Source organism: Variovorax boronicumulans NBRC 103145 (assembly GCF_001591345.1).
Classification (GTDB): domain Bacteria; phylum Pseudomonadota; class Gammaproteobacteria; order Burkholderiales; family Burkholderiaceae_C; genus Variovorax; species Variovorax boronicumulans.
Window position 1 is genome coordinate 1 of the sequence record NZ_BCUS01000006.1, and the last position, 54,993, is coordinate 54,993.

Below are 54,993 nucleotides of genomic sequence, written 5' to 3' on the forward strand. Positions count from 1 at the left end.
ACGGTGCCGCCGTCGATCAGCGGCACGCCCCAGCGGCGGCAGAACACGCCGAACACCGCGTCGTCGTCGGCCACGCGCAGGTCGGCCAGCAGCGCGAGTTCGAGCCCGCCCGCGACCGCGTAGCCGTTCACCGCTGCGATCAGCGGCTTGGACAGCGGCATGCGCGTCGGGCCCATCGGGCCGGCGCCCCCGCCCTCGGGGTCGAGCTCGTTGCGGCGCGCGGGGTCGCCGACCGCGCCCAGGTCGGCGCCCGCGCAGAAATGGCCGCCCGCGCCCGTCAACACGGCCACGCGCAGCGCGTCGTCGGCCTCGAAGCGTTCGAAGGCCGCGCGCAACGCGGCGGCCACCACGCCGTCCACGGCGTTGCGTTTGTCGGGACGGTTCAGCGTGAGCGTGCAGACGGGGCCGTCCGCTTCGAAGGTCACGCAGGGTGGGGTGGACATGGGCGGCGTCTCCGGGAAGTTGAAATGGCGGGTGGCCCGGCCATCGTAGAAAACATTCCCGGGTTCTCCAACCCCGCCGCGTTCAGGTGGCGCGGATCACGTCCGCATCGCCCGGCGTCGGCGCATGCAGCCGCGCCACCTCGGTCGCGCGCCGCGTGAGCACCGCGCGCTGGTTGATGTAGCCCTTGTCGGTGATCTCGCCCGCGTCGAGGCTGGGCGGTTCGGCCAGCACCAGCGCGCAGGCTGGGCATTGCGACGAGCCCGCACCTTCGTCGCGCAGGGCGCGCAGCACCCCGGCGATGCGCGCGGCCAGGGCTTCGGGCGCGAGGGCGGCGCCTTGCGGGCTGGCGAACACCAGCATGCCGATCGCGTCGCGGTCGTGGCCCGTGAGCACGATGTCCTGCACATGCGGCGCCAGCAGCGACACCAGCTTCACGCGCAGCGTGCCCACCGACACCCAGGTGCCGGTCGAGAGCTTGAAGTCTTCCGCCACGCGGCCGTTGAAGATCACGCCCCGCGTCGGATCGCCGGGGTTCGCGAGGTAGCCCGCGTCGCCGATGCGGTAGTAGCCCTCGGCGTCGAAGGCACTGGCGGTCTCGCGCGGTGCGTCGCGGTAGCCGGGGAACACCGAGACGCCCTTGACGCGCATCTCCAGCTTCTCGCCGTTGGGCACGAACTTCAGTTCCAGCCCCGGCAGCGGCGCGCCGATGCAGCCGGCGCCGTCGAGCTGCCAGTGCGCCGAGGTGATGGCGGGCGAGGTCTCGGTGGCGCCCCACGAGGTCGTGAGCCACAGCGGGCGCGCGGGTCGCACGCGCCGCGCCACCGCTTCGAGGCGCTGCCAGGTCGAAGGCGCGAGCGCCGCCGCCGCGTAGAAGGCCAGGCGCAGCCGCGAGAACACCTCGGCGGCGAGTGCGTCGTCGGCTTCGAGGAACGGCAGCAGCATGTCGAAGCCGCGCGGCACGTTGAACAGCAGCGTGGGCTTCACCTCGCGCAGGTTGCGCACCGTCTTCTCGATCAGGCCCGGCGCGGGCCGACCCTCGTCGATGTAGAGCGCGCCGCCGTGGCACAGCACCATGTGCAGGTTGTGGTTCGCGCCGAAGGTGTGGCTCCACGGCAGCCAGTCGACCAGCACGGGCTTTTCCTGCGCGAGGAAGCGCCAGGTCTGCGCCATCATCTGCTGGTTGGCGCACAGCATGCGGTGCGTGTTGATCACCACCTTGGGCTGGCCGGTGGAGCCGGAGGTCAGCAGGTACTTGGCGTGCGTGTCGGGGCCCACGGCGGCGAAGGCCTGCATGACGGCGGGCGTTTCCTTCGCGTCGAGCAGTTGGTCGAAAGCCAGCGCGCCCGGATGCGTGTCGGCATTGCGGCTGAACACGGTGACTGCCTCGATGTCGCTGCCTGCGAGCGATGCGCCGTACACCTTCGCGTCGGAGGCGTAGATCAGCCCGGGCTGCAGCGCCTTCAACATGCCGTGCAGTCGCGACGGGTCTTTCGCCATGCGTGAGTACGCGCTCGACAGCGAACAGGCCGTGCGGCCGATGTGCATCGTCGCGAGCATCAGCACGGCATGGTCGATGGCGTTGTCCGAGAGGATCACGACCGGGCGGCCTGCGGGCAGGTCCAGGTCGAGCAGGCCTTGCGCCACGGCACCGACGGCGGCGCGCAGCGCGCGGTAGTCGAGCGTGCGCCAGCCTTCGCCCGTCTCATCGCGCTCGGCAAAGGCCAGCGCGTCGGGCGTCTCGCGCGCCCAGCGCTCGATCCATTCGCCGATGCAGCGCGCATACGGCTGCAGCGCCGTCGGCGAGCGCAGCACGAACGAGCCGTCGTCGAAGTCGATGCGCACCGTGCGGGGCGGCGCGACCAGGGTGTCGTCGAGAAGGAAGTCGGTCATGTCAATCCAGCGTACCCGTCTCGGCCTTGGCGCGAATCAGGTTCAACAGCAGGGTGTCGCGCGCGGCTTGGAGGTCGGCGGTGTGGCGCGTGCCCAGGGCGTCGTCCACGCCTTGCACCACCTGCTGCTTCAACGCGTCCGTCATCGACGGCGCGCCCAGGTCCTTCCACCAGTCTTCGATGGGCCCGCCCAGGTGCGCGAGCAAATGCTCGATGCCGCCCGCGCCGCCCGAGAGGTGCAGGTTCATGAACGGCCCCATCACGGCCCAGCGCAGGCCGGGGCCGTGCGCGATGGCGGTGTCGATGTCGGCCACGCTCGCCACGCCTTCGTTGACGAGATGAAACGCTTCGCGCCACAGCGCGGCCTGCAGCCGGTTCGCGATGTGGCCTTTCACCTCGCGCTTCACGTGGATCGGCCGCTTGCCGATGGCCGCGTAGAAGGCCATCGTGCGGGCGATGGTATCGGGTGAGGTCTGCTCGCCGCCGATCACCTCCACCAGCGGAATCAGGTGCGGCGGGTTGAACGGATGCCCCAGCACCACGCGCTGCGGGTGCGCGCAGCCCGACTGCACGCCGCTGATCGCCAGGCCCGACGAGCTCGACGCGAGGATGGTCTCGGGCGGCGCGGCCGCGTCCATGCGGCGGAACAGGTCGATCTTGAAGTCCATGCGCTCGGGGCCGTTCTCCTGCACGAAGTCGGCCACGGCCACCGCGTCTTCCAGGCTGTCGTGAAAGCGCAGGCGGTCGACCGAGGCGCCCTCGGCGAGGCCGAAGCGCGCCAGCGTCGGCCAGTGCTGCGCCACGGCGGCGCGCAGCCGGTCTTCGGCGCCGGGCGAGGGGTCGGTCGCGTTCACGTCGAGCCCGTGCGCGAGGAAGTGCGCGGCCCAGCTCGCGCCGATCACGCCGGTGCCGACGACGGCGACGCGCTTCACGTCGGTGGTGAGGTTCATGCCGATTTCCACCGCGCGCAGCGGCTCTCCGTCTTGGTGGTCCACGCGGCTTCGCCGGGGATGTTCTCGATCACCTTGTAATAGTCCCACGGCTCCTTCGATTCGGCCGGCGCCTTCACCTGCATGAGGTGCATGTCGTGCACCATGAGGCCGTCGTCGCGCAGCCAGCCGCCCTTGACGAACATGTCGTTGAACTTGGTCTTGCGCAGCTGCGCCATCACCTTGTCGGCGTCGTCGCTGCCCGCGGCCTTCACGGCCTGCAGGTACTGCAGCGCGGCCGAGTAGTCGCCGGCATGGAAGGAGGAGGGCATGCGCTTGTGCTTGTCGAAGAAGCGCCGCGCCCAGGCGCGCGACTCGGGGCTCTGGTTCCAGTACCAGCTGTCGGTGAGGTACATGCCCTGCGAGGCCTTCAGGCCCAGCGCGTGCACGTCGTTGATGGTGATGATCATGCCGGCGAGTTTCATGTGCTTGCTGATGCCGAACTCCGCCGCCGACTTGATGGCGTTCACCGTGTCGCCGCCTGCGTTGGCCAGGGCCAGCACCTGCGCCTTCGAGCTCTGCGCCTGCAGCATGAACGACGAGAAGTCGCTCGCGCCCAGCGGGTGCTTGACCGAACCCGCCACCGTGCCGCCGCTGGCCTGCACGGTCTTGGTGGCGTCGCCTTGCAGCGCGGCGCCGAAGGCGTAGTCGGCGGCCACGAAGTACCAGCTCTTGCCGCCGGCCTTGACCACCGCGCTCGCGGTGCCGCGCGCCATGGCCACCGTGTCGTAGGCGTAGTGCACGGTGTAGGGCGAGCAGTACTCGTTGGTGAGGCTCGACGCGCCCGAGCCCACCACGAAGTACGGCTTCTTCTTGTCGGCCGCCACGCCGGCCATGGCAATGGCCGCGCCCGAGTTCACGCCGCCGATCAGCATGTCGACCTTGTTCACGTCGAACCATTCGCGCGCCTTGGCGGCGGCGATGTCGGGCTTGTTCTGGTGGTCGGCCGTGACCAGCTCGATCTTCTTGCCGTCGATGGCGCCGCCCATGTCGGCGATGGCCATGCGGATCGCTTCGGCGCCGGCCGGGCCGTCGTAGTCGCGGTACAGGCCCGACATGTCGCTGATGAAGCCGATGCGGATGGTGTCGTCGGACACCTGGGCGAAGGCGCTCGATGAGAAGAGGGCGCCGAGTGCGAGAGCCAGGGCGGTGCGGGGAATGTTCATGTGCGTGTCTCCGTTCGTTGTTCTCGTGCGTCGTCAGCCCAGCGCGAACTCGGGCCGCGGGCCGCCTACGCGCGGCAGGCCCATGATCTGGCGCGCCTCGGCCGGCGTCGCCACTTCCATGTCGAGCTCGCGGATCACGCGCACGATGCGCTCGGTGAGCTGCACGTTGGTGGCCAGCTCGCCGTGGCGGAAGTAGAGGTTGTCTTCCAGCCCCACGCGCGCATGTCCGCCCAGCAGCAGCGCCGCCACGTTGGCTTCGAGCTGCGACATGCCGATGCCGCTCACGCCGAAGATGGCGCCCTTGGGCAGCGTGTCGACCATCATCTGCAGGTTGCGCGGCGAGTACGGCATCGCGTTCTGGAAGTTGCGGTGCACGTTCATCACCAGGTTGACGAAGTAGGGCTCGTCGTCATGGCCTTCCTCGATCAGCGTGGTCGTGTCCTGCAGGATGTGCGTGGGGCTGAACACCTCCCACTCGGGCTTGATGCCGCGCGCCTTCATGCCGGCGGCGAGCTCGCGCCCGCGCGTGATGGGCGTGTCCATCAGGATCTGCTTGCCTTCGAAGCTCAGGTTGAGCGTGGTGGCGTCCAGCGTGCACATCTCGGCGCCGGCGTCCATGCCCTTGATGCGCTCTTCCCACGCGATCTCCCAGCGATCGCCGGCCAGCGGCTTCACCATGTCGCCGTGCACGCCGCCGCCGGTGGAGTTGTTCAGCACGATGTCGCAGCCGGCCGCACGGATGCGGCTGTTGATGTCGCGGTACACCTCGGCGTTGCAGGTGGCGCCGTCGTCGGGGCGGCGCGCGTGGATCGCGACCACGCTGGCGCCGGCGTTCCAGCAGCGCAGCACGTCGGCGGCGATCTCGGCGGGCTGGGTGGGGAGGTGGGGGTTCTGCGACTTGTGCGCCATGCCGCCGGTGGGGGCGATGGTCACGATCACTTTGCGCTTCGACATGCTCGGGGCTCCTGGGGTCGGTCGTTCGGTCAGTCAGTCAGGGGGGCGCGCCATTATTTTTTGTGATGCGTTCGTACTCAGTCATCGCGACGACATTCAGGGGCAGGGTTTACGCGGCGCCAGCCGCTAAAGTCGCCCCTGCGCCGTTGCGCACACAAGGAACCTCTCCATGAAATTTCTGCCCATCGTGCTGGCCGCCGCGGCCGCGTTCACCGCCCTCGGTGCTGCCGCGCAACCCGCCGGCCCCGCCACCTGCGACGCCAAGCGCGAAGCCATCGGCCGCGACATCGACATGGCCAAGTCCAAGGGCCAGAAGCAGCGGGTTCGCGGGCTCGAAACCGCGTTGGCGGAAGTGAACCGCCATTGCACCGACGCCAAGCTGGCGGCCGAGCACCAGAAGCGCATCCGCGCCCAGGAGCGCAAGGTGGCCGAGCGCGAACGTGACCTGCGCGCAGCCCAGGAGAAGGGCCGTGCCAGCAAGATCGCCGACCGCGAGAAGAAGCTGCACGAGGCGCAAGCCGAGCTGCAGCAGCTCAAGGGCGCGCAGTAAACAAAAAAGACAGCATGCCCTCGACCAAGCCGGCGATCCCCGCGGCCTCCCTGACCATTCCCCAGCTGCTGCAGGGCTCGGCCTGGTTCCCGCTGCTCGACGTGGGCGCAGGAGAGCGCGTGCTCGACGAGATGCGCGAGGTCGAGGTGGCCGCCGGCGCCGCGCTGTGCCGGCGCGGCGACACGCCGCTGCACTGGTACGGCACCCTCGAAGGGCTGCTCAAGTGGTCGATCACCTCCAGCGACGGCCGCTCGGTCACGCTGGGCGGACTGTCGGTGGGCAGCTGGTTCGGCGAAGGCACGCTGCTGCGCGCCGTGCCGCGCTCGGCCGACATCATCGCGCTGCGGCCCAGCCGTGTGGCGCAGCTGCCGCTGGAGACCTTCGAGTGGCTGCACCGCACGCAGCGCGGCTTCGATCACTTTTTGCTGCAGCAGATCAACGAGCGGCTGCACTGGTTCATGGGCAGCTACGCCGCGCACCGGCTGCTCGACGCCGACAGCCAGGTGGCGCGCGCGCTGGCCGGCCTGTTCCACCCCTGGCTGCACCCGGGCAGCGAGCCGCACCTGCAGACCTCGCAAGAAGAAATCGCCAACCTGTCGGGCGTGTCGCGCCAGCGCTGCAACGCGGCGCTCAACCGGCTGAAGGAGGCCGGGTTCCTGCACATCGAGTACGGCGGTATCACCGTGACCGACCTCGAAGGCTTGCGGCGCTTCATCCAGGAGTGAACGACTCCCTCTCCCCGAGGGGAGAGGAAACCGGGCCGCTCAGCGCTTGTGGTGCGACGCCGCCAGCTCGTACACCGGCGTGTCGATCCCTTCCATGCGCGCCTTCAGCTGCAGCGCCAAAAATTGCGAGTAGTGGCGCGACTGGTGCAGGTTGCCGCCGTGGAACCACAGCTGCGGCACCTGCGTCGGCTTCCACATGTTGCGCAGCTCGCCTTCCCACGGCCCCGGGTCCTTCGGCGTGTCGGAGCCCAGGCCCCAGCACTTGCCGACCTTGTCGGCGATCTCGGGCGAGATCAGGTCGGCCAGCCAGCCGTTCATCGAGCCGTAGCCCGTGGCGTACACCAGCAGGTCGGCCGGCAGCTCGGTGCCGTCGGTGAGCGTGACCGAGCGTTCGTTCACGCGCTCGATGTTCACGCCGCTCTTGAGGTGGATGCTGCCGTTGGCCACCAGCTCCGAGGCGCCCACGTCGATGTAGTAGCCCGAGCCGCGCCGCAGGTACTTCATGAACAGGCCCGAGCCGTCCACGCCGAAGTCGAGCAGGAAGCCGGCCTTCTCCAGCCGCGCGTACAGGTCGGCGTCGCGCTTCTTCATCTCCTCGTACACCGGGATGTGGAAGGTGTGCATGATCTTGTAGGGCACCGAGGCGAAGATCAGGTCGCCCTTGTGATGGTCGATGCCGCTCTTCACCGCCTGCTCGGAATACAGCCCGCCCAGCGCCAGCTCCATGAGCGACTGCGACGGCGCGATGTGCGTGGACGAGCGCTGCACCATCGTCACGTCGGCACCGTGCTCCCACAGCGCCGCGCAGATGTCGTGCGCCGAGTTGTTCGAGCCCAGCACCACGCACTTCTTGCCCGCGTAGGCCTCGGGCCCCGGGTGCTGGCTGGAGTGGTGCTGGTCGCCCAGGAAGTTCTCGGCGCCCGCCACCTTCGGCACGTTCGGGTAGCCCGACACGCCGAGCGCGAACACCAGCTGCTTCGGGCGCAGCGTCACCGGCTTGCCCTCGCGCTCCACCTGCACCTCCCAGCGCTGCGCGGCCTCGTCGAAGCGCGCCTTGGTCGCGTTGGTGGAACTCCAGTAGTTGAGCTCCATGATCTTCGTGTACATCTCGAGCCAGTCGCCGATCTTGTCCTTGGGCGCGAACACCGGCCAGTCGTCGGGGAAGGGCATGTAGGGCAGGTGGTCGTACCAGACCGGGTCGTGCAGGCACAGCGACTTGTAGCGCTTGCGCCAGGAGTCGCCGGCCTTGGCGTTGCGCTCCACGATGATCGTCGGCACGCCCAGCCGACGCAGCCGCGCCCCCAGCGCGATGCCGCCCTGGCCGCCGCCGATGATCACCACCTCGGGCTGCTCGGTGTAGCCCAGCGCGGCCTCTTCGTCGCGGCGCTTCTCGAGCCAGTTCTTGCGGCCCTTGTGCACGCCGTGCTCCGCGCCCTTGATGCGGTTGTCGCCGGTCTTTTCCTCGAAGCCCTTCAGCTCCGTCATGGTGGTGAGCAGCGTCCAGGCCTTGCCATTGCGCAAGCGAAGGTGGCCGCGCCCGCGTGCCACGCGCGTCTCGAAGCCGAACCACGCATCGACCACGCCGTCGGCCTCGGTCGCCTCGCCTTCGAGCGCAAAGGCCGTGGGCTGCGTGTCGGCCAGGCGCGCCTGCAGCATCGCGCGGATGGCGCCCGCGCCTTCCTGCGTGCGGATGTTCCAGGTGAAGGCGACAAGGTCGCGCCAGTAGCTGTCGGCCTCGAACAGCGAGACGGCCGCATCGATGTCGCCGCGTGCGAGCGCGGCGGCGAAGTCGGCCAGCCATTGGGCGGCGGCCCGGGTGGGGCCGGTGGTCGGGTCTGTCATTGCATGTCTCCGTGTGTCGTTGAACGAATCGAATCGAATCGCGGCGCGGCAAGGCGCACGCGGGAGTCGTGGCGCAGCTTTCGTGCCGTGCGGAGGGCGACGAGGAATCAAGGACTTAGATGTGTTTTTGTTGCACGCCGTGTCGCAATGTCTCTGTGATGTCGCTCGCGTGCTGCGACGCCTTGGAGCCTTTGGGAGGCAGCCGTGGCCGCACAAGATTCAATTCGAAAACTTTCGAATTAATTCCATTCGCGGCTATCTGGAGCAAGCCTGAAAAGTGTGGCGCGCGGACGACTGCTTCATATGCACCTATCTATGAAAACCAATGTTCTCGTTACATTTTCAGAGGCTCGCTGGCGTCGCCGGGGGGATGGTCGATCAATACAAATTCGAGAGGGACAGAGATGAGGAGAAACGTCGAGACCGCATTCGCTGCGGCGTTGGTTCTGGGACTCGCCGGCTGCGGCGGCGGTGGTGGTGGGGGGGGCGGGGGCGGAGGAATGCCCATGCTGCCTGTTGCCATCACGCCAGCGCCGGAGCCCAGCCCGCCGCCCGCAACAGCAGCAGAGCTGAAATTGACGGTCGAAATCAATGGCAGCGCAGCCACACCGGACAGTTCTGGTCGCTATGTCGTGGTGCCCGGCCAGTTGGTTGCAGTCAAGACCAGCGAGGGGGACAGCGTCTCGTGGGTCGGCGGCATGGATAGTGCCAACGTGAGACGCACTGATGTCGACACGTCGTCCAAGCAATGGGTCTCTCGCTTTGACAATATCGGGCTGGGCGCGACCAGCTACAAGCTGGTGGCCAGCGCATCGGAGGGGCGTACCAAGGAGTTGAACTTCTGGGTCCAAACGGGCGACTACAGAAACGGTGACTACATCGTGTTCGCAGCCAACGGCTCGCGTCAGACACTCAACATGGACTTCAACAAGTTCACCTACACCGTGACGGATGCGTCTGGAAATGCGAGTTCCGGCACGATGACACCGGGCGTGTCGCCCACCAGCGATTGGCTTGTGCAGAGCGATCGCATCACCGGCGTCCCCGCCGCCGCGTTGCGTTTGCGTGGCTTGCGCGACAACGTCGTCGGTGCGCTTCCATTCAGCGTGCCTTACGCGGGATCCCCGACGTACGGTGCATTTCCCTTTGTAGCGTCGCGGGCGTTGCTTATCACGCAGAGCAAGTTGGACGGCACTTACGACCGCGCGCGTATCGAGGTCTCGGCCGCTGGTGGTGAGTCGGCCATTGCGCAGATCCAGATTTCCGGGGGCGGTACGATCATGAAGCAGTGTGTCGATCCGGTCATTTACCGCATCGAGAACTGCCCCGCGGCAAACGTGGTCACCAGCAATGTCGAAGCTGATACACAACCTGGCACTTGGTTGCTGAAAAACCAGACCACTGGTGCGTTGCTCGGTCGCTTTGGGATCGCCGATGTTGAAGGCGACAAGACCTACCTGAGTGCCGGCACGTCACCCGCCAACGGCAACCAAGTGTTCGCCATTGGCGTTCCGGCCGCACAGGGCTATGAGGACTTCATCAGCACGGGCTGGTCGACCAAAGGCACCATCGATCTGTCGAAGGTCGCCGCGTCGACATACACCTTCTCCATGAGCCTTCCGGGAAGTGGTACTTCAGCCGACCTCGCGCTCTCCGCTGGTCCTTCCACGTCACCGGCTGGCATCCGTGCCGCAGTAGTCGGCAGCGACGTTTATTTTGCGATGCGTTCGAAGCGCCTTGAGGTGCTGATTGGCGCACGCAGCCCGTCGCCAAAGGCTGGTTTCCTGCATCTGGGCATCATCTACTGAGCGAGACGTCAGTGCGACGGAGCCCGCATGCCCTGAACAGGGCTGCGGGTTTTTTCATGGGCGCCGGCCGCGTTGCGGTGGCGTGATGGCGTGGCGCTTCATGTGCCGATACAGCGTGGCGCGGCAGATGCCCAGTTCCTGTGCTGCACGAGACACATGCCAGCGATGGCGTTGCAGCGCTTCGAGTAACTGCGCCCCATAAGCTTCGTCTTTCGTGGTTGCATCGTGGCGTTCCTTTCGAGCCGTCGATGCATCGATGGCTGAGATTGCGCGGGGCGTTGCCAGCTGCAATTCGTCAGCGGTTACGAACGCCGATGCACACAACGCCAGCGCCAGCCGCAGCACATTGCGCAACTCGCGCAGGTTGCCCGGCCAGTCGTGCGCCATCAGCCGCAGCATCGCCGCCTCCGACAGCCGCGCCGCCGAGCCCATCGCCGCCGCCTCTTCATGGAACATCGCCTCGATCAGGTAGCGCCGGTCGCGCCGCGCGCGCAGCGGCGGCAGCTTCAGCACCGCGCCGCACAGCCGGTAGTACAGGTCCTCGCGAAAACGCCCGGCCGCGACCAGTGCCGACAGGTCGCGGTGCGTGGCCGCCACCACCGCGAGGTCCACGCGCTGCGGCGACTCGGCGCCCAGCGGCAGCACCTCGCCTTCGGACAGCACGCGCAGCAGCCGCGTCTGCAGTGCCATCGGCATGTCGCCGATCTCGTCGAGAAACAGCGTGCCACGGTCGGCCTGCGCGATCAGCCCTTTCATGCCCTTGGCGCGGCCGCCCGTGAAGCTGCCGGGCGTGTAGCCGAAGAGCTCGCTTTCGATCAGCGAATCGGGAATGGCCGCGCAGTTCACCGCCACGAAGGGCAGCGCCGCGCGCCGGCTCGCGCCATGCAGCGCGCGCGCCAGCACCTCCTTGCCGCTGCCGGTCTCGCCCTCGACCAGCACATGGATGCCGCGGTCCACGAGCCGGCGCGCCTGCGCGATCAGCTGCTGCATGGCGGGGTCGTCGTCGCCCGCGATGCGCTCGAGCGGCGGCAGACGGTCCGAAGGTTGGGGTGCCGGCGATGAGGGCGCGGTGACCGGCGAGCGGCGCAGCCGCGGTGCGATCAGCGAGGCGTGGTACTCGCCGCCGCCGGGCAGCAGCACCGTGTGCGCAAAGGGCAGGGCCGACGCGCCGCCGTTGCCCAGGCGCCAGATCGCGTCCATCGGCAGGTGCAGCAGCTCCGACACCGCACCACCCAGAAGTTGTTGCTGCGGCCCCGAAAAGACCTCGCGCGCGCCCCCGTTGGCGCCCACCACCGTGCCGCCCTCGTCGAAGGCCAGCATCACCTCGCCCGCCACGTCGACCAGCCCGAAGGCACTGCCCAGCCGCAGGATCCAGTGGCCGCGAAAGTGCCGCAGGAAGTCGGCATCCTCGATCATCCGCGCGTAGATCGACACCAGGTGCCGCACCAGGTGCTGGCTCTCGCGCGCCTCGGGCGAGCGCAGCGCCGACACGTCGAGGATCGCCGTGAGCTTGCCGCTGTGGTCGAACAGCGGCGCCGTCGTGCAGGTGAGCGCGATGTGCGTGGCGTCGAAGTGCTCGGTCTGGTGGCAGGTCATCGGCTGGCGCTCGATGAGGCAGGTGCCCACGCCGCAGGTGCCGGCGTGCGCCTCGTTCCAGTCGGCGCCCAGGTACAGGCCGGCGCGGCGCAGCTGGTCGTCCCAGGCCGGGTTGCCGATGTAGTCCACCGTGATGCCCTCGGCGTCGGTCAGCAGCACCATGTAGCCCAGCTCGGCCACGCGGCGGTAGATGTCTTCCATGCCCGCGCGCGCGGCGCGCAGGAAGTGCTCGAGCTGCTGCTGGTGTACGCGCACCTCCTGCGCCGGCAGGATGCGCGCGGGCGTCGGCCGCGACGGATCGAGCCCGTGGTCGCGCACGCAGCGCGCCCACGACTTGTGCACCAGGCTCGCCGCCGGATCGGCCCGCAGCGCCGTGCCGGTGGCGATCGAATAGACGTTGTCGATGTGGCGCGATTGCAGGGACGTCATGCGCAGCCTCGTGCGTGGGTGGGCGCGGCACGGGGAGGGGCTGCGCAGCCGGACATGATTCGGCTGTCGCGCTGTCGCAGGACAGAGGTGAAACCCGGTGGGTTGAGTTGATCTGTCCGCTTTTCGCTTGCTCAAGAAGAAATTTTCTCAACTTAAGACAGCACGTCGTCGCCAAGATATGGCTTGCTACAAACTGTAGAAAAGTAACCCTATCAATTCTCGAGGCGCAGGATGAAGCTGTCGGACTTCATATTTCAGTTCCCTATTGGCATCGCTCATACGAGGCAAGGCCTTTGTCGCGTCCGCACGTTCTTTGCTCCTCAAAGTGGCGTCACCGCGCTTCTGACGGATATCGGTGAGTTTGCTGTGGGGTCGTCGATAACGAACTCCGTTGAACACATTCACCAAGCACTGCTACTGCGCGGAATGATTCCGCCCGACGCGCGTGTCGTTGAGCACTACGAGAGGCCCGATAGCGACGGGGGATCGTTCTCGCGGGTCAGCTTTGGACCCACGGGCGATCCGTCGTGGACGCGGATGTCCATGCAAGACGCGCTGTCGACTCTTTCTTGTGATTCAAGCGAGTTCAAAAGCTCGACAGCGATGAGCCTGCGGTTGGTCGCGGAAATCGAACGTCTGCGAAATGCGATCGATCCCTTTGCTGATGCGCCATGGTTGGAAGAACCCGAGATCGTCAACCGACGGGAAACCATAGAAAGCGGAATGATCTCCAAAGCCATGCTTTCTCAGCTTGTCAATGCGGGCGCAACGGAACGACAGCTTCAGGAATTGTTGAAGCAAGACCCTTCCTTCTTTGGGGAGGTCTACGGAGATCCCCATGAGGAGTACATCGTCCTTGCCGAGTATCCGCTGGCCGATGGATTCATTGATTTCGTTGTCTTCACGGGGCGCTCACGGATGGAGGTCGTGCTGATAGAGATCAAAGGAGCGGATTTCTTTCTGGTAAACGACGACAGCTATGCCGAGTTCTCGCACAAGGTCAACCAAGCGGCGGGCCAGATACGACGTCGGATCGGGGCCATCTACAGAGACATGTCGACGTTCCGGCGCTACGCCCACAAAGTACGGCACGCGGTCGAATCAGGCGCTGCTCGTCACGGTGCCTTCATGGGGCCGCATCCGAAGTTGTTGGTCGACCCCGACAAGGACATCGAGATTCGCTCGGTGGTTATCGGCGGCCGGACACGCGACGACTTCTCCGAGAGCAAGAAACGGCACGATTTCGAGCACGGCATGTCGCCGCCCATACGCATCGAGTCATGGGACACATGGATTCGGAAACTTCAGCGTCAGTGAAGTCCCTCCATCACAGGCCGCTTGAAACCTGCCTGTAGACAGTTGGAAGCGGCGGGCCGTAGCGTTGCGCATGGCCCTGTGGACCTTCAAACGCCCAGCAGCTCCTCCAGCACCTGCGGCTGCCCCAGCAATTCCGCCGACGCCCCATGCCGCACGATCTGCCCCTTCTCCATCACCACCGCCAGGTCCGTGTGCGCGAGCACCTTGCGGTAGTCGCGGTCGACGATCAGCGTGGCGATGCCCGTCGCGCGGATCTCGCTGATCACGCGCCAGATCTCGGCCACGATCAGCGGCGCGAGGCCTTCGGTCGCTTCGTCGAGGATCAAGAGGCGCGGGTTGGTCATGAGCGCGCGGCCGATGGAGAGCATCTGCTGCTCGCCGCCCGACAGCTGCTGGCCGCCGTGCGAGAGCCGTTCTGACAGGCGCGGGAAGGTGGCCATCACGCGGTCGAAGGTCCAGGCGCGCTGGCCGTCGATGCCGGCGCGTTCGCTCATCACGAGGTTCTCGCGCACCGACAGGTTCGGGAAGATGCCGCGCCCCTCGGGCACGTAGCCGATGCCCAGGCGCGCCATCTTCTCGGGCGGCAGGCCGGTGACGGTGCGGCCGTCGACCTGCACTTCGCCGGAGGCCGGGCGCACGTAGCCCATGATGGTGCGGATCAGCGTGGTCTTGCCCATGCCGTTGCGCCCGAGCAGGCCGACCGAGGTCGCCGCCGGAATGCCGGCGTGCACGCCGCGCAGGATGTGGCTGTTGCCGTAGTAGGTGTTGAGGTCGCGAACGATCAGCATCAGTGTTGCTCCTCGCCGAGGTAGGCCGTGCGGACCTCGGGGTTCTCGCGAATTTCTTGTGGGTTGCCCGTGGCGATGACAGTGCCGTTCACCATCACGGTGATGCGGTCGGCGATGCGGAACACGGCGTCCATGTCGTGCTCCACCAGCAGGATGGCGTGCGTGGCTTTCAGCCGCGCGAGCAGCGTGAGCATGCGGTCGGTTTCTTCGGCGCCCATGCCGGCGAGTGGCTCGTCGAGCAGCAGCACGCGCGGGTGGGTGGCCAGGCACATCGCCACTTCGAGCTGGCGTTGCGCGCCGTGGCTCAGCGTGCCGGCGACGCGCCGGGCCTCTGCCGTGAGGCCGGCGGCTTCGAGCGCGGCATCGGCCGAGGCGTTGCTGGTGGCGCAGCGCTGCGACGACTGCCAGATCGCCCAGGGCTTCGCGGTGGCGGCCTGCGCGGCGAGGCGGCAGTTCTCGTGCACCGTGAACTCCGGGAAGATGGTGGTGCGCTGGTAGCTGCGGCCCACGCCGTCGCGGGCGCGGCGCGATTGCGCGCGCGCGGTGATGTCGACGCCGTCCAGCGCAATGCGGCCTTCGGAGGCCTCGATCTCGCCCGAGAGCATGTTGATGAGCGTCGACTTGCCGGCGCCGTTGGTGCCGATCACCGCATGCACCTCGCCGATGTGCAGGTCGAGCGTGACGGCGTTGACGGCGGTGAGGCCACCGAAGCGGCGCGTGAGCTTGTCCACGGACAGCAGTGCGGCGGTCATGCGCCTCCCTTCGGCGACATGCGCTGCACCAGGCCGATCAGGCCCTTGGGCAGCAGCGCCACGAACACGATGATGGCAATACCCAGCGTGAGCTGCCAGTGGTCGGCCAGCGGGCCCATCACGGCGTGGGTGGAGAAGATTTCCTTGAGCAGCGTGAAGGCCACGGCACCGATCACCGCGCCGCGCAGGTGGCCCAGGCCGCCCAGGATCACCATCAGCAGCACCTCGCCCGAGTTGTGCCAGGCCATCAGCTCGGGGTTGACCACGCCGTCGCGCGAGGCCAGCAGGAAGCCCGCGAGCCCGGCCAGCGCGCCCGCGAGCACGAAGGCCGCGAGCTTGTAGCCGTACACCGCGAAGCCCGCTGCGCGCATGCGCTGCTCGTTCACGCGGATGCCCGCGAGCGCCGCGCCGAAGCGCGAACGGCGGATGAGTGCCAGCAGGCCGTAGGTGAACACCAGCGCCGCCAGCACCACGTAGAACAGCACCGTGCGGTTCTCCATGTCGAGCGCGCCGAGGGCCGGGCGCACGTACAGGTAGATGCCGTCGCTGCCGCCGCCGACCTTGGTGTCGTGGAACACGAAGAACGCCATCTGCGCGAAGGCCAGTGTGACCATGATGAAGTACACGCCGCGCGTGCGCAGGCTCAGCGCGCCCACGAACAGCGCATACAGCGCCGCCGCGCCCATCGACAGCACCAGCAGCACTGCGAAGTTGCCGCCCTCGTTGCCCGAGGCCAGCACGGTGACGTACGCACCGATGCCGTAGAAGGCCGCGTGGCCCAGGCTCACGAGCCCGGTCATGCCCACGAGCAGCTCCAGGCTGAGCGCGAAGATCGACAGGATCATCACCTTGACGATGAAGTCCGATGCGTAGTTGCCCAGCAGCGGGCCGGCCACGCCGAGCGCGATGGCGCACAGCACGGGCACGATGAAGGCACCGCGCCGCGGCGACGAAGGTGCGGACGCAACCACGGGGCTCATGGCCGCCTCCCCATCAAGCCTTCGGGCTTCCAGATCAGCACGATGGCCATCAGGAGGTAGATGCCGATGCCCGCCAGGTCGGCGAAGAACACCTTGCCGAAGGTGTCGACGAAGCCCACCAGCAGCGAGGCGACGAGCGCCCCCGTGATCGAGCCGATGCCGCCGATCACCACCAGCACGAAGCAGATGATGAGCACGCTCGCACCCATGTTGGGGTACACCGAGGACATCGGCGCGGCGATCATGCCGGCCAGCGCCGCCAGCGCCACGCCTGCCGCGAACACGATGCGGTACAGCCGTTTCACGTCGATGCCCAGGCCGCGCACCATGTCGCGGTTGCTCGCGCCGGCGCGGATCATCATGCCCAGGCGCGTGCGGTTCACCACGTAGTACAGGCCCACGGCCAGCACGATGCAGGCGGCCGAGGCAAACAGGCGATACCACGGGTAGCTCATGACGTTGCCCAGCGCGAAGCTGCCGTCCAGCCACGCGGGCACCTTCACGCCGTGCACGTCGTTGCCCACGAAGATGGAGCGCAGTTCCTCGAACACCAGGATGAGCCCGTAGGTCATGAGCACCTGCTGCAGGTGGTCGCGCTGGTAGAGGTAGCTGAAGAAGGCCCACTCCAGCACGTAGCCGAAGATCGCGGCCAGCACCACGCCGGCCACCAGCATCAGCAGGAACTGGTCGCCGAACAGCGGCGCCAGCGAGAACGCCATGTAGGCGCCGATCATGTAGAAGCTCCCGTGGGCGAGGTTGATGACGCCCATGATCCCGAAGATCAGCGTCAGCCCCGAGGCCACGAGAAAGAGCAGCAGGCCGTACTGAACGGAGTTCAGGCACTGCACGAGAAAGGTTCCGAAATCCACCGTGAGATCCCAGTTGAGTGTGGTTGCCGCAAGGCGGCTCGCAGCCCCGTGAACTTGATCGGGGGCCGCGAGGGAACGAGAGAGAACCGAAGGCCCGTGGCCCTGCTTACATCCGGCAGCCGCGAGCCGGATCGGACAGGCCCTTGATGGCCGTGCTGACCAGCTTGTTTTCCTTGCCCTCGACCTTGCGCAGGTAGATGTCCTGCACCGGGTTGTGCGACTTGCTCACCGTGAAGGTGCCGCGCGGGCTGTCGATCTTGGCCTTCTCGATCGCGCCCGTGAACTCGGCCTTCTTCGAGATGTCGCCCTTGGTGGCATTCAGGCCCACGCCCAGCATCTGCGCGGCGTCGTAGCCCTGCACCGCGTACACGTCGGGCTGCAGCTTGAACGACTTGGCATAGGCCACGCGGAAGGCGTTGTCGCGCGGGGTGTTCAGGCCGTCGGCGTAGTGCAGCGTGGTGAGCATGCCTTGCGCCGACTCGCCCTGTGCGTCGAGCGTGCCGTCGGTCAGGAAGCCGGGGCCGTACAGCGGGATGGTCTTGTTCAGGCCGGCGGCCTGGTAGTCCTTGACGAACTTCACCGCGCCGCCGCCCGCGAAGAAGGCGTACACCGCATCGGGCTTGGCCGCGGCGATCTCGGTCAGCAGGGCCTGGAACTCCACGTTGGGGAAGGGCAGGGTGAGCTGCTTGTCGACCTTGCCGCCGTTCTTCTCGAAGCCTTCCTTGAAGCCGTTGACCGACTCTTCGCCGGCCGCGTACTTCCAGGTGATGGTCATGACCTTCTTCTTGCCCTGCTGCTTGGCCGCCACCTCGCCCATGGCGTAGGCCGGCTGCCAGTTGCTGAACGAGCTGCGGAAGATGTTGGGCGCGCACATGGGGCCCGTGACCGCGTCGGCGCCGGCGTTGGGCACGATGAGCACGGTGCCGCTTTCCTTGGCGGCCTTGGCCATGGCCATCGCCACGCCCGAGTGCACGGTGCCCACGATCACGTCGACGTTGTCGCGCTTGATGAGCTTGTTGACGTTGTCGGTGGCCTTGGCGGGGTCGGACTCGTCGTCGACCTTGAAGTATTCGATCTCGCGGCCGGCCAGCTTGCCGCCCTGCTGTTCCACGTAGAGCTTGAAGCCGTTTTCAATGGCCACGCCCAGGGCGGTGTAGGTACCGCTGTAGGGCAGCATGAGGCCGACCTTGAGCTTTGCCGTGCCCTGTGCGCCGGCCGCGGAGGCCAGGGCGGCGAGGGCGATGGCCGTGAGCGCCAGGCGCGCGGTGCGAAGGTTCGTCATGGTGTCTGTCTCCTGTTGTTGGTGATGAAAGAAGCGGTCGCGACGATGACACGATCCGGCTGATCGCGATGCGGGGAATGCCCGCATTCAGGGATTTCGAGCAGCTCGCATGTCCCCGCCACGCGCGGGGCGATGTCGCGGATCTGCGCGAGCGTGCCGTACTCGTCGTCGATGCCCTGCACCGCGAGCACGGGGCAGCGGATGGTGGCCAGCTCGGCTTCGATGTTCCAGTCGCGAAAGGGCGGGTGCAGCCAGATGCGGTTCCAGCCCCAGAAGGCCGAGTCGGCGCTGTCGTGGTAGCGGCCGAGCTTGGCGGGCAGGTCGGTGCTGCGGTAGGCGGTGCGCGCGATCTCGATGTTCGCGACGGTCTTGTCCTCCACGAAGATGTGCGGCGCGAGCACCACGAGGCCCGCGACCCTGTCCGAAAAGCGCGAGGCGTACAGCAGCGAGATCGAGCCGCCGTCGCTGTGGCCGAAGAGCCAGGGCTTCTCGTCGCCGAGCTTCAGCGCGGCGAACAGCGCGGGCAGCACCTCGTGCGCCTGGCGGTGCATGAAGTCGACGTCCCAGATCTCGTCTTCGGCGCGCGGCGTGGAGCGGCCGTAGCCGGGGCGCGAGAACACGAGGCCGCGCGCACCGGCGGCCTCGCACACTTGGGCGGGGAAGTCCTTCCACATCGCGACGGAGCCGAGGCCTTCGTGGAGGAAGACGATGAGCGGGGTGTCGGCGCCGCGCTCGGGGGCGATCCATTGGCACTCGATGCGCACGGTGCGCCCGCGCCAGTCGATGGTGGCGAAGTCGGTGGCAACCGTCGGCGTGCTCATGCCTGCTTCTCGCGTTCGCGCAGCCGGAAGCGCTGGATCTTGCCGGTGGCCGTCTTCGGCAGCTCACTCACGAACTCCAGGAAGCGCGGGTACTTGTAGGGCGCCAGGCGCTCCTTCACGAAGGCCTTGAGCTCGTCCTCGGTGGCGGCGGCGCCGTCCTTCAGCACCACGAAGGCCTTGGTCTTCGTGAGCCCGTCGGCGTCGTCCTTGCCGATGACGGCGGCCTCGAGCACGGCGGGGTGTTGCATCAGCGTGGCCTCGACCTCGAAGGGCGAGACGTAGATGCCGCTGACCTTGAGCATGTCGTCGCTGCGCCCGGCGTACGTGAAGTAGCCGTCGGCGTCGCGCGTGTACTTGTCGCCGCTCTTGGTCCAGCCGCCCTGGAAGGTGTCGCGCGACTTCTCGCGGTTGCACCAGTACATGAGCGCCGAGCTCGGGCCGCGGATGTACAGGTCGCCCACCTCGCCGTCGGGCACGGGGCGGCCGTCTTCGCCGCGCAGCTCGACCTCGTAGCCGTCCACCGGCTTGCCCGTGGTGCCGTAGCGCACGTCGCCGGGCCGGTTGGAGATGAAGATGTGCAGCATCTCGGTGGAGCCGATGCCGTCGATGATCTCGCAGCCGAAGTGCGCCTTGAAACGCTGCGCGATCTCGCCGGGCAGCGCCTCGCCGGCCGACGAGCACATGCGCAGCGCCACGGCTTCGCGCGCGGGCAGCTTCGGCGAGGCGAGCATGCCCGCGAAGCCGGTGGGCGCGCCGAAGAACACGGTGGGCTTGTGCTCGGTCCAGCGGCGGAAGGTCGCATCGGGCGTGGGCCGCTCGGCCATCAGCACCACGGTGGCGCCGACCGACAGCGGGAAGGTCAGCGCATTGCCCAGGCCGTACGCGAAGTACATCTTGGCGGCCGAGAAGCACACGTCGTCCTCGGTGAGGCCGAGCACGGGCTTGCCGTAGAGCTCGGCGGTCCACCACAGGTTGGCGTGCGTGTGCACCGTGCCCTTGGGCTTGCCGGTGGAGCCGGAGGAATAGAGCCAGAAGCCCGGGTCGTCCGACGCGGTGAGCGCGGGTGCGGGCAGGGGCTCGGCGGCGGCGAGCGCAGCTTCGAACTCCTGCGCGCCTTGGGGCAATGCGCCCGTCGGTTGCGACACGAACAGCGTCTGCACTTCATGGCCGCCGCGCGCCATCGCATCTTGCAAGGTCGGCAGCAGCGCGCCCGACACCAGCACCGCCTGCGCGCGGCTGTGGTCGAGCATGTAGGCGTAGTCGTCGGGCGTGAGCAGCGTGTTCACGGCCACGGGCACGATGCCCGCGTAGAGGCAGCCCAGGAAGCTCACGGGCCAGTCGTTGCCGTCGAGCATGAGCAGCAGCACGCGCTCTTCGCGGCGGATGCCCGCGGCCTTCAGCGCGGCGGCCAGGCGGCGCGCGCGGTCTTCGAGCTGGCCGTAGCCCAGCGTGCCGCGGTCGTCGATGTAGGCGGTGCGTGCGGCGCGGCCGCGGTTGAGGGCGAACAGGTGTTCGGCAAAGTTGAATCGTGCGGGCAGGCTGCTGTTCATCGTGTGTCTCCTTGGGGCCTGTGCGTGGCGCTAGAGGCCGAGAGCGGCGAGCACGCCGGGGCTCGCCTGCACCGCGCTCCTGCGGTGATAGAAATCGAGCGCGCGCAGGCCGCCCAGCTCGGCGCCGCCGCCCGCGCGGCCGGGGCCGCCGTGCAGCGACATCGGCATCACGTTGCCGTGGCCGGTGTGGGCCTGCGCCACCTCGGGCGTGATGACGTGCACGCGGCCATGGCTCGGCGCGACCGACAGCGCAGCCTGGGCGAGCGCGGCATCGTCGCTGCCATACAGCGAGGTGACGAGCGAACCCTGGCCACGGTGCGCGAGCGCGATGCCGTGTGCCAGGTCGTTGTAGGGCAGCAGCGTGGCGACGGGGCCGAACACTTCGACGTCGTGCACGCGCTGCGCCGCGTCGGCGTCGCGCGCGCCCAGCAGCACGGGGCCGATGCAGGCGGCCACGGCGGGGTCGGCGTCGATGAGGGGCTTGTTGCAGCTGTCGTGCAGCACGGTGGTCTGCGCGGCCAGCGCGTCGAGGCCGTCGCGCACCGCGTTCAGCTGAGCGCGGCTCACGAGGGAGCCCATGCGCACGCCCTCGTTGCGCGGGTTGCCGACCGTGACGCCCGCGAGCTTCGCGCCGATGGCTTCGGCGGCGGCGTCGTACACCTCGGCCGGCACGAGGATGCGGCGGATGGCGGTGCACTTCTGGCCCGACTTCACCGTCATCTCGCGCACCACTTCGCGCACGAGCAGGTTGAAGGCCTCGCTGCCGGGCGCGGCGCCGGGCAGCAGCAGGGCGCTGTTGAGGCTGTCGGCCTCGATGTTCACGCGCACCGAGCGCGCGGCCATGGCCGGGTGCGAACGGATCACGGCGGCCGTCTCGGCCGAGCCGGTGAACGAGACCACGTCGAAGGGCTGCAGCTGGTCCATCAGGCCGGCCGAGCTGCCGCAGATGACCGACAGCGCGCCGGCCGGCAGCACGCCCGCATCGACCACGTCTTTCACCATGCGCTGCGTGAGCCAGGCGGTGGCCGTGGCGGGCTTGACGATCACGGGCACGCCCGACAGCAGCGCGGGCGCGGCCTTTTCCCACAGGCCCCACGAGGGGAAGTTGAAGGCGTTGATGAACAGCGCCACGCCGTGCGTCGGCACCTGCAGGTGCTGCGACTGGAACACGGGCTCCTTGCCGAGCTTCACGGCCTCGCCGTCGCGCAGCGCGCGCACGTCGCCGAGCGCATCGCCCCACTTGGCGTACTGGCCGAGCGTGAAGATCGCGCCGTCGATGTCGACGGCCGAGTCGTTCTTCACCGTGCCGCAGTTCGCGGTGGCGATCTCGTAGTACGCGTCGCGGTTCGCCTGCAGCACCTTCACGAGGGCGGCGAGCAGGCCGGCGCGCTGGCGGTAGGTGAGGGCGCGCAGCGCGCGGCCGCCTTGCTCGCGCGCAAAGGCGAAGGCTTCGGGCAGGTCGAGGCCGGTGGCGTCGACGCGCGCGAGTTCGGTGCCGAGCACCGGGTCGAACAGGGGCGTGCCGGCGCCCGTGCCGCTTTGCCAGCGGCCGGCGACGTGGTTGGCGAGAAGGTCGGTCATGGAGTGAACTTGATCTGCCCTTCGGGCAGCAAATAAAGGACGAGCGCGCGGCCCTGGGCCACGGTCGGGCGGTGTGCGGTGCCGGGCCCGTAGACGCACCAGCCCGCGGGCCGTCCGTCGAAGGTGGCGGCGGGGGTGTCGTCCAGCGGCATGATCAGGTCGATCTCGCCGTTGGGGTGCGTGTGGTGCGGGCCGGCGAGGTCCTGCATGTCGACCACGTCGACCGAGAAGCGATGCAGCGCGTCCTCGGCCTTGAAGACGCGGCCGTACTTGATGCCGCCGCCTTCGCGGTCGCACAGCCAGCCTTCGGCGACGCCGCCGATGCAGGCCTGGCGCAGTTGCGCAAAACGGGCGCTGCCGGCGCCGTGGGTGGCGTTGAGCCACTGGTCGAGCGTGGCGTCCAGCGGCTGGCCGGCGATCTCGGCGGTCAGGTCGGCGATCAGCTGGTGAAATGCCGCCTTGCCGGTGGCGGGCGTGGGGGTGTCGGACATCGTGGGCCTCGAACGGATGAACTATCGTCTTCTTGCAGGAAGTCTGCGTGTGCAGTATCTTGCGTGTGATCGAACAATAAGCAGCGAGACAACAGGTGTCAAGCAATATAGTGCATCTATGGTGTTTACCCTGAGCGCGCACAATCCCGGCGAAGAACGAGGAATGGCATGAACGAGCATGTAGACGCGGTGCTGGCCACCGCGCCCGAGGGCGGCACCGGCAACCACGGCGCCGCCGTGGCCGGGGAGGCCAAGAACCCATTGCTGGTGGCACTGGGCGACCGCGTGCGCAACCTGCGCGCGCAGCGCGGCCTCACGCGCAAGGCGGTGGCCCTGTCGGCCGACGTGTCGGAGCGCCACCTGGCGAACCTGGAATACGGCATCGGCAACGCATCGATCCTGGTGCTGCAGCAGGTGGCCGGGGCGCTGCACTGCTCGCTGGCCGAGCTGGTGGGCGACGTGACGACCAGCTCGCCCGAGTGGCTGCTGATCCGCGAACTGCTGGAGCACCGCAGCGAGGCCGACCTGCGCCGCGTGCGCGTGGCGCTCGGCGAGATGCTGGGCACGGCTTCGGTCGACCCGGCGCGGCACCGGCGCATCGCGCTCGTGGGGCTGCGCGGCGCGGGCAAGTCGACGCTGGGGCAGATGCTGGCCGAGGACCTCGAAATTCCATTCATCGAGCTGAGCCGCGAGATCGAGAAGCTCGCGGGCTGCAGCGTGCGCGAAATCCACGACCTGTACGGCACCAACGCCTACCGCCGCTACGAGCGCCGCGCGCTGGAAGAGGCGGTGCAGATCTACAGCGAGGTGGTCATTGCCACGCCCGGCGGCATCGTGTCCGACCCGGCCACCTTCAACGAGCTGCTCGCCCACTGCACCACCGTGTGGCTGCAGGCCGCGCCCGAGGAGCACATGGGCCGCGTGGCCGCGCAGGGCGACACCCGCCCGATGGCCGCCAGCAAGGAGGCCATGGAAGACCTGCGCCGCATCCTGAACGGGCGCGCCGCTTTCTATTCGAAGGCCGATCTGTCGGTCGATACCAGTGGGAAGACGTTGCCGCAGAGCTTCCAGGCCTTGCGCGCGGTTGCTCGGCAGTCGATGGGGTTGGCCTGAGTTTCTGCTTGCTGGCGTTGGCGGCGTCGTTCAGGGCGACGCTCCCGCCGACGGGGTACCTTGCTCCGCGAATGTCCTCCGGCCTGCGGCCTCCCCCTTAATTTCGCTGCGCAAGGCACCCCATCGGCGTGAGCGTTTTCAGAGCCGTTGTTGATCGGCTGTGACCCGACCGCGTGCCCCCGTGCGCAGGGCACTGGGTGCTTCCCGCAGCGAAATTAAGGAGGAGGGCGAAGCCCGGGGGACATTCGCGGAGGGAAGTACCCGGTGTCCTGCGCACACCCCCTGATCCGTCGTGCGCCCCGCACAAGCCCTGCCCGATCCTGAAATCTGAAAAAAAGCACAACAGGCATTGACTTGCCTGTTTGCATGCAGCATGATGCATGTTATCGGAACAAGGAAGTGCATTATTATTCCTGTTCACGGTTTTCTGAACACAGCCCCACAGGAGACTTCCGCATGACCGACACCACGCTCCAGGCGCCCCAGCGCGTCGACTACCGCATCGAACCCGCCCAGTACCGCCACTGGTCGCTGAGCTTCGACGGCGCCATTGCGCGCCTCACGCTCGACATCGCGGAAGACGGCGGCATCCGCCCCGGCTACAAGCTCAAGCTCAACAGCTACGACCTGGGCGTGGACATCGAGCTGAACGACGCGCTCAACCGCATCCGCTTCGAGCACCCCGAAGTGCGCAGCGTGATCGTCACCAGCGGCAAGGACCGCATCTTCTGCTCCGGCGCCAACATCTTCATGCTGGGCGTTTCCAGCCACGCCTGGAAGGTGAACTTCTGCAAGTTCACCAACGAGACGCGCAATGGCATGGAAGACACCTCCAAGCACTCGGGCCTGAAGTTCCTCGCGGCCGTGAACGGCGCCTGCGCCGGCGGCGGCTACGAGCTGGCACTGGCCTGCGACGAAATCCTGCTGGTCGACGACCGCTCCTCGTCCGTCTCGCTGCCCGAAGTGCCGCTGCTCGGCGTGCTGCCCGGCACCGGCGGCCTGACCCGCGTGACCGACAAGCGCCACGTGCGCCACGACCTCGCCGACATCTTCTGCACCAGCGTCGAAGGCGTGCGCGGCCAGCGCGCGGTCGACTGGCGCCTGGTCGATGCCGTGGCCAAGCCCGCGCAGTTCCCCGCTGCCGTGCAGGAACGCGCCACGCAACTCGCCGCCGGCAGCGACCGCCCCGCCGGCGCCAAGGGCGTGGCCCTGACCCGCGTCGAGCGCACCGACAGCGCCGACGGCATCGCGTACGCCAACGTCAACGTGCAGATCGACCGCAGCAAGCGCACCGCGACGATCACCGTGAAGGCGCCCACCGGCGCGCAGCCGGCCGACATCGCCGCCATCGAAGCCGCGGGCGCCGCCTGGTGGCCGCTGGCCGTGTGCCGCGAGCTCGACGACGCCATCCTGAACCTGCGCACCAACGAGCTCGACGTCGGCACCTGGCTGCTCAAGACCGAAGGCGACGCCGCCGCCGTGCTCGCCTCCGATGCCGTGATGTTCGCCAACAAGGACCACTGGCTGGTGCGCGAAACCATCGGCGCGCTGCGCCGCACGCTGGCGCGCCTGGATGTGTCGTCGCGCAGCCTCTTCGCGCTGGTCGAGGCCGGCTCGTGCTTCGCCGGCACGCTGGCCGAGCTGGCCTTCGCGGCCGACCGCACCTACATGCTCGCGCTGCCCGACGATGCCGCGCGCGCCCCGAAGCTCACGCTCAACGAATTCAACTTCGGCTTCTTCCCGATGGTGAACGACCAGAGCCGCCTGCAGCGCCGCTTCTATGAAGAGGCCGCCCCGCTCGAAGCCGCGCGCGCCGCCGCCGGGCAGGCGCTCGACGCCGACGAAGCCGTGAAGCTCGGCCTCGTGACCGCTGCGCCCGACGACATCGACTGGGACGACGAGATCCGCATCGCCATCGAAGAGCGCGCCGCCATGTCGCCCGACGCACTCACCGGCCTCGAAGCCAACCTGCGCTTCGCCAGCAAGGAGAACATGGCCACCCGCATCTTCGGCCGCCTCACGGCCTGGCAGAACTGGATCTTCAACCGCCCCAACGCCGTCGGCGAGAAGGGCGCGCTGAAGGTCTACGGCACCGGTCAAAAAGCCGGCTTCGACCTGAACCGCGTTTGAGCACCCAGCAGTCCGCACAACCCAAGGAACAACGATGAGCACGATCAACTACAGCGAGAAGATCCCCAACAACGTCAACCTCGGCGAAGACCGCACGCTGCAGCGCGCGCTCGAAGGCTGGCAGCCCAACTTCATCAACTGGTGGGACGACGTGGGCCCCGAAGGCTCCACCAACCACGAGGTGTACCTGCGCACGGCCGTGAGCGTCGATCCGCAGGGCTGGGCGCAGTTCGGCCACGTGAAGATGCGCGACTACCGCTGGGGCATCTTCCTGAACCCGGGCGATGCCAACCGTGAAGTGCACTTCGGCGACCACAAGGGCGAGAAGGTCTGGCAGGACGTGCCCGGCGAACACCGCGCCAACCTGCGCCGCATCATCGTCACGCAGGGCGACACCGAGCCCGCGTCGGTCGAGCAGCAGCGCCACCTGGGCCTCACGGCGCCGTCGATGTACGACCTGCGCAACCTGTTCCAGATCAACGTCGAAGAAGGCCGCCACCTGTGGGCCATGGTCTACCTGCTGCAGAAGCACTTCGGCCGTGACGGTCGCGAAGAGGCCGACGCGCTGCTGCAGCGCACCTCGGGCGACGCCAACAACCCGCGCATCCTGGGCGCCTTCAACGAGAAGACGCCCGACTGGCTCGCGTTCTTCATGTTCACCTACTTCACCGACCGCGACGGCAAGTTCCAGCTGGCCGCGCTGGCCGAGAGCGCGTTCGACCCGCTGGCGCGCACCACGAAGTTCATGCTGACCGAAGAGGCGCACCACATGTTCGTGGGCGAGAGCGGCGTGTCACGCGTCATCGCGCGCACCGCGCAGGTCATGAACGAGCTCAAGACCGACGACGCGCAGAAGATCCGCGCCGCCGGCTGCATCGACCTGGGCACCATCCAGCGCTACCTGAACTTCCACTACTCGGTGACCATCGACCTGTTCGGCGCCGACCAGTCGAGCAACGCCGCCATCTTCTACAGCTCGGGCCTGAAGGGCCGCTACGAAGAAGGCAAGCGCGACGACGACCACGTGCTCAAGGGCCAGACCTACAAGGTGCTCGAGGTCAAGGACGGCCAGCTCGTCGAGAAGGACGTGCCGATGCTCAACGCCCTGAACGAAGTGCTGCGCGATGACTTCATCAAGGACTCGGTGGCCGGCGTCGGCCGCTGGAACAAGGTGCTCGAGAAGGCCGGCATTCCCACCCGCCTGGTCGTGCCGCACAAGGCCTTCAACCGCCAGATCGGCGCACTCGCCGGCATCAAGATGTCGCCCGAGGGCCGCGTGGTGAACGACATCGAATGGGCCGCCAAGCGCGACGAATGGCTGCCGAGTTCCGAAGACTTCGCTTTCGTGGCATCGTTGATGGGCCGCGTGATCGAGCCGGGCAAATTCGCAGGCTGGATCTCGCCGCCGGTGATGGGCATCAACCGCCAGCCTGTCGACTTTGAATACGTGCGTTTCGGCTGAGCACCTGGATATGAAGCCCTCGTCCCCACGGCGAGGGCATGGAGAACAACATGGACATGGTCGTTGAAGCCGGGGTCATCAAGCAGCACCTGATCGACCCCGAGATCTGCATCCGCTGCAACACCTGCGAGGCGACCTGCCCCGTGAACGCGATCACGCACGACGACAACAACTATGTCGTTCGCGCGGACGTCTGCAATGGCTGCATGGCCTGCATCTCGCCGTGCCCCACGGGCTCGATCGACAACTGGCGCACCATGCCGCTGGTGCGCGCGTACACCATCGAAGAGCAGCTCACGTGGGAAGAACTCCCCGCCGAGCTCTCGCCCGAGGAACTCGAGGCGGCGGGCGTGTCCGGCGCCGCCGCCGAGGCCGCGGAAGTGCCTGCCCAGACGCAGGCCCAGGCCGCCGTGCAGGGCACCGAGCCCGCCTTCAATTCCGCGCAGTACGGCGCCAGCGTGCCGCCCTGGTCGGCCGCGCACGCCTACACCAACCTCTTTCCGCCGAAGACGCCGACCACCGCCACCGTGGTGGGCAACTTCAACTGCACCGAGGCCGGCTTCGACAGCGAGACCCACCACATCGTGCTCGACTTCGGCGTGGTGCCGTTCCCCGTGCTCGAAGGCCAGTCGATCGGCATCGTGCCGCCGGGCGTCGATGCCATCGGCAAGCGCCACCATGCGCGCCAGTACTCGGTGGCCAGCCCGCGCAACGGCGAACGGCCCGGCTACAACAACGTCTCGCTCACCGTGAAGCGCGTCACCGAGGACCACGAGGGCGACCCCGTGCGCGGCGTGTGCTCCAACTACGTGTGCGACCTCAAGGTGGGCGACACCGTGCAGGTGGTGGGGCCCTTCGGTGCGTCGTTCCTGATGCCGAACCACCCCAAGTCGCACATCGTGATGATCTGCACCGGCACCGGCAGCGCCCCCATGCGCGCCATGACCGAATGGCGTCGGCGCCTGCGCAAGAGCGGCAAGTTCGAAGGCGGCAAGCTCATGCTGTTCTTCGGCGCGCGCACGCAGCAGGAGCTGCCGTACTTCGGCCCGCTGCAGTCGCTGCCGAAAGACTTCATCGACATCAACTTCGCGTTCTCGCGCACGCCGGGCCAACCCAAGCGCTACGTGCAGGACCTGATGCGCGAACGCGCCGCCGACCTGGCCGCGCTGCTGAAGGACGGCGCCAGCCACTTCTATGTGTGCGGCCTCAAGAGCATGGAAGAGGGCGTGGTGCTCGCACTGCGCGACGTGGCGAAGGAAGCGGGGCTCGACTGGGACACCGTCGGTGCGCAACTCAAGCGCGAAGGCCGCCTGCACCTCGAAACGTACTAAGCTGCGGCGGATGCAGTTCGCCGACTTCCACGCAGGCCAGGTCATCGAGGCCGGGCCTTACGTGCTCACCGAAGCCGAACTCGTGCAGTTCGCGCGGGCCTACGACCCGCAGTGGTTCCACACCGATGCCGAGGCGGCGGCAGGCAGCCCCTTCGGCGGGCTCATCGCGAGCGGCTGGCACACCTGCTCGATCGCGATGCGGCTGGTGGTCGAGGCGGCGCTGGCCGGTTCCGAATCGTTCGCGTCGCCCGGGCTCGAGCACGTGCGCTGGCCGAACCCCGTGCGCCCCGGCGATGCGCTGCGGCTCGTGGCCGATGTGATCGAGGTGCGCCGCTCCGAGAAGCGCCCCACGCTCGGTATCCTGCGTTGGCGCTGGCGGCTGTTCAACCAGCGCGCGCTGGTGGTGCTCGACACCGAAGTCACCAGCCTCTTCAAGCTGCCCGCCCCCGACCTCTGAACGACACAAGCCCGCAACGCTTTAGCGCTGCGGGCTTGATTACTTGCGGAGCGATGCGCTGCAACAGCCGCGTCCGGCCGCTGCAACCATGCGGCGTGCGACTTACTTCTTGTGCAGGTCGACCGCGCCCGAGCCCTGGGCCTTGCCGCTCGCCTTGGCGCCGGCCGTGGCCGGTTTCACGGCGCCGCCCACGGCGCCCGCGGCACCGGTCGCGCTGTTCACGGTGCTGCCCACGGTGTTGGTCACACCGCCGACGGCTTGCGTCGCGCCGCCCACGGCGCCGGTGGCACCGCCGACCGCACCCGTGGCCGTGCCGAGCACGCCACCGACGGCATTGCCCACGCCGCCGGTCGCGCCGGAGGTGGAGGTGTCCGCATTGGCATCGGCCGACGCACCGGTCTGCGCGCGTGCACCTGCTGCGCCGCCTTGTGGCGTCGCGCCGGTGCTGCCCGAGGCCTTCACATCGGCGTTGACCCCCACGCCGACCCCGACGCCTTGCGCCTGGGCCGTCCCGCCGAGGGCCAGCAGGCCCGCCAGCATGGCGCCGATGAAGATGCGGTTGGTTGCATGTGTAGTCATGAGTGACAGTTCCTTTCGTTGCTGAGTCACGGTTTGCAGAACCGACCGGGGTTCGATCGATTCGGGGGCAACCATGACGGGCCGGCAGGTTGTCGCCATGTGCGGCGCGTTCGCTCGACGCTGTGGGAATCGGCCGTCGGCGGAATGAAGGGGTCGTGCGTTAGGGCGGCGCTGCCATGTCTGCGGATCGGGGCGGCGGCAGATGCGCGCTGAAGAAGGCCGTTGTCTTGCGGTTCACCTCGGGCAGGACGCCCGCGCGGTCGAAGCCCGGCGGGTCGTTCAGCATGTCGCCGATCAGGCCCGAGAGGTTCGGTGGCGGCGGCGACAGCAGCGCACCGTGGCCGCCGGTCGGCATGTCCGCAATCAGTTCGCAGCGCGGCAGGCAGGCCGCGAGGACCCGGTCGCTGTGAAAGCGCGGGACCAGCCAGCGGTCTTGCTGCGCAGTGATCAGGCCCAGCGGCACGTGGGGCGTGGCCAGTGAGGCCATGTCGAAATCGGCTGACGAGGGCACGCCCGCCACGATGGCGGCGATGCGCGGGTCGATGTGCAGGCGCCACGTGGCGTCGTTGAAGCGATGGCGGATGACGAGCCGTGCAACCCACTTCTTGAGGCCGTCGAACGGCCCGCCCGTGAGCCGCGTGACCAGGCCCACGCACGACTGGAAGTCGTCCACCAGGTTCGCCTCGCAGTGCTGCTTGAATCCGGCCGGCGACCAACGCCCGCCCGCGAGGCTCAGCGCGGTGTGACCCCCCGCCGACATGCCGTACATGCCGACTTTGTCGAACTGCAGCAGCGGCGCAAAGCGTGCATCGCGAGCCACCGCATCGATGGCGCGCGACACCTCGGCTGGGCGCATCGTCCAGCTGTCGGGGCCAGGGTTGCTGTCGTCCTTGTGGTTGTCGGCCCTGTGCTCGGGCATGGCGACGACGAAGCCCGCGTCGACCAGGCTGCGCGCCAGGTTCGCATGCACCCACGGCGCGCCGCCCGAGCCGTGCGAGATCACGACCAGCCGGCCGTTGCCGCGCACGGGTGCTCCCTGCGCCGCCACGTCGAGCGTGAAGCGCGCACGCCGTGTCGGCTGGGGCGGATCGCTGGAGGGATAGAACACGGTGACAGGGCCGTCGCCGGTAGCCGCGGGAATTTCCGCCAGCCCCATCGCGGCGTGCACCCAGCCGGACCCCAGCGCCAGCAGGCAGATCAAATACAGACGTCTTCGCATCGAACTCCTTGTCATCGAAGGCCCATGCCCTCGGCGACATGGACGATGCCGCGCGGCAGTGTCCGCGTCTGGCCGAAACCCGCAAGCGCGGCTTTCGGCCAGAGATTTCAGGATTCAGCCAGCTTCTGTTTGCGGAATTCGGTGGGCGTGAGGCCCGTGGCAGCCTTGAAGGCGCGGTTGAAGGGGCCGATCGACTGGAAGCCGGCGGTCAGCGCGAGGGTCAGCACGGGCAGCTCGCGCTTCGACGGATTGGCCAGTGCTGCCATCGCCTCGGCCAGCCGGAAGCCGTTGACGAAGGCGTTGAAGTTGCGGTGCCCGAGCCGCTGGTTGATGACGCGGCGCAGCCGGTATTCGGGGACGGACAACTGGGCGGCGAGGCTGGCGATGCTCAGATCTTCGCGGCGGTAGACGCGGTCGACGGCCATGGCGTGCTGGAGGGCTTCGGCGAGGCGGTCTTCGGCGGGGTCGGCGTCAGGGGCGGGTTCAGGTGGCGGAGGCGGCTCGGCTGCTGCCGGCGGCGGCGGTGCTTCGACCGGCGCCGGTGCGAACGCTTCTTCTTTCAGTGGCGCTTCTGGCGTCATGGCTGGCATCGTGACCGGCGCCTGCGCAGCCGGAAACAGCTCCGAACCCGCCAGCCGCAGCATCCGCCACGCCACCACCGCGACGATCAGCAGCAGCATCGCCACGTCCGCGGTCGCCGACAGGTCCGACAGCTGTCCGCGCGGTGAGGCCAGACGAACCGCCAGCATCCCGACGCTATAGCCGACGCCCGTCACCACGATGAACACACGCAGCCGGCGCCGTCCTTCCACCAGGTCGGCGCGCCACTGCGAAGCCGCCGCCATCGCGGCCAGCACCGCGAACACCAGCGGCACCGCGCGCTGCACACCCATCGTGAGCGGCGCAAGCACCGAGGCGCTGCCCGCCACCAGCGCGCAATTCAGCGCCGCCACCGCGGCCACCGCCAACCAAGTGACGACATGCAGCGGCCGCAGCACGAAGTCGTCGTCGAACAAAGCCTGCACGAACACCCAGAACAGCACGCCGTTGCCGACGGACACCGCGACAAACGGTGCCTGCCACCCGCGCGGCACGAGCGCTTCGAACAGCGGCGTGGCGCCGATGACCTGCACGCACAGGCCGAGCGCGAGCAGCGCACCCGCACGCGCGGCCGGCAGGCGAGGGCGGTCGCGCCCGAGGACCAACGCGAGCACGAGCAGCAAGGCCAGTAGCACGCCGCGCAGGGCGGTGTCGAACAGGGTGGTCGGGGTGGGCGTCATGGCGAGGCCGATTCTCGTGCCTGCGCCGCGGCAAGCGGACGCGGAGTGCCGGGCACCGAAAGACCCTTCGGCGTGCCGTGAAAAGTCATGCAACAAATAATGTTGCATGAAACGAGACAGCAAGCTTTCCGGCGTGCTCCACGTGCTGCTGCACATGGCCGAGCTGAACGCCCCCATCACCTCCGAGGCGCTCGCCGCGGCGATGCAGACCAACCCCGTGGTCGTGCGCCGGCTCATGGCGGGGCTGCGGCAGGCCGGCTTCGTCAGCTCGGCCAAGGGGCATGGCGGCGGCTGGGTGCTGTCGTGTTCGTTGAGTTCGGTGACGCTGGGCGACATCCACAACGCCGTCGGCGCGCCTGCGTTGCTGGCCATGGGCAACCGCACCGAGAGCCCGGGCTGCATCGTCGAGCAGGCGGTGAACGCGGCGCTCGACGGCGCCTGCCAGGAGGCCGAGGCGCTGCTGTTGCGGCGGCTCAACGGGATCACGCTGGCCGATCTCTCCAGGGACTTTCATCGCCGCATGACGGGTGGCGGCTTCACCGCGAAGGACATCGCACATGCGCCATGACGCACTCATCGTGGGCGGCAGCTTTGCCGGCCTCTCCGCCGCCATGCAACTGGCGCGCGCACGCAGGAAGGTCTGCGTGGTCGACGCGGGCGCGCCGCGCAACCGCTTCGCCGCCGCCTCGCACGGCTTCTTCGGGCAGGACGGCATGCCGCCGCTGCAGATGATTGCCGATGCGCGCGACAAGCTGCTCGCCTATCCGTCCGTCACCTTCGTCGAAGGCACGGTGACTGCGGCAACGGCCGATGGCGCGGAGGGCTTCACGGTTTCGTTGAACAACGGGGAACAGTTGTCGACGCGCAAGCTGCTGCTGGCCTTCGGCGTGCAGGACGGCCTGCCGGACATCGCGGGCCTCGGCGAGCGCTGGGGAAAGAGCGTGCTGCACTGTCCTTATTGCCACGGCTACGAGTTCGGCGACCGTCCGCTGGGCGTGCTCTTTCACAGCGCGCACCCGCCGGACCACGCGCTGCTGATCGCCGAGTGGGGCCCGACCACGCTCTTCCTGAATGGCGACGCAGGGCCGGATGCCGAGGCACGCGTCCGGCTGCAATCACGCGGCGTGGCCGTGGAGCCCGGGCGCATCGCCGGCCTCGAAGGGCAGGGGACGGACCTCGCGGCCGTGCGCCTGGACAACGGCCGGCGCGTGCCGATCGAGGCGCTGTTCGTGGCGCCGCACACGCGGCCGACCAGTCCGCTGGCCGAGCAACTGGGCTGCGCGTTCGACGACGGCCCCACGGGCCCGGTGCTGCGCGTCGATGCGATGAAGACGACCACGGTGCCCGGCGTGTACGCGGCGGGCGATGTGGCGATGGCTTTTTCCAACGCCACGCTGGCCTCGGCCGACGGGCTGTTCGCCGGGGTGTCGATGCACCGCGCGCTGGTGTTCGGCGCCTGATTTCAAATTTTTTCGGGGGAAGATGGCAAACCGCCTCAAACCACCCTATAATCTGAGGCTCACGCGGGAATAGCTCAGTTGGTAGAGCGCAACCTTGCCAAGGTTGAGGTCGAGAGTTCGAGACTCTTTTCCCGCTCCAAATCGCATGAAAAAGGCCACCTCACCAGGTGGCCTTTTTCATTGGCGCGTCGCTTTCAACCTCGCGCCGGCAGCACGGTCCCCCGGCTCTCGCCGAAACCGATGCGCGCATGGCCGGGCTTCTCGCACCAGCCGCGCAGCAGCACCGCATCCCCGTCTTCCAGGAAACCGCGCGTCTCGCCGTTGGCCAGCGTCACCGGGGTTTGGGCCGCGCGCGTCAGCTCGATGATCGCGCCGGCCTCGCCCTCGCCGGGGCCCGAGATGGTGCCGCTCCCGAACAGGTCGCCCGGGTTCAGGCTGCAGCCGCCGACCGTGTGGTGCGCCACCATCTGCGCAATGCTCCAGTACTGGTGCCGGAAGCTCGTGCCCGACAGGCGCGACGGCCCGGTCTTCTGCTCGCGCGCCTTTTCGCTTTCGAGCCACACCTCGAGCCGGATGTCGAGCGCGCCGCCTTCGCGGTTCGCGCTGCTTTCCAGGTACGGCAGCGGTTGCGGCTCGTTCGCGGGCCGCGTCCACGCCTGACGGTAGGGCGCGAGCGCTTCCATCGTCACGATCCACGGCGAGATCGTGGTGGCGAAGTTCTTCGCGAGGAAGGGGCCGAGCGGCGCCATTTCCCAGAACTGGATGTCGCGCGCCGACCAGTCGTTGAGCAGGCAGAGACCGAAGATGTGCTCTTCCGCGCGCGCGAGCGGAATCGCCTCGCCCTGCGCATTGCCCTGGCCGATCCACACGCCCAGCTCCAGCTCGTAGTCGAGCCGCGCGCAGGCCTGGTAGGTCGGCGCCTTCGCGCCCGGCGCCATGGCCTGGCCCATCGGCCGGTGAAAGCGCTGGCCGCTCACGCCGATGGTCGACACGCGCCCGTGGTACGCGGTCGGCACCCAACGGAAGTTGGGCGTGACGTCGCCGTCGGGGTTCATCAGGCGGCTGATGTTCAGCGCGTGGTCGATCGAGGTGTAGAAGTCGGTGTAGTCGCCGATGCGCGCGGGCACGGTGTATTCGACCTCGGCCTGCGGCACGAGGCAGCCGCGCAGGTCGTCCGCGGTCGCGGCCGGCGCATCGCTGTGCAGCAGCGCGAAGACTGCGTGGCGCAGCGCCTGCCAGGCGGGCGGGCCGAGCGCGAAGAAATCGTTCAGCGCGGGCAGGGCAGCGGCGCGTGCTGCATCGAGTGCGAGGCCGTCGACGTGCGAGCCCGCGGCCAGCGCCGCGAGGTCGAGCACCTGGTCGCCGATGGCCACGCCGCCGCGAAACGGCTCGGGGCTGCCCGTGCGGCGGAACATCGCATACGGCAGGTTCTGGATCGGAAAGTCGCTGCCCGCGGCGTTGGCCGATGCAACCCAGCTGCGGGCGCCAGCGTCGTGCGTGTGGTTGAGTTCGATCATGTTCACACCGACGCCATCAGCGCGTCGTCGAAGATCGCCACCGCGCGCGTCCAGCCCGCCGACGCGCCGCGGATCTTGTGCGGAAAGCAGCTGATGAAAAAGCCCGTGGGCGGCAGCACCTCGAGGTTGTGCAGCTTCTCGATGTGGCAGTAGCCGATGTCGCGCCCGGCCTTGTGGCCTTCCCAGATCAGCGAGGCGTCGTGCGTCTCGCCGTACTTCTTGGCGGTGTGCACGAAGGGCGCGTCCCAGCTCCAGGCGTCGGTGCCCGTGAGGCGCACGCCGCGCTCCAGCAGGTACATGGTGGCTTCGTAGCCCATGCCCGCGCCGGCCGACACGTAGTCGGGGTTGCCGTAGCGCGAGCCGGCGCGCGTGTTGACCACCACGATCTCCAACGGGCTCAGCGTGTGGTTGATGCGCTTCAGTTCTGCCTCGACGTCGGCAGCCGTGACCACATAGCCGTCGGCGAAGTGGCGAAAGTCGAGCTTCACGCCGGGCTGGAAGCACCATTCGAGCGGCACGTCGTGGATCGCGATGGCGGGCTTCTTCTCGCCCAGCGCCTTGTCCATCGTCGAGTGAAAGTGATAGGGCGCATCGAGGTGCGTGCCGTTGTGCGTGGACAGCTGCACCAGCTCCACCGCCCAGCCTTCGCCGTCGGGCAGGTCTTCCTTCTTCAGCCCGGGAAAGAAGGGCTCGATCTGCTCGAAGGTGTTGTCGTGCGTGAAGTACTGGATCTTCGGCGCAAAGGCCGGCGGATCGGACAGCACGTCGTTTTCGAGAAAGATCGACAGGTCGACGAACTTGCGTGGCATGGCGAGGCTCCTTGTGGGGTGTTGGGTTTGATGGAATTGGTCAGGGCTGCTGCCACCGCAGCAGGCGCTTTTCTGCAAAGGCCAGCAGCGCGTTGCTCACGAAACCGATGAGCCCCAGCAGCACGATGCCGGCGAACAGGTCGCTGGCGCGGAAGGCACGTGCCGCCAGCAGGATGGCCTGGCCCAGGCCGCTTTGCGAGGCGATCATTTCGCCCACCACCGCGACGATCAGCGCGATGGTCAGCGCCAGCCGCATGCCGGCCAGGATGTCGGGCATGGCGTTGGGCAAGCCCATCTTCCAGATGTACGCGGCGCGCGACATCTGCAGGCAGCGCGCCACTTCCGACAGGCGCGGCTCCACGGCCGCGAAGCCGTGCACCGTGGCCAGCAGCACCGGCCACATCGCGCCGAAGGCGACCACGAACAGCACCATGCCGGGGTTCAGCCCGAAGATCGAAATGGCCAGCGGCAGCAGCGCCGACGCAGGCAGCGGGCGGATGAATTCCAGCGTCGGCTGCACCCACGCGCGCACCGCGGGCGACACGCCGATGGCCGCGCCCAGCAGCACGCCGAAGAGCGACGCCAGCAGCCAGCCTTCGACCATGCGGCCCACCGTGGCCTGCGTGAAGGCGAGCAGTTCGCCGTTGCCATCGTTGCCCGAAGAGAGATTGAGCCCTTCGAGCAGGCTCGCGAAGGTGGCCTGCGGCGTCGGCAAAAACACGCGGCTGACCCAGCCCGCGTTGCTCGCCACCCACCACAGCGCGACCAGCGCGAGCAGCACGGCCACGGAGCCCAGCCACCCCAGACCCAGTCGGTCGTTGCGGTGGTTCATGGCTGCACCCCCATGCGTCGCGCGACGAGGGCCTGCAGGCGCACCATGCCCGCGTTGACCGCGAAGCCCACCACGCCGATCCAGCCCAGCCACGCGAGCATCAGCGCGGGGTCGAAGCTCTGCTGCGCGATCATCATCGCGTAGCCCATGCCGTGCGGATTGGCGGCGATCTCGACCGTCACGGCCACCACCAGCGCCACCGCCACACCGAGGCGCAGCGCGACGAACAGGCGAGGCACGATGGCCGGCAGCACGATCTTGAAGGCGCGTTCGCGCGCCGACAGCCCGAGCACGCGGCTCACCTCGAGCAGCCGGGGCTCGATCTGCTGCACCGCCGACTGCACCAGCACCAGCAGCGGCCAGAAGGTGGCGAAGGCGACGATGGCCACCTCCATGCGCACGCCGAAACCGAAGCCCAGCATCGCGAGCGGGATCAGCGCGACCGAAGGCACGGGGCGCAGCACCTCGATGGAGACGGCGCCCAGCTGCGCCGCACGGCGCGAGAGCCCGAGCACCAGCCCCAGCGCAATGCCGAGCACCGCACCCAGCAGCAGGCCCAGCGCCGCCGTGCCGAGCGTGAAGCCCGTGGCCTGCCAGAGCGAGCCGTCCATCGCCGCGCCGACGAAGGCCTTGGCCGCCGCGCTCGGTGGCGCGAGTGCATCGCTGCCCAGCGCCGCCGCGCGCCGCGCGTACCATTCGAAGGCGCCGACCAGCAGCGCGGGAAACACCCACGGCCGCAGCCAGCGAAGGAGGCGGCCTTCAGTCATGGCCCTGCTCGATGAAGGCGAACAGTTCACGCCGCAACTGCAGGTACTCCGGATGCTCCTTGGTCGTCAGCTGGTCGCGCGGGCGCGGGATCTTCACGTCGATCATCCGTGCCAGGCTCGGCCGCCCCGGCCCGGGGTTGGCCTGCAGCGCGATCACGCGGTCGCCGAGGTAGATGGCTTCTTCCAGGTCGTGCGTGACGAACAGCACCGTGAGCCCGTCGTCGCGCACCAGCCGCGCCAGCTCGTCCTGCAGGCTCTGGCGCGTGAGTGCGTCCAGCGCGCCGAAGGGCTCGTCCATCATCATCAGCTCGGGCTTCTGCGCGAGGCAGCGCGCAATCTGCGCGCGCTGCTGCATGCCGCCCGACAGCTGCACCGGAAACTTGTGCGCATGCTTGGCGAGCCCGACCTTGCCGAGCACGTCGGCGATGCGCGATGCGCGCTCGGCCGTGGGCACGCCGGCCGCTTCGAGCGCCAGGCTCACGTTGCCTTCCACCGTGCGCCACGGCAGCAGCGCGCGGCCGTAGTCCTGGAACACGAAGGCCACTTCGCGCGAGGGCGCCGTCATCGGCACGCCCTTGCGCCGCACCTCGCCGGCACTGGCCGTGACGAGGCCGCTGGCCGCGCGCAGCAGCGTGGTCTTGCCGCAGCCGCTCGGGCCGACGATGCAGACGAACTCGCCGCGCGCCACGTCGAACGAGGTGGGCGACAGGATCTCGCGCCCGCCGAGGCGGATGGTGACGCCATCGAAGCGCAGGAAGGAATCGGCGGCCGCGCTCACTTGGCGATCAGCTTCGCAACGTCGATGTTCGTCTTGAGCATGTCCTGCTCCTTCATGAGCCCGGTCCAATAGCCCAGCTGCTTGTCGGTGACGACGGGGCCGGGCGGAGAGACCTGCACCTTGGCCAGCACCTCGGGCGGCAGCTTGATGTACTTGCCGATGGCCGTGCGCACCTTCGCGTCGTTCTTCGCCTGCTGGATGAAGGCGCCGGCCTCGACCAGTGCCTCGCGGAAGGCGCGCGCGGTGGCGGGGTTCTTCGCCACCCACTCGCGCTTGGCCGCATGCACGATGGTCTGGTTGTTCTCGGGCAGGAAGGTCGAGTAGTACGAGGCCACGTAGCCCGCGCCGCTTTCGGTGATGCGGCTCATGAACGGGTCGGCCGACACCACCGCGTCGACCGAGCCGCCGCGCAGCAGGTCGGCATGCTGCGGGAACGCGGCCTCGATGAAGTTGACCTTGCGGTAGTCGACGCCGCTGTCCTTCAGCCACGCGCGGAAGGTCACGTGCAGGAAGGCACCGAGCCCCGGCACGCCGATCTTCTTGCCCACGCAGTCCTGCGCGCTCTTGATGCCCGAGCCCGCGCGCGCCACGAGGCCGAAGCCCGTGATCGTCTTCGAGGTGAGGCCGCCGCCGGCCACCAGCACGAGGTCGAGCCCGCCGTCCACCGCCTGCAAAAACACCGAGGGCGTGGGGCCGCCGATCTGCAGCGAGTCGGACTGCAGCGCGGCGGGGATGGTGGAGTTCAGCGGAATGAACTTCAGCTCCACGTCGAGGCTGCGCTTCTTGAAGTAGCCCTCTTCGGCCGCCACGAAGACCGAGGCGAAGTCGGTCACCGCCGTGTAGCCGAACACGATCTTCGGGTGGGCCTGCTGTGCGCGCGAAGGCAACGAGGCGGTGGCCGATGCGGCCGCGAGCGCCGACAGCAGGGTGCGTCTTTTCATCATGGCTGGGGTCTCCTGGGGATGGTCTTTTTCGTGCGTGAGGACTTGGCGGCGGGGGCCTTCGACGTCGCCTTCGGTTTCGGCAGCGCGGCGCGCAGGCCGCCGGCGATGAAGTTCACGAGCATCGGCGCCACGGCCGGGTCGGCGCGTGTGTTCTCGCCGCGCGAGAGCCGTTCGATGCGGCTGTCGGTCAGGTGGTGCAGCAGCGCGCCCAGCGCGAACTGGTAGCCCCATGCGACCTGGCTGCGCGTGGCATGCGGCAGTGCCACATGCAGTGCGTCGATGTAGGCCTCGGCCAGCGGGTCGAAGTAGCCGCGCAGCACGCGGTCGGCTTCCTCGGTGGCGTGGTACAGCTCGCGCGCCACCAGCAGCGCGTAGTACTCGCCCTCGGTGCTCGCGCGCAGCGCCAGCACGGGCGCGGTGAAGGCCTCGATGATGCGCGGCAGCGTGCGCGCGTCGTCGGGGTCGATGGTCACGGCCGCCAGGCGCGCCAGCCGCTCGTCGATGCTGTGGCTCCAGTGTTCGAAGATCGCGTGGAACAGCTCGTGCTTCGGGCCGAAGTAGTAGCCCACGAGCGCGAGCGGCACGCCGGCTTCTTCGGCGATCTGGCGGATCGTCACGGCGTGGTAGCCGTGCTGCGCGAAGAGCTTCTCGGCCGCCAGCAGGATCGCCTGGCGGCGGTCGGGCCGCGCGGGCTCGGGCGCGACGGTCGGGGCGCCTGAGGTGCCTGAGCCTCGAGAGGCGCTGCGTTTGCGGGCCGGCGGTGTGCGAGCGTTCATGGGGGCGTATTGAACGGCTGTACAAAAATGTTGAACACACGTACAAACCCTGAGGTCAACCCTCATTGAGCACGACCGTTCGCGGCGCTACGCTCGTGGCATGCCCGCTCCCAACATCCCCCAGATCCGTCTTTATCAGAACTGGCTGCGCGACACGCGCGGCCAGGCCTTCGACAGCTACGACGCGCTGTGGCGCTGGTCCGTCACCGACCTCGATGCCTTCTGGCAGAGCATCTGGGACTACGCCGGCCTGCGCTCGCCCACGCCGCACACAGCGGTGCTCGCCGAACGCCGCATGCCCGGCGCGCGCTGGTTTCCCGGCGCGCAGGTCAACTACACGCGCGAGGTGCTGCGCCACGCCGATGCGGCCCATGCGGCCGGCCTGCCCGCCATCGTCAGCGACAACGAACGCGGCGAGGTGCGCGAGCTGTCGTGGCCCGAGCTGCGCCGGCAGGTGGCCTCGGTGGCGCTCACGCTGAAGTCGCTCGGCGTGCGCCGCGGCGACCGCGTGGCCGCCTACATGCCGAACGTGCCCGAGACCATGGTGGCGTTCCTCGCGTGCTCCAGCATCGGCGCGGTGTGGAGCGTGTGCGCGCCCGACATGGGCACGGCCGCCGTGGCCGACCGCTTCCGCCAGATCGAACCCACGCTGCTGATCGCGGTCGACGGCGTGCACTACGGCGGCAAGCCGCTGGACCGCAGCACCGTGCTGCAGGAGCTGCGCGGTCAGCTGCCGAGTGTGCAGAAGCTGCTGCTCGTGCAGTCGCCCTTCGCTGCGAACGCGGTGGCGCATGACGTCGAATGGCAGCAGGCCATCGCGCGCGACGACGCGCAGGTCGCAGCCTTCGAGCCCGAGTGGCTGCCCTTCGACCACCCGATCTGGATCGTCTATTCGAGCGGCACCACCGGCCTGCCCAAGCCCATCGTGCACGGGCAGGGCGGCATCCTGCTGACCATGCACGCCTGCGGCCTGCACAACGACGTGGGCGCGAGCTACGGCGCCAACAACTTCGGCGAGCGCTACCACTGGTACAGCTCCACGGGCTGGGTGATGTGGAACTCGCAGCTCTCGGGCCTGGCCTTCGGCGCCACCATCTGCATCTACGACGGCAACCCGGCGGGCAGCAAGGACAAGCCCGACTGGGGCGTGCTGTGGCGCTTCGTCGCCAAGCACCGCGTCACCTTCTTCGGCGCGGGCGCGGCCTACTTCACCAACTGCATGAAGGCGGGGCTCGTCGCGAAAGATTGCGGCGACCTGTCGCGCGTGCGCGCGCTCGGCAGCACCGGCTCGCCGCTGCCCGACGAGGTGCAGCGCTGGGGCTCGCAGCAGATCCTCGACGCGGGCTCGAAAGAGGTGTGGTGGTGCAACATCTCCGGCGGCACCGACTTCTGCGGCGCCTTCGTCGGCGGCAACCGCGAGCTGCCCGAAGTGCCGGGCCAGATGCAGTGCCGCGAACTCGGCCACGCGGTCGAAGCCTGGAACGAGCAGGGCCAGCCGGTCATCGGCGAGGTCGGCGAGTTGGTGTGCACGCAGCCCATTCCGTCGATGCCGCTGTACTTCTGGGGCGACGAAGGCAATGCGCGCTATGTGTCGAGCTACTTCGACACCTACCCGGGCGTGTGGCGCCATGGCGACTGGATCAAGGTCGGCAGCGACGGCGGCTGCATCATCTACGGCCGCAGCGATGCCACCATCAACCGCCAGGGCCTGCGCATGGGCACCAGCGAAATCTACAGTGCGGTCGAAGGCCTGCCCGAGGTGCTCGACTCGATGGTGGTCGACCTCGAATACCTGGGCCGCGACAGCTACATGCCGCTGTTCGTGGTGCTGCGTCCCGGCGTGGCGCTCGACGAGGCCATGCGCACGCGCATCCACAACGCGATCAAGACCTCGCTGTCGCCGCGCTTCGTGCCCAACGACATCTTCCAGGTCGCCGAGATTCCGCGCACGCTGTCGGGCAAGAAGCAGGAGCTGCCGATCAAGAAGCTGCTGCTGGGCCAGCCTATCGAGAAGGTCGTGAACCGCGAGGCGATGGCAAACCCCGGCAGCCTGGACTGGTATGTGGCTTTCGCCGCACAGCGGGCCTCCGCATAATGGGGCGATGAAAAGACGCACCAGCCTCCTCATGCTCTCCGCCGTTGCCGGCGCCTCCGTCCTGAGCGCCTGCGCGGGCGGCTCGCCCGGCACGCCGGCCCAACCCGCCGCCGCACCGCTGCGCGTGACGGGCACCGTGGCCTACCGCGAGCGCATCGCGCTCGACCCCGCGGCCGAAGTGCGCGTGCAACTGCTCGACGTGTCGCGCATGGACGCGCCCTCGGTCGTGCTCGCCGAGCAGCGCATTCCCGCCAACGGCAAGCAGCCGCCCTTCGCTTTCGAACTGAGCGTGGATGCCGCACGCATCGACCCGCGCATGCGCTACGCCGTGGCGGCGCGCATCACGCGCGGCGAGCAGCTGCTGTTCATCAACGACACGCAGTATTCGGTGCTCACGCAGGGCAACGGCACCACCGCCAACCTGATGCTGGTGCGCGTGGCCACGCCACCGCCGCCGCCGCGCCCCTCGCGCTGATCGACCGACCCGCGCGACAGGCTCGCGCGGATCAGGTCAGCAGTTCGTGGAGCACCATGCGCGTCTGTCGGCCGCGCAGCTCCACCAGCTCTTCGATGCGCCGCGTGGCCAGCCGGCCGTTCAGGGCCGCGTAGGTGACTTCCGAGATCAGCATGCGCGTGCCCAGCTGGCGGTTCGCGCCTTCGATGCGGCTGGCCACGTTCACCACGTCGCCGAACGCCGTGTACGACAGCCGGTCGTTCGAGCCCAGCACCCCCGCCACCACCACGCCCGTGTGAATGCCGATGTGCGTGCGGAACTCGGGCAGGCCCTGTTCGGCCCACTGCCGGTTGAGCTGGTGCATCTCGGCGTGCAGCTCGAGTGCGGCGCAGCAGGCCTTGTACTCGGCGTCTTCCAGGTCGGCCGGCGCGCCCCACAGCACCATGATGCCGTCGCCGATGAACTTGTCGATCACGCCGCCGTGGCGCGCGAACACCGCGGCCGCGAGGTTGAAGTACTCGGTCAGCTGGCGCACCAGCACATCGGCCGCGATCGATTCGGAGATCGACGTGAAGCCTTCCACATCGGTGAACATCACCGTCACCTGGCGCGGCGAGCCGTTGGGCGCGAGCGCGTGGCCCTGCGCCACCAGCTGGTTGATCACGTCCACCGGCACGAACTTGCTGAAGGCCTTGAGGCTGCGCGCCGAATCGTCGAGCGCCTGGTCCAGGTGCTGGATCTCGAGCACTCGGCTGGGCTCGCGCGGCAGGTCGTCGAGCTCGAGGCGGCCGATGCGGTGCGCGATGCGCGAGAGGTTCTCGACCGGCGCCGTCACCAGCTTCGAGAGCTTGAGCGACATGTACAGCGCCAGACCCAGGAACACCAGCGCCAGCAGCAGCGACCACGCCACCGCGCGACGCAGGCCACCCAGCAGCACGTCTTCGGGCACCCAGCTGACCAGCTGCCAGCCGGTGGCGGGAATGCGCGAGGCCTGCACCAGGTAGCGCCGCCCCTCGTGGCTGAAGGCGAAGGCCTTGTCGCTGCCGCTGCCGGCGATGCCGTCGGCCACCATCTGCGCGTTCAGTGCGCCGAGCGCGCCCGTGGGCGCTTCGAGCGTGTGCAGCACGCCCGGCATGTCGCTGCGCGCGAGCACCTTGTGGTCGGCGCTCAGCAGCGCGCTGTTGCCATTGCCGTTGCGGCTGAACAGGCGCACGAACTCCGACAGCCGGCCCAGCGACACGTCGCCCGCCACCACCATCGCCTGCGGGCTGCCCTCGGCCTGGCGGCGCTGGCTGGGCAGCGCGTAGGTCACGCCCAGCTCCTGCGCGGCGGCGAACACATAGGGGACGGTCCAGACCGGACCCTGCGTCTTGCGCGCCTGCACGAACCAGCTGCGCTGCGTCGGGTTGTAGTTGCTGCGGTAGGCCTCCACGCGCTGCGTGGCAAAGCGCTGCTGCACGTCGGCCTCGGAACCCAGCGGCAGCTTGTACTGCCAGGTCTCGGTGGTGAAGCCGTCGCCGCGCGCGATGTGGCGGATCGCCGGCACCGGGTAGCGCAGCGCCATCAGCATCTTGCCCTCGACGTTCGCCACGTAGACGCTGTCGAGCTCGGGCGATTGCTGCAGCAGCGTCCACAGGAGCTCGGCCGTGCGGTCCACGTTCTCGCCCGCGGGCGTGAGGCTGGGCGAGCTGCCGATCGCGCCGACCGCCGATTCGGCCTTGGCCAGGAAGGCCAGCACCTTGTCTTCCGTGCGGTCGTGGTTCGACTTGTGCGCCGAGGTGCCGATCGTCGTCACCAGCCGCTGCGACCCCCAGTAGCCCAGCGTGACCAGCAGCAGCGACTGCGCGAGCGCCACGGCACTGACGATGGAGCCGACATCGACCCGGAAGCGACGCGGGCGTCGGGGCGGTGGGATTTCAGCGGAAGAGGGTGACGGAGACGGTGGCAACGGCGTGGTGACGTGCGCGAAAGACGGGCGACCCGCCGCATCCGGAGGCCCGGACGATTCCTTGTACATACAGCTCCCTGACGACAACTCGGAACGGACCCCGGCTCCTCCTCACGAGGTCGTGGTCCGGCGTCCGGAGGGTGTTGCGGGGCCGATCGTGTGCGCCGGCCATCCTGGCAATCCCCCGGATGCGCGCGGGATTTTCGCCTGTATTTGGTACATGTGTGCAACTTTGCACGCTTGGTGCGATGTTGCTGCGCCCGAGGGCTTGATTGCGAACGGACGTTCGTTCTATTCAGTGCGCGTCGTGAAAGATCAGGCCCAGCGTGTGGCGCTGTCCGCTGCGCACGCGGCTCACGCCGTGGCGCATCGTCACGCGGTAGCTGCCGCGCGTGCCCGCCACCGGCCGCTGGTTCACCGCGAAGACCACGGCCTCGCCCTGCGCGAGCGACACCACCTCGGCGCGCGACTGCATGCGCGGGCGCTGCTCGGTCAGCACGAACTCGCCACCCGTGAAGTCTTCGCCGGGCCGGCTCAGCAGCACCGTGAGCTGCAGCGGAAATTGCAGGTCGCCGTACAGGTCCTGGTGCAGGCAGTTGTAGTCGCCCTCGCCGTAGCGCAGCAGCAGCGGAGTGGGGCGCAGCTGGCCCGCCGCATGGCAGCGCGCGAGGTAGGCCGCGTGGTCCGGCGGGTAGTTGGCCGGCTGGCCCATGGCCGCAGCCCAGGCATTGGCCAGCGGCGCGAGGCGTTCGTACAGCGCGCTGCGAAACGCCACGAGCCTGGACGGCAGCGGGTTCGCGAAGTACTGGTACTCGCCCTGGCCGAAGCCGTGGCGCTGCATGACCACGCGGCTGCGAAAGCGCGCGCCTTCGTCGTACATGGTCGTGAGCGCGGCGCATTCCGCGGGCGTGAACAACGCCCCGGTGACGGCACAGCCGCGCGCGGCGAGGTCGGCATCGATGCGGGGCCAGTCGAGGGCGTGGATGCGGGCGGCGACGGAAGAGCTCATGCGGGCAGTGTCGCGCGGCGGTCGGATGCGGGCTCGCCGTTTTCGGACGCGGGTTTCGGTGGGGCAGGGCCCGGCGTGAGCGATCATCCCGGAGACCCAGCCTGAAAGCATTCACATTCAATGAGCACCCAGAACCACACCCCCCAAGACACCGCCAACGACTGGCAACTCCCCTGGACCGGCGGCTGCCGCTGCGGCCAGGTGCGCCTGCGGATCACTGCGCCGCCGCTGCTGGCCATGGCCTGCCACTGCACCGGCTGCCAGCGCATGAGCGCCAGTGCGTTCTCGCTGTCATTGGCGATCCCCACGCCGGGCTTCGAAGTGGTGTCGGGCGAACCCGTCATCGGCGGGTTGCACGGCGAGGAGTCGCACCACTTCTTCTGCCCGCATTGCAAGAGCTGGATGTTCACGCGCACCGAGGGCATGGACTATTTCGTCAACCTGCGCGCCACCATGCTCGACCGGCACGAATGGGTCGCGCCCTTTGCGGAAACCTGGACCGACGAGAAATTGCCGTGGGCCACGACGCCCGCGAAGCACAGCTTCGGCACCTTGCCTGCGATGGACGCCTTTCCGGCGATGATCGAAGCCTATGCGCGGGAAGGCGCCCGGCCCGCGAAGGGCTGATCGCGCTGCGCCAGCCAGTTGCCGGCCCGCGCCTTTCAGAGCGGCGCGATCGGAATGCAGATGTCGCATTCGAACGCACTCGTCTTCTCGTCGAAGGCCATGTCGGGCGCGTAGTACTCGAACGCGGGCCGGCTGTCGAACTGGAAGCCGCTCGCGGGCAGCCAGTCGCGCATGAGGCGCGTCCATGCGTCGTTGATCTCTTCGGGCAGGCCCTGGAACCGCAGCGCGGCATAGCGTCCGCCCGGCAGCACCGTTTTCTGGAAGCCGCCATCGGGCACGAAATCGTCGGGCACTTCCACGCAGGCGTCGTAGCGCGAGTGCTCGGGCGCGGTGATGCTCGGGTCGTCGTGGCTGATGCCGTAGCGGGCATGCGACCACAGCTTGTGCGCGCCGATCCAGGGCGCGGCCTTCTCGGCCCAGAACGCGCCCACCGGCGCGCCGAACGGACCGGTGTAGCGCAGGTAGGCGATGGTGACGGGAGAGCGGGTGATCAGTTGGACATTCACGGGTGGCTCCTGATGATGCGCGGCGTTGCGCGATGGAGATCCATTCTTCGTGAAGCCGTGCAGGGCGATCTGATCAGGATTGCTCTTGCGTGCGGGATCGTCGCAGGGCAGCGCCCAGTCGTGCGATGCACGCCACGCGCTGGGCGCGCTGCCGAAATGCGCGCGGAACGCGCGGGTGAACGCCTCGCCTGAACCGAAGCCCACCGACACTGCCGCTTCGAGCACCGACAGGCGCGGCTGTGTCGCGAGCCGCAGCGCACCCACCTCCACGCGGCGGCGCCGGATGTAGTCGCCCAGCGTCTCGCCGGCCCAGGCTGCGAAGAGGCGATGAAAGTGGTACGCCGAGAAATGCGCCACGTCGGCCAGCGCCGCGAGATCGAGTGCCTCGTCCAGGTGGTCGTCGATGTGCGTCAGCACCTTGTGCATGCGCCATTCGTACTCGGAGCGGCTGTCGCGCGGCATGGCGCGCATTCTCAACCTTCGCGCGCCTGCCCCAACAGCCAATCACTGAACAACTTCAGCAACGGCCGCTGGTCGTACATCGCAGCGGGTGTCCCTCAAGTGCCGGGGTTGCGCTTCGCGCGTGGCGCTCGCGGCAGCAGGGCCTTGATGTGCTTGCGCAGCAAGGCCGGCGCGATCGCGGTCATCTGCAGCATGTGCATGCACCGCTCCATGCGTCCGGGCCGCGCCAGCAGCGCATCGGCGGCCTTCGCGAGATCGGCATCGATGCTGTCCCCGTAGGCGAGCCGCGCCTTGCCTGCCGCGCGCTGCAGCAGGGGCTTGCCGGGCTGCATCATGGCCAGGTCGATCAGGTCGCGGCTGAACACGCTGTCGTCGGCCCAGCGGTCGGAGTTGGCGAGCAGCTTGCTCGCCGCCATGTCCAGCGGCGTGAGGGTGGCGATGCCGTCGATGCGGTCTGCAGCGCCGGGGGCTTCGAGTGCGATGCGTGCCTCGAGGACGATCTCGAACTTGATGTCCGTCTCGCCCACGCGAACGGCACTTCGGATGCCGTATTGATCGGCGCGCACTTCGCGGGCCTGCTGCAGGCTCGCGCCTTCCCGGGCCAGCGCGCGCAGCCCCTCGCTGCCGGTGGCGAGCTGGCGCAGGCAGCGGTAGCCCGCCACATCGGACACGAGGAAGTCGATGTCCACCGACTCGCGGTATTCGCCATGGCGCAGCGCGATGGCGGTGCCGCCGCCGAACAGGCAATGGTTGTCCGCCAGCAGGCGCGCATTCAGCGCCGCGAGCACCTCGGCCACCTGGCGATGGTGGGCGCGCTCAAACATCGAGCGGCCTGCGGCCCAGCAGGCGGGCCAGCTCGGCCAGCAGCTGGCGTTCGTTGTCCTCGAGCGCAGACGGCTCGGCGTGGCGCCAGTTGCGTTCGTAGGTGCCCCAGGCCTCTTCGGGGGTGAGTTCCGCGTCCGCGGGCAACTGCCAGGCGAGGCGGCGCAACTGTGCGAAGTCGCCCACCCGGACGGTTTTCGTCGGCGTGAGCGAAGGCGCCGGCGCCAACATCTCCTTGGCGGAGCCTTCGACCGGCGCCGTCACTTCGACATCCAGACCCAGTGCCGCCAGGGCGTTCATGTAGGCCCCCATCGTGACGGAGGGCTCGCCGCGTTCGATGCGATGCAGCGTCATGCGCGACATGCCCGCCGCCTCGGCGGCCGTGGTGGCGCTGATCCGGAGCGACTTCCGACGGGCATGGATATGCCGGCCGAACACTTCAAGGCGTCGGTTGGCTTTGTCTAAGGTCGGCGGGGCGGTGGGTGGCATATGTGTATCTCATATTAGGCAAAACTAATGAAATGTCTAGTACGAGATACATCTTTGGCCACTTCAACCTTCGCGCGCCTGCCCCAGCAACCAATCACTGAACAGCTTCAGCAACGGCCGCTGGTCCGCCCGCTCCGGCGTCACCAGGTAGTAATTGCGCTCGCCCGACAAGGGCCGCGGGCAGGCCACCACCAGCTCGCCGCGCGCCAGCTCGTCGGCCACCAGCATGGTCGGCATCAGCGCCACGCCCAGGCCGTGCGAGGCGGCGGCGGCGAGGATCGAGAACAGCTCGTAGCGCGGGCCGCCGCGGGCGGTGGGCGCGTCGACCTGCTGCGCGTCGAACCACTGGCGCCAGCCGTCGGGGCGTGTGCTCTGCTGCAGCAGCGGCATCCGCGCGATGGCCGCGGGCGACACGGCCTTGCCGTGGGGCAGCAGCGAAGGGCTGCACACGGGCACCACGTCTTCATGCATGAGCAGCAGCGCGCGCGTGCCGGCCCAGTTCTCGACCTGCGCGGGCGTGCCGGCGTACAGCGCGGCGTCGAACTCCGCGTCGGCAAAGAGGAAGGGGCGGGTGCGCGTCTCGATGTGCACCACCACGTCGGGCTGCAGCGCCGCAAAACCGCGCAGGCGCGGCACCAGCCAGCGCGTGGCGAAGGTGGGCACTGCGGCCAGCGACAGCGACCCGCCTTCGCCCTGGTGCGCCATGGCGTCGAGCGTGTCGCGTTCCATGGCTTCCAGGCGACGGGCGATCTGGCGCGCGTAGGCGGCGCCGCTGGCGGTGAGCGCCACGCCGTGCCGCGTGCGGCGAAACAGCGCCACGCCCAGGAAGGCCTCGAGCGCCCCGACCTGGCGCGACACCGCGCTCTGCGTGAGCGCCAGTTCCTGCGCGGCGCGGGTGTAGCTCTCGTGGCGTGCGGCGGCGTCGAAGCACACGAGGGTTTGCAGGGGTGGAATCTTGCGGCGCATGTATGCCGGGAGTGTATGACTGGCGGATTGGTTTCACCAGTAAATCAACAAGATGTATCTCTCAAGATGTGCGCCGGACGCATATCTGGGTGAGGATTCATCGTTTGCGCCGGGCCTCCTGCGTGGCTACGATCGACCGCATTCCCCCTTCTTTTGTTTCTTCTTCCTTTTCCGGAGACATCCACATGGCCGCCAAAGCGCAATTCCACTGGGACGACCCCCTTCTTCTCGACCAGCAGCTGACCGACGAAGAACGCATGATCCGCGACGCGGCCAACGCCTACTGCCAGGAGCGCCTGGCGCCCCGCGTCATCGAAGGTTTCCGCACCGGCGAAACCGACCCCGCGATCTTTCGCGAAATGGGCGCGCTCGGCCTGCTCGGCCCGACGATTCCCGAGCAGTACGGCGGCCCCGGGCTGAACTACGTGGCCTACGGCCTGATCGCCCGTGAAGTCGAGCGCGTCGATTCGGGCTACCGCTCGATGGCCAGCGTGCAGAGCTCGCTGGTGATGGTGCCGATCTTCGAATTCGGCACCGAAGCGCAAAAGCAGAAGTTCCTGCCCAAGCTCGCCACCGGCGAATGGATCGGCTGCTTCGGCCTGACCGAACCCGACCACGGCTCCGACCCCGGCAGCATGGCCACGCGCGCCAAGAAGGTGCCGGGCGGCTACTCGCTCAGCGGCTCGAAGATGTGGATCAGCAACTCGCCCATCGCCGACGTGTTCGTGGTGTGGGCCAAGGAAGTCAGCGAAAGCGGCACGGTCGGCCCGATCCGCGGCTTCGTGCTCGAAAAGGGCATGAAGGGCCTGACGGCTCCGGCCATCCACGGCAAGGTCGGCCTGCGCGCCAGCATCACCGGCGAAATCGTCATGGACGGCGTGTTCTGCCCTGAAGAAAACGCCTTCCCCGAAGTGCAAGGCCTCAAGGGCCCGTTCACCTGCCTGAACAGCGCCCGCTACGGCATCTCGTGGGGCGCCATCGGTGCCGCCGAAGACTGCTGGCACCGCGCCCGCCAGTACACGCTGGACCGCAAGCAGTTCGGCCGCCCGCTCGCCGCCAACCAGCTCATTCAAAAGAAGCTGGCCGACATGCAGACCGAGATCACGCTGGGCCTGCAAGGCAGCCTGCGCCTGGGCCGCATGAAGGACGAAGGCATCGCCGCGGTCGAGATCACCTCGATCATGAAGCGCAACAACTGCGGCAAGTCGCTGGACATCGCCCGCATGGCGCGCGACATGATGGGCGGCAACGGCATCAGCGACGAGTTCGGCGTGGCGCGCCACCTGGTGAACCTCGAAGTGGTCAACACCTACGAAGGCACGCACGACATCCACGCGCTCATCCTCGGTCGCGCCATCACCGGCATCGCAGCTTTCGCCAACTGAACGAACGCATGAGCACCAAGCCCGCAGCACTCGACGGCATCAAGGTCCTCGATCTGTCCCGCGTGCTCGCGGGCCCGTGGTGCACGCAGATCCTCGCGGACCTGGGCGCCGATGTCGTCAAGATCGAACGCCCCGGCGTCGGCGACGACACGCGCACCTGGGGTCCGCCCTTCGTGAAGGACGCGAACGGCCACGACACCGACCAGGCCAGCTACTTCACGTCCTGCAACCGCAACAAGCGTTCGGTCACCATCGACATGGCCACGCCCGAAGGGCAGGCGCTGCTGCAGCAGATGGCGGCGCAGGCCGACATCGTGGTCGAGAACTTCAAGACCGGCGGCCTCAAGCAGTACGGCCTCGATCAGGAAAGCCTGCGCGCGGCCAACCCGCGCCTCATCTACTGCAGCGTGACCGGCTTCGGCCACGACGGCCCCTACGCCGAGCGCGCGGGCTACGACCTGATGATCCAGGCCATGACCGGCATGATGAGCATCACCGGCCGCCCCGATGGCGAGCCCGGCGGCGGCCCGCTGCGTGTGGGTGTGGCACTCACCGACCTGTTCACCGGCGTGTACGCCAGCACCGCCATCCTCGCGGCGCTGCAGGTGCGCGACCGCACCGGCGAAGGCCAGCACATCGACATGGCGCTGCTCGACGTGGGCATGGCCATCCTCGCCAACCAGGCGAGCGCTTTTCTCAACACCGGCAAGGCGCCGGGCCGCCAGGGCAACACGCACCCGAGCCTCGCGCCTTATCAAGACTTTCCGACGCAGGACGGTTCGATGCTGCTGGCCATCGGCAACAACGGCCAGTTCGCGCGCTTCTGCGAAGCCGCCGGCCACGCCGAATGGGCCGCCGACGAACGCTTTGCGACCAACACACTGCGCGTGAAACACCGCGGCGTGCTGATCCCGATGATGGAAGAGCTCACGCGCACCCGCACCACCGCCGACTGGGTCGCGCTGCTCGAAGACAAGGCCGTGCCCTGCGGCCCCATCAACGACATCGCGCAGGCCTTCGACGACGCGCAGGTCCAGGCGCGCGGCCTGGCCGTCACGCTGCCGCGCGATGCCGGCGACGGCATCGCCAGCATCACCGGCGTGGCGAGCCCGCTGCGCCTCACGGCCACGCCGCCGGTGCTGCGCCGCGCACCGCCCGCGCTCGGACAGCACACGCAGGAGGTGCTGGCCGAGATGGGCGTCGACGCCTCGCGCTTCGAGGCATTGCGCGCCGCCGGGGTGGTCTGACACACTGGCGGGCATGACGCGCCCGCCTGCTTCGTCTCCTGTTGCTTCCGCTGCCGATGCGGCCCCGTTCGCGGTGCTGCGCATCGACCATGTCGTGCTGCGCGTGCGCGACGCCGCGCGGTCCATGGCCTTCTACTGCGACGTGCTCGGCTGCACGTTAGAGAAGCGCCGCGACGACCTCGGCCTCGTGCACCTGCGCGCCGGCAGCAGCCTCATCGACCTCGTCACGCACGACGGCAAGCTCGGCAGCCAGGGCGGCGCGTTGGCCGGGCGCGAAGGCCGCAATGTCGATCACCTCTGCCTGCGCATCGAGCCTTTCGACGAAGCGGCGATCCGCGCGCGCATGGCGCGGCACGGTGTGCCGGTGCACGGCGAGGTGCAGAACAACTTCGGGGCCGAGGGCAACGGGCCTTCGATCTATCTCGAAGATCCCGATGGCAATGGCGTAGAGCTGAAGGGCCCTGCGGCCTAAGCGCCGCGCCCCATCACCGCCACCGCGAACACCACCACGCCCAGCGCGAGGTTCAGCGTCACCAGCTGGCGCACGGTATTGAGCCGCGCGGCCGCCACGGGCCAGGCGTTGTCGTCCACCGCGCGGCGCAGCGCGCGGAACACCGAGGCGCGGATGTAGACATAGACCGCTGCCATCACGAGCGCGATGCCCATCATGGCCTCGACGCGCCAGTGCACGGCGCGAAAGCCGCCGGTCGCGAGGATCATCGCGAAGCCGCTCACGAACAGCAGCGTGACCGACGCGTCCACCCCGATGAAGAAACGCCGCAGCGTCGCGGCCATCATGCGCAGGCGCAGCGGCGGCTCCAGCGTGGCGACGGCGGCAGGGCGCACCGCGAAGTGCATGACGGCCATGCCGCCGACCCAGAAGGCGGCGCACAGCAGGTGGACGAAGAGGGGAGCGAGGTAGGACATGGGCTCCGATCAGAACACCGAACCGGCCGCGCACGCAACGCAAGCCCCCATGGCCTTCAACCTGTCGCGCCGCGCCCGCGCGTGTTCGCGCGGGGCTTGCTGGTGCCCGTGCCCGCGATCGAATCGGCATAGCGCTTCATGTCCGCCACCACCTGCCGCAGCAGCGTCGCCGCGGCCGGCGGCAGCAGGCGGCCGTGGCGCGACACGATGTGCGAGCGCCCCTGCGACAGCAGCGGGTTCTTCATCGGCAGCTCGACCAGCGAGGGGTGGTCGGCGTTGGGCGTGAGCGAGATGCGCGTGCCCAGCGTGTAGCCCAGGCCCGCCGACACGAAGTGGCCCAGCGCGCTGAACGAGGTGGTGGTCAGCAGCGCGGGCAGCCGCACGCCCTCGCTGATCTCGGCCGCCTCGATGTGCTGGCGCACGCCGAAGTTGCGGTGCAGCGTGGCGCCGGGGTAGGGCAGCAGGTCGGCCAGCTTGAGCGGGCGATCGAGCTGCGCGAGCGGGTGCGAGCCCAGCACCATGGCCTGGATCGGCTGCGCGTGCGACTGGTGCGAGGTGAGCCGCTCGTCCTTCGGCGGCTGGAACAGCATGCCGATGTGGGCACGTTCCTCGATCACGCGGCGCACGATCTCGTCGGTGCTGGCTACATCGAGGTTCACCGTGATCTTCGGGTGGCTGGCCATGAAGATGCGCAGGCTGTGCCGCATGAGCCAGTCGACATAGCCTTCGCCGGCCACGATGTCGATGTGGCCGCTCTCGATCTTGCGGATGCTGTCCATCTGCGCCAGCAGGTGCTGCTTCTGCCCCTGCTGTCTGCGCACGTAGCCGGCCAGCAGCTGGCCCGCGTCGGTGGGCACCACGCCGCGTCCGTGGCGCTCCAGCAGCGGCAGGCCGCACTCGGTCTCCAGGATGCCGATGGCGCGGCTCACGGCCGACGGGTCCATGTCGAGCACGTCGGCCGCGCCGCGCACCGAGCCGCTGTCGAGCACCTGCATGAAGTAGCGCACCCGGCGGGTGTCGAGCTTGTCGTCCATGGCAGTCGTCTCCGAGTGTTGCATTCAATGCAACGAATATCCTTATTTGCGGTCATTGATGCAAGAGGCTCGCCGCCCGAAACTCGCCGGCACCCCTCGAAAACGCCCCATCCCGCCTCACCCATGACCTCCGCCGCCTCCACGATTGCAGCCGTCGCGCCGTCCACCGCCGCCGGCAAACTCAAGCTCCTCGTCGTCACCCTGGTCCTCGTGGCCGTGGCCGAACTCATCGGCCCGACGCAGTTCAGCGTCGGCCCCGGCAAGGTGGTGCTGCTGCCGATGCTGTGGGCGCTGCTCATGGCCGCCGCCTGGGGCATCGCGCACCGGCGCGTGCCGGGCGTGGTGCGCGTGGCCACGGCGCAGCAGTCGCTGGCCGGCGGCCTGCTCAACGCGGGCCTGCTGCTGTTCGTGGTGAAGCTGGGCCTCACGGTCGGCGCCGCGCTGCCGCAGGTGAAGCAGGCCGGCTGGGCGCTGCTGTTCCAGGAGTTCGGCCATGCGCTGGGCACCCTGGCGCTGGGCCTGCCGCTGGCGCTGCTGCTGGGCATCAAGCGCGAGGCCGTGGGCGCCACCTTCTCGGTGGGCCGCGAGGGCAACCTCGTGATCATCGGAGAGAAGTACGGCATGGCCTCGCCCGAAGGTCGCGGCGTGCTGGCCGAGTACATCACCGGCACCGTGCTGGGCGCGCTGTTCATCGCGGTGCTGGCGGGCTTCATCGCCAGCCTGCACATCTTCGACCCGCGCTCGC

Annotated in this window: 52 protein-coding genes and 1 tRNA gene (1 of these 53 only partly in view); 19 read left to right on the plus strand and 34 right to left on the minus strand. The window is 68.5% G+C overall.

Translation table 11 applies throughout. The annotated features are described in order from the left end of the window. The 5 genes from VBO01S_RS02990 to VBO01S_RS03010 all read right to left on the minus strand — a co-directional run. Positions 1-443: enoyl-CoA hydratase-related protein (locus VBO01S_RS02990; protein ID WP_174543621.1), on the minus strand; the 443-nt coding region annotated here is incomplete at its 3' end. An 82-nt stretch (positions 444-525) separates the two neighbouring features. Beyond that, positions 526-2,334, minus strand: a complete 1,809-nt coding sequence (locus VBO01S_RS02995) for a feruloyl-CoA synthase (protein ID WP_062470267.1) — start codon at positions 2,332-2,334, stop codon at positions 526-528. A 1-nt stretch (position 2,335) separates the two neighbouring features. Beyond that, a complete protein-coding gene (locus VBO01S_RS03000) occupies positions 2,336-3,283 on the minus strand; it encodes a 3-hydroxyacyl-CoA dehydrogenase NAD-binding domain-containing protein (protein ID WP_062470504.1) in 948 nt (315 codons plus the stop codon). Next, positions 3,280-4,488 (minus strand): ABC transporter substrate-binding protein, encoded by a 1,209-nt coding sequence (locus tag VBO01S_RS03005; RefSeq protein ID WP_062470270.1) that lies wholly within the window; start codon positions 4,486-4,488, stop codon positions 3,280-3,282. The genes VBO01S_RS03000 and VBO01S_RS03005 overlap by 4 nt, the downstream gene beginning before the upstream one ends. Positions 4,489-4,521: 33 nt before the next feature. Beyond that, positions 4,522-5,442 (minus strand): beta-keto acid cleavage family enzyme, encoded by a 921-nt coding sequence (locus VBO01S_RS03010; RefSeq protein WP_062470273.1) that lies wholly within the window; start codon positions 5,440-5,442, stop codon positions 4,522-4,524. A 169-nt stretch (positions 5,443-5,611) separates the two neighbouring features. Between VBO01S_RS03010 and VBO01S_RS03015 the strand changes: the two genes are divergently transcribed. Together VBO01S_RS03015 and VBO01S_RS03020 are read left to right on the plus strand one after the other, a co-directional pair. Next, positions 5,612-5,992 (plus strand): DUF1090 domain-containing protein, encoded by a 381-nt coding sequence (locus tag VBO01S_RS03015; RefSeq protein WP_062470276.1) that lies wholly within the window; start codon positions 5,612-5,614, stop codon positions 5,990-5,992. 14 nt (positions 5,993-6,006) lie between these two features. Further along, complete coding sequence (locus VBO01S_RS03020; RefSeq protein WP_062470280.1) at positions 6,007-6,717, plus strand: Crp/Fnr family transcriptional regulator; 711 nt, start codon at positions 6,007-6,009, stop codon at positions 6,715-6,717. A gap of 39 nt (positions 6,718-6,756) precedes the next feature. On the opposite strand, the gene VBO01S_RS03025 is transcribed toward VBO01S_RS03020, so the two are convergent. Then, complete coding sequence (locus tag VBO01S_RS03025; protein WP_062470282.1) at positions 6,757-8,559, minus strand: NAD(P)/FAD-dependent oxidoreductase; 1,803 nt, start codon at positions 8,557-8,559, stop codon at positions 6,757-6,759. Positions 8,560-9,065: 506 nt separating this feature from the next. Between VBO01S_RS03025 and VBO01S_RS03030 the strand changes: the two genes are divergently transcribed. Continuing rightward, positions 9,066-10,367 carry a hypothetical protein gene (locus tag VBO01S_RS03030; RefSeq protein ID WP_157627268.1) on the plus strand — a complete coding sequence of 434 codons (1,302 nt, stop codon included), beginning with the start codon at positions 9,066-9,068 and terminating at the stop codon, positions 10,365-10,367. A gap of 54 nt (positions 10,368-10,421) precedes the next feature. Here VBO01S_RS03030 and VBO01S_RS03035 read toward each other — a convergent pair whose 3' ends face one another. Beyond that, a complete protein-coding gene (locus tag VBO01S_RS03035) occupies positions 10,422-12,392 on the minus strand; it encodes a sigma-54-dependent Fis family transcriptional regulator (RefSeq protein WP_062470286.1) in 1,971 nt (656 codons plus the stop codon). A 231-nt stretch (positions 12,393-12,623) separates the two neighbouring features. Between VBO01S_RS03035 and VBO01S_RS03040 the strand changes: the two genes are divergently transcribed. Then, a complete protein-coding gene (locus tag VBO01S_RS03040) occupies positions 12,624-13,709 on the plus strand; it encodes a Shedu immune nuclease family protein (RefSeq protein WP_062470288.1) in 1,086 nt (361 codons plus the stop codon). Positions 13,710-13,795: 86 nt separating this feature from the next. Here the strand turns inward: VBO01S_RS03040 and VBO01S_RS03045 are convergent, their stop codons facing one another. From VBO01S_RS03045 to VBO01S_RS03085, 9 genes are all read right to left on the minus strand, one after another. Beyond that, the gene (locus VBO01S_RS03045; RefSeq protein WP_062470291.1) at positions 13,796-14,497 is read right to left on the minus strand and encodes an ABC transporter ATP-binding protein; all 702 of its coding nucleotides are present in this window, start codon (positions 14,495-14,497) and stop codon (positions 13,796-13,798) included. Then, positions 14,497-15,249, minus strand: a complete 753-nt coding sequence (locus tag VBO01S_RS03050; RefSeq protein WP_062470295.1) for an ABC transporter ATP-binding protein — start codon at positions 15,247-15,249, stop codon at positions 14,497-14,499. The genes VBO01S_RS03045 and VBO01S_RS03050 overlap by 1 nt, the downstream gene beginning before the upstream one ends. Continuing rightward, positions 15,246-16,229 carry a branched-chain amino acid ABC transporter permease gene (locus tag VBO01S_RS03055; protein ID WP_062470299.1) on the minus strand — a complete coding sequence of 328 codons (984 nt, stop codon included), beginning with the start codon at positions 16,227-16,229 and terminating at the stop codon, positions 15,246-15,248. Before VBO01S_RS03055 ends, VBO01S_RS03050 begins: the two co-directional genes overlap by 4 nt. After that, entirely contained in the window at positions 16,226-17,098 is an 873-nt protein-coding gene (locus VBO01S_RS03060; protein WP_062470301.1) for a branched-chain amino acid ABC transporter permease, read from the minus strand. Before VBO01S_RS03060 ends, VBO01S_RS03055 begins: the two co-directional genes overlap by 4 nt. Positions 17,099-17,204: 106 nt before the next feature. After that, on the minus strand, positions 17,205-18,380 hold the full coding sequence (locus VBO01S_RS03065; RefSeq protein ID WP_062470303.1) for an ABC transporter substrate-binding protein: 1,176 nt from the start codon (positions 18,378-18,380) through the stop codon (positions 17,205-17,207). After that, positions 18,377-19,201, minus strand: a complete 825-nt coding sequence (locus VBO01S_RS03070) for an alpha/beta fold hydrolase (protein ID WP_062470305.1) — start codon at positions 19,199-19,201, stop codon at positions 18,377-18,379. The genes VBO01S_RS03065 and VBO01S_RS03070 overlap by 4 nt, the downstream gene beginning before the upstream one ends. After that, positions 19,198-20,751: a benzoate-CoA ligase family protein gene (locus tag VBO01S_RS03075; RefSeq protein ID WP_062470308.1), complete on the minus strand. Its 1,554-nt coding sequence runs from the start codon at positions 20,749-20,751 to the stop codon at positions 19,198-19,200. The genes VBO01S_RS03070 and VBO01S_RS03075 overlap by 4 nt, the downstream gene beginning before the upstream one ends. Positions 20,752-20,781: 30 nt before the next feature. After that, entirely contained in the window at positions 20,782-22,332 is a 1,551-nt protein-coding gene (locus tag VBO01S_RS03080) for a 3,4-dehydroadipyl-CoA semialdehyde dehydrogenase (protein ID WP_062470310.1), read from the minus strand. Beyond that, positions 22,329-22,823: a 4-hydroxylaminobenzoate lyase gene (locus tag VBO01S_RS03085; RefSeq protein WP_062470313.1), complete on the minus strand. Its 495-nt coding sequence runs from the start codon at positions 22,821-22,823 to the stop codon at positions 22,329-22,331. Before VBO01S_RS03085 ends, VBO01S_RS03080 begins: the two co-directional genes overlap by 4 nt. Before the next feature lie 168 nt (positions 22,824-22,991). On the opposite strand from VBO01S_RS03085, the gene VBO01S_RS03090 reads away from it, so the two are divergent. The 5 genes from VBO01S_RS03090 to VBO01S_RS03110 all read left to right on the plus strand — a co-directional run bounded on the left by VBO01S_RS03090 (position 22,992) and on the right by VBO01S_RS03110 (position 29,316). Continuing rightward, the gene (locus VBO01S_RS03090; protein WP_062470316.1) at positions 22,992-23,936 is read left to right on the plus strand and encodes a helix-turn-helix transcriptional regulator; all 945 of its coding nucleotides are present in this window, start codon (positions 22,992-22,994) and stop codon (positions 23,934-23,936) included. 456 nt (positions 23,937-24,392) lie between these two features. Continuing rightward, positions 24,393-26,066: a 2,3-epoxybenzoyl-CoA dihydrolase gene (gene boxC / locus VBO01S_RS03095; protein ID WP_062470320.1), complete on the plus strand. Its 1,674-nt coding sequence runs from the start codon at positions 24,393-24,395 to the stop codon at positions 26,064-26,066. A 34-nt stretch (positions 26,067-26,100) separates the two neighbouring features. Continuing rightward, on the plus strand, positions 26,101-27,528 hold the full coding sequence (gene boxB / locus VBO01S_RS03100) for a benzoyl-CoA 2,3-epoxidase subunit BoxB (protein ID WP_062470322.1): 1,428 nt from the start codon (positions 26,101-26,103) through the stop codon (positions 27,526-27,528). A gap of 50 nt (positions 27,529-27,578) precedes the next feature. Continuing rightward, entirely contained in the window at positions 27,579-28,859 is a 1,281-nt protein-coding gene (gene boxA, locus VBO01S_RS03105; RefSeq protein WP_062470507.1) for a benzoyl-CoA 2,3-epoxidase subunit BoxA, read from the plus strand. 10 nt (positions 28,860-28,869) lie between these two features. After that, positions 28,870-29,316, plus strand: a complete 447-nt coding sequence (locus VBO01S_RS03110; protein ID WP_062470325.1) for a MaoC family dehydratase — start codon at positions 28,870-28,872, stop codon at positions 29,314-29,316. 102 nt (positions 29,317-29,418) lie between these two features. Here the strand turns inward: VBO01S_RS03110 and VBO01S_RS03115 are convergent, their stop codons facing one another. The 3 genes from VBO01S_RS03115 to VBO01S_RS03125 all read right to left on the minus strand — a co-directional run bounded on the left by VBO01S_RS03115 (position 29,419) and on the right by VBO01S_RS03125 (position 32,394). Further along, a complete protein-coding gene (locus VBO01S_RS03115) occupies positions 29,419-29,895 on the minus strand; it encodes a hypothetical protein (protein WP_062470328.1) in 477 nt (158 codons plus the stop codon). Between the two features lie 160 nt (positions 29,896-30,055). Continuing rightward, positions 30,056-31,114: an alpha/beta hydrolase family protein gene (locus VBO01S_RS03120; RefSeq protein ID WP_062470331.1), complete on the minus strand. Its 1,059-nt coding sequence runs from the start codon at positions 31,112-31,114 to the stop codon at positions 30,056-30,058. Positions 31,115-31,221: 107 nt separating this feature from the next. Further along, on the minus strand, positions 31,222-32,394 hold the full coding sequence (locus tag VBO01S_RS03125; RefSeq protein ID WP_062470334.1) for an AraC family transcriptional regulator: 1,173 nt from the start codon (positions 32,392-32,394) through the stop codon (positions 31,222-31,224). 106 nt (positions 32,395-32,500) lie between these two features. Here VBO01S_RS03125 and VBO01S_RS03130 point away from each other — a divergent pair, with 106 nt between their 5' ends. The 3 genes from VBO01S_RS03130 to VBO01S_RS03140 all read left to right on the plus strand — a co-directional run bounded on the left by VBO01S_RS03130 (position 32,501) and on the right by VBO01S_RS03140 (position 33,993). Continuing rightward, a complete protein-coding gene (locus VBO01S_RS03130; protein WP_062470337.1) occupies positions 32,501-32,962 on the plus strand; it encodes an RrF2 family transcriptional regulator in 462 nt (153 codons plus the stop codon). Continuing rightward, positions 32,952-33,854: an NAD(P)/FAD-dependent oxidoreductase gene (locus tag VBO01S_RS03135; RefSeq protein ID WP_062470341.1), complete on the plus strand. Its 903-nt coding sequence runs from the start codon at positions 32,952-32,954 to the stop codon at positions 33,852-33,854. Before VBO01S_RS03130 ends, VBO01S_RS03135 begins: the two co-directional genes overlap by 11 nt. A 63-nt stretch (positions 33,855-33,917) precedes the next feature. Then, positions 33,918-33,993, plus strand: a tRNA-Gly gene (locus VBO01S_RS03140). A 55-nt stretch (positions 33,994-34,048) separates the two neighbouring features. Here VBO01S_RS03140 and fahA read toward each other — a convergent pair. Genes fahA through VBO01S_RS03175 form a run of 7 tightly spaced genes read right to left on the minus strand, consistent with a single transcriptional unit; the run spans position 34,049 to position 40,277 of the window. Further along, positions 34,049-35,371, minus strand: a complete 1,323-nt coding sequence (fahA, locus tag VBO01S_RS03145; RefSeq protein WP_082817956.1) for a fumarylacetoacetase — start codon at positions 35,369-35,371, stop codon at positions 34,049-34,051. A gap of 2 nt (positions 35,372-35,373) precedes the next feature. Next, positions 35,374-36,180: a cyclase family protein gene (locus VBO01S_RS03150; protein ID WP_062470343.1), complete on the minus strand. Its 807-nt coding sequence runs from the start codon at positions 36,178-36,180 to the stop codon at positions 35,374-35,376. Between the two features lie 40 nt (positions 36,181-36,220). After that, positions 36,221-37,012 carry an ABC transporter permease gene (locus VBO01S_RS03155; RefSeq protein ID WP_082817957.1) on the minus strand — a complete coding sequence of 264 codons (792 nt, stop codon included), beginning with the start codon at positions 37,010-37,012 and terminating at the stop codon, positions 36,221-36,223. After that, positions 37,009-37,779 carry an ABC transporter permease gene (locus VBO01S_RS03160; protein ID WP_062470346.1) on the minus strand — a complete coding sequence of 257 codons (771 nt, stop codon included), beginning with the start codon at positions 37,777-37,779 and terminating at the stop codon, positions 37,009-37,011. The genes VBO01S_RS03155 and VBO01S_RS03160 overlap by 4 nt, the downstream gene beginning before the upstream one ends. Then, complete coding sequence (locus tag VBO01S_RS03165; protein ID WP_062470349.1) at positions 37,772-38,557, minus strand: ABC transporter ATP-binding protein; 786 nt, start codon at positions 38,555-38,557, stop codon at positions 37,772-37,774. Before VBO01S_RS03165 ends, VBO01S_RS03160 begins: the two co-directional genes overlap by 8 nt. Next, on the minus strand, positions 38,554-39,501 hold the full coding sequence (locus VBO01S_RS03170; RefSeq protein WP_062470352.1) for an ABC transporter substrate-binding protein: 948 nt from the start codon (positions 39,499-39,501) through the stop codon (positions 38,554-38,556). Before VBO01S_RS03170 ends, VBO01S_RS03165 begins: the two co-directional genes overlap by 4 nt. Beyond that, positions 39,498-40,277 (minus strand): TetR/AcrR family transcriptional regulator, encoded by a 780-nt coding sequence (locus VBO01S_RS03175; RefSeq protein WP_062470354.1) that lies wholly within the window; start codon positions 40,275-40,277, stop codon positions 39,498-39,500. The genes VBO01S_RS03170 and VBO01S_RS03175 overlap by 4 nt, the downstream gene beginning before the upstream one ends. 100 nt (positions 40,278-40,377) lie before the next feature. Here VBO01S_RS03175 and VBO01S_RS03180 point away from each other — a divergent pair, with 100 nt between their 5' ends. Further along, complete coding sequence (locus tag VBO01S_RS03180; RefSeq protein WP_062470357.1) at positions 40,378-42,372, plus strand: acetoacetate--CoA ligase; 1,995 nt, start codon at positions 40,378-40,380, stop codon at positions 42,370-42,372. 31 nt (positions 42,373-42,403) lie between these two features. Next, a complete protein-coding gene (locus VBO01S_RS03185) occupies positions 42,404-42,847 on the plus strand; it encodes a YbaY family lipoprotein (protein ID WP_082817958.1) in 444 nt (147 codons plus the stop codon). 31 nt (positions 42,848-42,878) lie between these two features. Here VBO01S_RS03185 and VBO01S_RS03190 read toward each other — a convergent pair whose 3' ends face one another. Both VBO01S_RS03190 and VBO01S_RS03195 read right to left on the minus strand, forming a co-directional pair. Then, the gene (locus VBO01S_RS03190) at positions 42,879-44,843 is read right to left on the minus strand and encodes an adenylate/guanylate cyclase domain-containing protein (protein WP_082817959.1); all 1,965 of its coding nucleotides are present in this window, start codon (positions 44,841-44,843) and stop codon (positions 42,879-42,881) included. A 226-nt stretch (positions 44,844-45,069) separates the two neighbouring features. Then, positions 45,070-45,783 carry a 2OG-Fe(II) oxygenase gene (locus VBO01S_RS03195; protein WP_062470360.1) on the minus strand — a complete coding sequence of 238 codons (714 nt, stop codon included), beginning with the start codon at positions 45,781-45,783 and terminating at the stop codon, positions 45,070-45,072. A gap of 120 nt (positions 45,784-45,903) precedes the next feature. Here VBO01S_RS03195 and VBO01S_RS03200 point away from each other — a divergent pair, with 120 nt between their 5' ends. Beyond that, a complete protein-coding gene (locus VBO01S_RS03200) occupies positions 45,904-46,410 on the plus strand; it encodes a GFA family protein (RefSeq protein ID WP_062470362.1) in 507 nt (168 codons plus the stop codon). Between the two features lie 35 nt (positions 46,411-46,445). Here VBO01S_RS03200 and VBO01S_RS03205 read toward each other — a convergent pair whose 3' ends face one another. The 4 genes from VBO01S_RS03205 to VBO01S_RS03220 form a co-directional block, all read right to left on the minus strand. Further along, entirely contained in the window at positions 46,446-47,378 is a 933-nt protein-coding gene (locus tag VBO01S_RS03205) for an AraC family transcriptional regulator (RefSeq protein ID WP_062470524.1), read from the minus strand. Positions 47,379-47,473: 95 nt separating this feature from the next. Beyond that, on the minus strand, positions 47,474-48,202 hold the full coding sequence (locus VBO01S_RS03210; RefSeq protein WP_062470364.1) for a nucleotidyl transferase AbiEii/AbiGii toxin family protein: 729 nt from the start codon (positions 48,200-48,202) through the stop codon (positions 47,474-47,476). Next, complete coding sequence (locus tag VBO01S_RS03215; protein WP_062470366.1) at positions 48,195-48,689, minus strand: helix-turn-helix domain-containing protein; 495 nt, start codon at positions 48,687-48,689, stop codon at positions 48,195-48,197. The genes VBO01S_RS03210 and VBO01S_RS03215 overlap by 8 nt, the downstream gene beginning before the upstream one ends. Before the next feature lie 63 nt (positions 48,690-48,752). Then, the gene (locus tag VBO01S_RS03220) at positions 48,753-49,655 is read right to left on the minus strand and encodes a LysR substrate-binding domain-containing protein (protein WP_062470368.1); all 903 of its coding nucleotides are present in this window, start codon (positions 49,653-49,655) and stop codon (positions 48,753-48,755) included. A gap of 185 nt (positions 49,656-49,840) precedes the next feature. Here VBO01S_RS03220 and VBO01S_RS03225 point away from each other — a divergent pair, with 185 nt between their 5' ends. Genes VBO01S_RS03225 through VBO01S_RS03235 form a run of 3 tightly spaced genes read left to right on the plus strand, consistent with a single transcriptional unit; the run spans position 49,841 to position 52,759 of the window. Continuing rightward, positions 49,841-51,040, plus strand: a complete 1,200-nt coding sequence (locus VBO01S_RS03225) for an acyl-CoA dehydrogenase (RefSeq protein ID WP_062470370.1) — start codon at positions 49,841-49,843, stop codon at positions 51,038-51,040. 8 nt (positions 51,041-51,048) lie between these two features. Next, complete coding sequence (locus VBO01S_RS03230) at positions 51,049-52,287, plus strand: CaiB/BaiF CoA transferase family protein (protein WP_062470373.1); 1,239 nt, start codon at positions 51,049-51,051, stop codon at positions 52,285-52,287. A gap of 13 nt (positions 52,288-52,300) precedes the next feature. Then, complete coding sequence (locus tag VBO01S_RS03235) at positions 52,301-52,759, plus strand: VOC family protein (protein WP_082817960.1); 459 nt, start codon at positions 52,301-52,303, stop codon at positions 52,757-52,759. On the opposite strand, the gene VBO01S_RS03240 is transcribed toward VBO01S_RS03235, so the two are convergent. Next, positions 52,756-53,214 carry a CopD family protein gene (locus tag VBO01S_RS03240; RefSeq protein WP_062470376.1) on the minus strand — a complete coding sequence of 153 codons (459 nt, stop codon included), beginning with the start codon at positions 53,212-53,214 and terminating at the stop codon, positions 52,756-52,758. The two genes, VBO01S_RS03235 and VBO01S_RS03240, sit on opposite strands and share 4 nt — an antisense overlap. A 56-nt stretch (positions 53,215-53,270) precedes the next feature. Continuing rightward, entirely contained in the window at positions 53,271-54,248 is a 978-nt protein-coding gene (locus VBO01S_RS03245) for a LysR family transcriptional regulator (RefSeq protein WP_062470380.1), read from the minus strand. Between the two features lie 123 nt (positions 54,249-54,371). Between VBO01S_RS03245 and VBO01S_RS03250 the strand changes: the two genes are divergently transcribed. Further along, positions 54,372-54,993, plus strand: the start of a protein-coding gene (locus VBO01S_RS03250; protein WP_062470382.1) for a DUF3100 domain-containing protein. It continues 728 nt past the right edge of the window; the window shows 622 of its 1,350 coding nt (coding positions 1-622); its start codon is at positions 54,372-54,374; its stop codon lies off the right edge, out of view.

Excerpts from the sequence above, each read along its gene's own strand:
- VBO01S_RS02995 (WP_062470267.1), bottom strand. The coding sequence starts at position 2,334 with ATGACCGACTTCCTTCTCGACGACACCCTGGTCGCGCCGCCCCGCACG.
- VBO01S_RS03000 (WP_062470504.1), bottom strand. The coding sequence starts at position 3,283 with ATGAACCTCACCACCGACGTGAAGCGCGTCGCCGTCGTCGGCACCGGC.
- VBO01S_RS03005 (WP_062470270.1), bottom strand. The coding sequence starts at position 4,488 with ATGAACATTCCCCGCACCGCCCTGGCTCTCGCACTCGGCGCCCTCTTC.
- VBO01S_RS03010 (WP_062470273.1), bottom strand. The coding sequence starts at position 5,442 with ATGTCGAAGCGCAAAGTGATCGTGACCATCGCCCCCACCGGCGGCATG.
- VBO01S_RS03015 (WP_062470276.1), top strand. The coding sequence starts at position 5,612 with ATGAAATTTCTGCCCATCGTGCTGGCCGCCGCGGCCGCGTTCACCGCC.
- VBO01S_RS03020 (WP_062470280.1), top strand. The coding sequence starts at position 6,007 with ATGCCCTCGACCAAGCCGGCGATCCCCGCGGCCTCCCTGACCATTCCC.
- VBO01S_RS03025 (WP_062470282.1), bottom strand. The coding sequence starts at position 8,559 with ATGACAGACCCGACCACCGGCCCCACCCGGGCCGCCGCCCAATGGCTG.
- VBO01S_RS03030 (WP_157627268.1), top strand. The coding sequence starts at position 9,066 with ATGCTGCCTGTTGCCATCACGCCAGCGCCGGAGCCCAGCCCGCCGCCC.
- VBO01S_RS03035 (WP_062470286.1), bottom strand. The coding sequence starts at position 12,392 with ATGACGTCCCTGCAATCGCGCCACATCGACAACGTCTATTCGATCGCC.
- VBO01S_RS03040 (WP_062470288.1), top strand. The coding sequence starts at position 12,624 with ATGAAGCTGTCGGACTTCATATTTCAGTTCCCTATTGGCATCGCTCAT.
- VBO01S_RS03045 (WP_062470291.1), bottom strand. The coding sequence starts at position 14,497 with ATGCTGATCGTTCGCGACCTCAACACCTACTACGGCAACAGCCACATC.
- VBO01S_RS03050 (WP_062470295.1), bottom strand. The coding sequence starts at position 15,249 with ATGACCGCCGCACTGCTGTCCGTGGACAAGCTCACGCGCCGCTTCGGT.
- VBO01S_RS03055 (WP_062470299.1), bottom strand. The coding sequence starts at position 16,229 with ATGAGCCCCGTGGTTGCGTCCGCACCTTCGTCGCCGCGGCGCGGTGCC.
- VBO01S_RS03065 (WP_062470303.1), bottom strand. The coding sequence starts at position 18,380 with ATGACGAACCTTCGCACCGCGCGCCTGGCGCTCACGGCCATCGCCCTC.
- VBO01S_RS03070 (WP_062470305.1), bottom strand. The coding sequence starts at position 19,201 with ATGAGCACGCCGACGGTTGCCACCGACTTCGCCACCATCGACTGGCGC.
- VBO01S_RS03075 (WP_062470308.1), bottom strand. The coding sequence starts at position 20,751 with ATGAACAGCAGCCTGCCCGCACGATTCAACTTTGCCGAACACCTGTTC.
- VBO01S_RS03080 (WP_062470310.1), bottom strand. The coding sequence starts at position 22,332 with ATGACCGACCTTCTCGCCAACCACGTCGCCGGCCGCTGGCAAAGCGGC.
- VBO01S_RS03085 (WP_062470313.1), bottom strand. The coding sequence starts at position 22,823 with ATGTCCGACACCCCCACGCCCGCCACCGGCAAGGCGGCATTTCACCAG.
- VBO01S_RS03090 (WP_062470316.1), top strand. The coding sequence starts at position 22,992 with ATGAACGAGCATGTAGACGCGGTGCTGGCCACCGCGCCCGAGGGCGGC.
- boxC (WP_062470320.1), top strand. The coding sequence starts at position 24,393 with ATGACCGACACCACGCTCCAGGCGCCCCAGCGCGTCGACTACCGCATC.
- boxB (WP_062470322.1), top strand. The coding sequence starts at position 26,101 with ATGAGCACGATCAACTACAGCGAGAAGATCCCCAACAACGTCAACCTC.
- boxA (WP_062470507.1), top strand. The coding sequence starts at position 27,579 with ATGGACATGGTCGTTGAAGCCGGGGTCATCAAGCAGCACCTGATCGAC.
- VBO01S_RS03110 (WP_062470325.1), top strand. The coding sequence starts at position 28,870 with ATGCAGTTCGCCGACTTCCACGCAGGCCAGGTCATCGAGGCCGGGCCT.
- VBO01S_RS03115 (WP_062470328.1), bottom strand. The coding sequence starts at position 29,895 with ATGACTACACATGCAACCAACCGCATCTTCATCGGCGCCATGCTGGCG.
- VBO01S_RS03120 (WP_062470331.1), bottom strand. The coding sequence starts at position 31,114 with ATGCGAAGACGTCTGTATTTGATCTGCCTGCTGGCGCTGGGGTCCGGC.
- VBO01S_RS03125 (WP_062470334.1), bottom strand. The coding sequence starts at position 32,394 with ATGACGCCCACCCCGACCACCCTGTTCGACACCGCCCTGCGCGGCGTG.
- VBO01S_RS03130 (WP_062470337.1), top strand. The coding sequence starts at position 32,501 with ATGAAACGAGACAGCAAGCTTTCCGGCGTGCTCCACGTGCTGCTGCAC.
- VBO01S_RS03135 (WP_062470341.1), top strand. The coding sequence starts at position 32,952 with ATGCGCCATGACGCACTCATCGTGGGCGGCAGCTTTGCCGGCCTCTCC.
- fahA (WP_082817956.1), bottom strand. The coding sequence starts at position 35,371 with ATGATCGAACTCAACCACACGCACGACGCTGGCGCCCGCAGCTGGGTT.
- VBO01S_RS03150 (WP_062470343.1), bottom strand. The coding sequence starts at position 36,180 with ATGCCACGCAAGTTCGTCGACCTGTCGATCTTTCTCGAAAACGACGTG.
- VBO01S_RS03155 (WP_082817957.1), bottom strand. The coding sequence starts at position 37,012 with ATGAACCACCGCAACGACCGACTGGGTCTGGGGTGGCTGGGCTCCGTG.
- VBO01S_RS03160 (WP_062470346.1), bottom strand. The coding sequence starts at position 37,779 with ATGACTGAAGGCCGCCTCCTTCGCTGGCTGCGGCCGTGGGTGTTTCCC.
- VBO01S_RS03170 (WP_062470352.1), bottom strand. The coding sequence starts at position 39,501 with ATGATGAAAAGACGCACCCTGCTGTCGGCGCTCGCGGCCGCATCGGCC.
- VBO01S_RS03175 (WP_062470354.1), bottom strand. The coding sequence starts at position 40,277 with ATGAACGCTCGCACACCGCCGGCCCGCAAACGCAGCGCCTCTCGAGGC.
- VBO01S_RS03180 (WP_062470357.1), top strand. The coding sequence starts at position 40,378 with ATGCCCGCTCCCAACATCCCCCAGATCCGTCTTTATCAGAACTGGCTG.
- VBO01S_RS03185 (WP_082817958.1), top strand. The coding sequence starts at position 42,404 with ATGCTCTCCGCCGTTGCCGGCGCCTCCGTCCTGAGCGCCTGCGCGGGC.
- VBO01S_RS03190 (WP_082817959.1), bottom strand. The coding sequence starts at position 44,843 with ATGTACAAGGAATCGTCCGGGCCTCCGGATGCGGCGGGTCGCCCGTCT.
- VBO01S_RS03195 (WP_062470360.1), bottom strand. The coding sequence starts at position 45,783 with ATGAGCTCTTCCGTCGCCGCCCGCATCCACGCCCTCGACTGGCCCCGC.
- VBO01S_RS03200 (WP_062470362.1), top strand. The coding sequence starts at position 45,904 with ATGAGCACCCAGAACCACACCCCCCAAGACACCGCCAACGACTGGCAA.
- VBO01S_RS03205 (WP_062470524.1), bottom strand. The coding sequence starts at position 47,378 with ATGCCGCGCGACAGCCGCTCCGAGTACGAATGGCGCATGCACAAGGTG.
- VBO01S_RS03210 (WP_062470364.1), bottom strand. The coding sequence starts at position 48,202 with ATGTTTGAGCGCGCCCACCATCGCCAGGTGGCCGAGGTGCTCGCGGCG.
- VBO01S_RS03215 (WP_062470366.1), bottom strand. The coding sequence starts at position 48,689 with ATGCCACCCACCGCCCCGCCGACCTTAGACAAAGCCAACCGACGCCTT.
- VBO01S_RS03220 (WP_062470368.1), bottom strand. The coding sequence starts at position 49,655 with ATGCGCCGCAAGATTCCACCCCTGCAAACCCTCGTGTGCTTCGACGCC.
- VBO01S_RS03225 (WP_062470370.1), top strand. The coding sequence starts at position 49,841 with ATGGCCGCCAAAGCGCAATTCCACTGGGACGACCCCCTTCTTCTCGAC.
- VBO01S_RS03230 (WP_062470373.1), top strand. The coding sequence starts at position 51,049 with ATGAGCACCAAGCCCGCAGCACTCGACGGCATCAAGGTCCTCGATCTG.
- VBO01S_RS03235 (WP_082817960.1), top strand. The coding sequence starts at position 52,301 with ATGACGCGCCCGCCTGCTTCGTCTCCTGTTGCTTCCGCTGCCGATGCG.
- VBO01S_RS03240 (WP_062470376.1), bottom strand. The coding sequence starts at position 53,214 with ATGTCCTACCTCGCTCCCCTCTTCGTCCACCTGCTGTGCGCCGCCTTC.
- VBO01S_RS03245 (WP_062470380.1), bottom strand. The coding sequence starts at position 54,248 with ATGGACGACAAGCTCGACACCCGCCGGGTGCGCTACTTCATGCAGGTG.